This is a genomic window from Ehrlichia minasensis (assembly GCF_004181775.1).
Classification (GTDB): Bacteria; Pseudomonadota; Alphaproteobacteria; order Rickettsiales; family Anaplasmataceae; genus Ehrlichia; species Ehrlichia minasensis.
This window is the reverse complement of the sequence record NZ_QOHL01000009.1, coordinates 1-46,170: the sequence shown is the minus strand read 5'-3', so window position 1 is coordinate 46,170 and position 46,170 is coordinate 1. Positions and strand designations below refer to the sequence as shown.

Here is a 46,170-nt window from a genome sequence, read left to right as displayed (position 1 = left end):
TTCATTAAAAGCAGTTTAACATCAGATATTAAAGTGCAAGTTTTAACATAACTGCATGCAAAATAATGTTTGAAGCACTGACAGCTAGACTGTGTTTTATACAAGGATATTAAAAACTAGAAAAATGTTTCTGTCTATTTCATTAAAAGCAGCTTAACATCAGATATTGAAGTACGAATTTTAATATATCTCATAATTAATGGAAGCTAACTTCATCTCTTACACATTAGTTACTTTAAAAGAGAGTTTTATAGTTAAAAAACACGAAACTCAAACCTCTTTTATTCTATATCTATTGTGCACTGATCATCTTAAAAAATATTCAATCACAGATAAACCTAGCTTCTTAAAGCTACACTCTTGCAAAACAAATAAAAGTTATAACTAAGATAAGCTAAATTTAATTCATCTTATTTTGTATGTATTATTCAATGGACGCAACAATCAAATTGTACCAGCAGGATAAAAAATTCTGTACTCATTGCTACATGTTTCTATAAATACAAAGCTAACAAACTTTACTACAAACACAAATATATGAAAACTCGTGGAATTACTAAACATGGCAAATGAATTTAACACCATCTATTTCATAAATCCAGGAAATGGTATTAATATGTTTAAACTCTTTTTCCAATACAAAAATAGTTTATAGTAAAACCTTTAAGTAAGATCTGTCTGCTGAGCAGGACTGATTGCTTCAATATTCAAATGTGATAACAATACACTTTTTATGTTTTCTTTTTCATGCATCATTGCTTTACCATTACAACAATCTATCTGTTTAGCATATATAGCATAAGCAACACAAACAGCAGCAAAAAAAACAATTGATATAACAGCAAATAGTACAGATCTATAGACACATTGTTCATACCCTAAAATATCACTTGCCTTAAAATGCAATATAGCATTTAGTGCACATAAAAGTATAAATATTACAGCAATAAGTAAAGATGCACATTTAAATTCATTACGTTCTTTTTTAATGCTGAGATATCTAGCTTTAGAACCAGACATTTCAGCAAATTTATTGGACATTAAGTCATATATATGCTTTGCATACCTATACAAACTATGCCCATATTTGTTTTTACCAATATTATTTTTATCAAAACATAACCTTACGCACAGTTCCTTCTGTGCATGAATTCTAGAATCACATATAGGCAATCTACTACTTATTTCAGAAAAATCTTCTAATAAGGCTTTAAGATTTCCATCACCTACACTTGTAATAGTAGATGTCATTATATCATGTACAGTATACCCTCTCTTATTCTTTACTTCAAATAATCTCCACAAAGGTACAGAAGTTAGCAACAATCCATATGCATTTACACATTGTTTTAGATAATTTTCAATTTCACTCGATAATTCCTCATTTTTTTCCCTCACATATGTTACAACATTTCTTATCTCTGATAGAGATGAATCCATAACATTTTTTAGATGCCCCATATTATTTCTATAGGTTATATTATAAAACGAAAGTATCTTCGCAAAATTAACCAAATAAACTGATGACATAATATGCAATGGTGTATCTCCATGGGAATTTTGTTGTACAATCATTGCAGGTGCATTTTTCAAAAAGTATTTAATAACTTCTTCATTCATATATGGAGCACATGCTACATAATGCATTGGATTATTGCCATCTACATCCAATTCATTAAGTATCTCCATCCTGTTATATATTAATAGCTGTATAATTTCACATAAGAAATCCCATTGCTTTTCTGGATTACAAATATTCACAGCATAATGCAGAGCGGTTCTACCACGGCTATCAAGTCTATATTGAGAAAAACCCATCAAAAATTCTTTTACCAATGAATACGCTAACCCACTAAGCTGATGATCATCTACTAGAAAATATAATTTAGTTAATGCACTCATAGTATCAGGAATAAGAGGATCACAAGGCTGATCTGAATGCGCTAAGAATTGAGAAACTTGTTCCGCAGAAATTCTTTGTTCAGCAACAGCTTTATTAATTTTATCAGCCAGTATTTTTACAGCTTGTATCACACATTCAAACATCTGAGCTTTATATTCTAACTGACGCTGTTCTAAAATCTGTGGATCCACTTCTTCTTCTGAAGTTTCATCATTATCTAATACATTAAATAACGTTCTATAAACCCTATTAGAAATAGATTGATATGCAAGTTTCAATTTACTAGTAATATCTTTTATGTCATTAACTTGAGAATCTACAATTCTACCTTGATCTGCACTGGATTCATCAATGGCTTCTGACAATAATTCCTTAAGCTGAGCTCGGAGAGTATTACTGGAGTTACTTTTAATACCAGATATATCATATAATGACATGATCAAATAGTAAAATACCGTCCCAAGCTCATTCTTTAGCAGTAAAATATCTTCACTTTCCAAAGATTCCAGAATCTTAAGAAATGACTTATCTTCATTTAATATCTTACTTAATACGAGAGGTTTAATATATCTTATTACAGCTACTCTATGCATCATTAACATGGAAACACCATATCATACAAAATTCCTATTTTATCAATCTCAGTTGAAACAAATTTAATTTTTTAATAATTATAAAGATTCTAACCATTGATTGTGAAACATAAAATAAAAATTTTAACTATTAATTACGACATATAAAATTTTTTACATATTGATTATCTATATTTCTGATATTTTGAACGGACTCATACGCAATAATTTTCCCATTATACAATACAGCTATTTTGCTAGCAATTTTAAAAGCACTACTAATATCATGTGTAATAGTAATAACTGTTAAGTTAAATTCCTTATGACATTTTATTATAATCTCATTCACAACATCAGACATTATTGGATCTAATCCTGATGTTGGCTCATCAAGTATCATAATCTTAGGCTCGCTAACAATCGCCCTAGCCAATGCTATCCTCTTTTTCATACCACCAGATAATTCAATAGGATACATATCTAATACATCATCACTTAACCCTACTAAATTCAGCCCAGAAGCAGCAATTTTCCTTGACAAATTTTTATCACGGTTGAACCTATAATGTAAGTTAAAAGCAATATTTTCACACACTGTTAAACTATCAAACAAAGCACAATTCTGAAATAAAACACCAAAATTTCTAATCAAGCTTTTATCATGCCTAATATCAACACCACCAATCACAACTTTGCCAGAAGTAGGAGCAATTAATCCTAGTATCATTTTTGTCAATACAGATTTTCCACTACCCGACTCTCCCACAATAACCAATGATTCACCATATGCAATATTAAGACTTATTCCCTTCAACACTTGATGTCCATGAAAATCTATATGCAAATCAGATAAAGAAATGTAATCCATAAAACTAACTACTATGAATAAAAGACGGTAATTACATAATTGAGTAAGATGATAAACATAGATGAAACAACAACAACATAAGTAGTTGCCATTCCAACACCTCTAGCTCCACCACTACAATAATAACCGCTATAACAACCCATAAAGGATATTATAAAACCAAATACTGTAGCTTTAATTAATCCTAAAGTAACATCTTTAACATGTAAAAACTTCATTATTCCTCTAATATATATTTCAGACGTATAGCCCAACTGGTACGAGCCAACAATATAGCCACCATAAGCACCAATTAAATCAGCACACAAAATCAGCAGAGGCATCGCAATCATTGCAGAAAGAATTCTGGGAACGATCAAATATTTAAATGGATTAGTATCCAATGTGAACAAAGCATCTATTTGCTCAGTAATACGCATAGTACCTATTTCAGCAGCAATCGCTGCTCCCACACGTCCTGCAATAATAAGTCCAACCAATACCGGCCCTAACTCTCTTACTATAGCAACTACAACTACTCCAGAAACAAAATCACCTGAAACGTTATTATGTACTATCAAAGAATTCTGCAAAATCAAAACTGCACCAGTAAATATAGCCGTTATGCCAACTATTGGTAGGGAAAAAAAGAAGATTTCTATAAACTGTTTAAATATAACTCCATAGTAATAAGGAGGCATAAAACAATTACACACAAACTTTACAAAAAAAACAAAAGAATGTCCTATATTAAAAATTAAATCGATTACGTACTTCCCAATAGTTTCCAAAAACCAAAACAACACTAAATGTAAACGCAAAAATTGCATAAAGTTACACCAAAACCTTTGAACAAAGCATACAACAAACATTATATGTAATTACTATTTATTTATAATCCAACCAGTAACAATAAACTCATTAAATCAGCAATAAAAACACTTACATCCGTAGAATATAAAAAACCATTATATAATCTTTTTAAAACAATATTTAGGCATTCTAAAATTTCACTCAGTTAATATATCAAAAAATTAATAATTTATTTAAAATTTAAATTAATATAATACTAAAATCTGTACTCTTGCAACTCAAAAGTAATTATTAGTTCATAAATTACATTATACCTAATAAGTTATATACGTAACAATTTAATATAAAAAATTTAAGATTTTATAAAATTGCTCAGTAGCATATCACTATAATAATATTAGCCATCTACAATGACACATTCTTAATATATAAGACATTATGATATATACCTTAAATAAAGGATACATAAAAATACCGCAGAGACACTCTACAAACAAAATTTAACTTCAGGGAACAAATACAATATCAACATTTCACATGTAATACAAACCACAGATAAATTTACAAAATAAGCCTTGCATAGCTTATTAACACATCATCTTCATCAAAACTATAAATCCAATACAAACTATAAAGAAGATTTAAGCGCTTGCACGTAATCTAATATATTTTCTGCGTTAAAAATCGCAGATCCAACAACTAGAATATCCGCTCCAGCTTCTATTACACTTTTAGCATTGTGAATATTAATGCCACCATCCACAGCTATTTTAGTTTTTAATGAATATTTTTCTATCATATCACGAATACGTGAAATTTTATCTAACTGAGATACAATAAACTGTTGTCCACCAAAGCCAGGATTTACAGTCATAATTAATACAAGATCAAGTTCAAAAATAATATATTCTAAAATATTATGGTGAGATGTTGGCACAAGAGATAATCCAGCACCTTTACCATAAGATTTTATCTTCTTTATTACACGATCTAAATGTACCTCAGATTCTGCGTGTACAGTAATCATATCTGCACCTGCATCAATAAAAGGTTCTATATAATTACTAGGAGAATTTATCATCAGGTGCACATCAAACGGTATTTCTGTACACTTCCTTATTGCAGACACAACAACAGGACCTATGGTAATATTAGGCACAAAATTACCATCCATCACATCTATATGAATATAATCTACACTTGCATTTTCAAGCACTTCTATTGATTTACTCAAATTAGCAAAATCTGCTGATAATATAGAACTAGACACTTCTACAATTCTTTTCTTTTTTAACACGTGAATCTTGACAATGAGATATATGACTTAAAGTCTACTAAACTCTATACAATTTTCAAGCATGCAGATAAAAAATAAGAATTTCCCACATATTAAATTTTACACTACATATTACTCAGAAAATTTTAATATGCATAACTCACTGTATAACATAAAACTACCATAAGCCATTTAAATTGCAAATATACCAATATTGTTAACCCGAATACTATATGCACTTAATGACAAACCACATTCTACTGATTTTGATAACATTAGACAGCCTTGATATTATTATTACAACAACACTTATCATACTGCTTAATAAACTTATGTTTAGTGAGATCAATGTATAAGTATTTTAAAATGACAACACCTTTCAACATGTAACTAACTCATTTTAACACACAAGCTAGTAATAAGTCGCTAGACAAAACTAAACTCAAGAATATTAATTTCAGATTTAATACTCTCAAATGCATAACTCAGCAGACTGCTAACTAGTTATAGAATCACTACTACTTTGTAGTACTCTTAAATAAATAACTAGTAGTAACATCTAAAGATAATAAACAGCTGTATTCACCATACTGATCTTAATAGCATAAAATGATCTCAACACCACAACAGCAGAAATATGTTGTCAGACAAAACCAAATTCAGGAATATTAAACTTCAGATTTAAGACTTTCAAATGCATAACTCAGCAGACTGCTAACTAGTTAAGAAGCCATTACTACACAGTTTTAATAACATGAAGTAATTGCAAATACTAATATTGCAATTGTCAATAACAATATCTCATCATTAAACAAACTTTTTTTAATCCAATAAAAATATCATTACGTCATATTGCTATCATATGGGACCAAATCAGCCCAATTATTTCCTATATTAAAATCAACTTTCAATGGTACTGATAATTTAACTATATTCTCCATCACTTCCTTTATTATTTTCACCGCATCATCAACTTGTTCTTCTAAAACTTCAAACAGTAGCTCATCATGTACTTGCAGTATAAGTGAACCATTTCTTAATTTATCAAATAAATGAATCATTGACATTTTTATGATATCAGCTGAAGTTCCTTGTAATGGAGCATTGATGGCTGCTCTCTCAGAAAAATTCCTAGCTGTAACATTATCGCTATTAATGTCTTTTACAAAACATTTTCTACCAAAAATGGTACGAGTATAACCATGAGCTTTTGCATAAGCTTTAATATTTTCCACATAAGACTGAATCTCTGGATATGATCTAAAATAGTTGTCGATATATGTACTTGCTTCTGATCTAGAAATACCAAGCTGTTTAGCTAATCCAAATGCACTCATTCCATAAATTATACCAAAGTTTATTGACTTTGCCCTTCTTCTTAAGTTTTTATCCAACTCTTCAGTATTAAATATCTGCTTTGCTGTTATTGAATGTATATCTTGATTTAAAAAAAATGTACTCTTAAATGCTTGTACATCAGCTATATGTGCCATTATACGCAATTCTATTTGGGAATAATCAGCAGAAATCAACTTACATCCCTTTTTCGCAATAAATGCTCTCCTTATAGCATTACCTTCTTCACTCCTAACTGGAATATTCTGTAAATTTGGATTACTTGAACTTAAACGACCAGTAGCAGTAGACACCATAGAATAAAAAGTATGTACTCTTCCGCTATCACTATCCTTCTGCTTCTCTAAAGCATCAGTATAGGTAGTTTTTAACTTTGTAAAATGACGCCATTTTAATATTTTGTTTGCTATTTCAACATCATTAAATGCAAGATCACTTAGCACTTCAGCATCTGTACTATAATTACCTGAACTCAGTTTTTTCCCTTTCTTTATACCCATCTTATCAAACAAGATACTTCCTAGCTGTTTTGAGGACGCTATGTTAAATTCTGCACCTGAAAGCCTATATATTTCACTTTCCAACATATTGATTTTTTCTGAAAAAGTAGCTGATAATGTTTTTAAAACATCAACATTAACTAATATACCTACTTTTTCCATCCTATCTAACACATGAATTAATGGCTTTTCAATTCTCTCGTAAACAGTGTACAGCCGATTTACAAACAAATTTTTTCTTAACAATTCATGTAACAACAACAAAGTTTCAGAATTTACATTAGTAATGTTCTGCTCAATATTATAACTGATTATACTTTGTAACGAATGATCATGCACACCTGGATTTAAAACATATGACATTACCATAATGTCATTAAAAGCTACAATATCTACATTAGGAATTATCTTTAATAATGTTTTTACATCATATATTACCTTTAATATGTAACCTAGGCTAAATATTGGTTTAATAAACTCCAATGCATCATTTACATGATCTTTATCAATATAAAAAAACATTTCTTTCTTATAAGACAAAGAAATACTATTAATGGAATTATTGACTATTTCTATATGCAAGGCTATTATCCCCTCACTTTTACAGTTTTCAATAAACACATTAAGACATTCAGCAGAATATTGTATTGCTTTATCACTTATTACAATGTCACTGCCATTATTAGGATTTTGATCAGTAAAAGGAATATTCTGCTTAAAAATTTTATTAACTTTGCTAATTAATGATTGTAATTCATATTTCTTCAAAAATGCAGTTAATTCGTGTATTTTAGAATTCTGAAAAACATACTTTTCTATACCTCCACATATATCCACAGTATCACACAAAGCTACTAGCTGACGAGACAACACTGCTTGATCACTATATTGCACTATTGATTCTCGACATTTATTTGCTTTAATTTCTTGCGCACGTAGTAGCAGATTATCCAATGACCCAAAATCATTAAGCAACTTTGCTGCAGTTTTCACACCAATACTTGGCACTCCAGGTATATTATCTGATGCATCACCAGTTAAAGATAAGAAATCTAATAATTGACTTGATGAAACGCCAAATTTACCATATACATCTTCTTCCTCAATGTATTTATTTTTCATTGGATCAAATATACGTACACAGCAATTTAAAAGCTGCAGCAGATCCTTATCTGATGTTACAACTGTTACTTCCACATCTTGTAACTGACTGTATCTTTTAGTAAGAGTTGCTATTACATCATCAGCCTCATACCCTATCACCTCTTCAGAAGCAATATTAAATGCACTAACGGCTTCTCTTAACAATGAAAATTGTGATATTAAATCGCTAGGAAGTTTAGGACGGTTACTTTTATATTCAGGATATATATCATGACGAAAATTTTTACTACCAGTATCAAACACAACAACCAAATAATCAGTTGCATGCTTTTCTATATATTTCAAAAAGATGTTGATAAAGCCATAAACTCCACCAATAGGTAATCCATAAGATGTACTCAGATTTGGTAATGCATAGTACGCTCTGAAGAGCAATCCATAAGCATCTATAATTGTAAAAATACGCATTACTAAAATATGCTATATAAAATTTACAAATTTTATACTTTGTAGCTCTATTAGTACATATAATTTCACAATTAAAAGCATTAAAAAATTTTTACAAACTCTAGTTATAGAAGAATTTATAAACGATCACAACCCACTATATATAAATAAAATCTCTTATGTGCTCAACATAAAACAACATACTGAACAAGCATAATTAACCCACAAAAGCATAAACTTAACTAGGAAGTGTTTTTTGACACATAAATTATCTATTATTTAATAAAATAACATTAATATTTAAACTAAGTATAATTACGGGTATACTAATATGACAACTACATTACCAAAAAGCAAAACATCAGCTAAAAAACCTACATCAAGAACTAAAAATAAGAAGAATACTTCTACAGAAACTACTACTAAGAGTACATGGGACGAAACCAACCTTGAAGATAAAATGCAAGCTACAAATACTCACTTAGACGATAGCAGTAATACCAGTAATAGTGACAGTAGTAACAGCAATAGCAGCAATAGCAACAGTAGCACTGATCACACTGACAGTACACTTAATAACATGAACTCAATTAATCTCAAGAAAGTAGAATCTGATGAATCAGAAATCAGATATACAACTACTGAGTCTTCAAAGGAAAATAGCTTTTTAAAGGGTCTATGGTATTCACTCAAAGGATATTTTTCATCTACACAATAATTCAAATTTTGTTTATAACCAACCCTTGTGTATATGTAGTAACTTTGTATACAAAACAACATTAATAAGTTGCTTAAACAATAAATATAAGGTATCAAGTATACACAAGTAAAAACTATTGACATCATATATGTTTTATGTTGAAATGCCCATTCTTCTGCTATCTAGTTTACACAATGAAGGCATTTTTTAGTGAGCATCTCAAAAGACAAAAAAAGTAAAAATTATATTCTATTATTCTTATTAGTAACTTTAGTGGTTATATTATTTTTTACGTCAATAGTAAAAGTTAAATTCTAGAGTTAGGTTATAAAATATCATGAATAAACAAAATATTCATTCTTTCATAGATCTTAATTTACATACAAAAGAAGAGCTAAGTACAATCTTGAATTACGGTACTATAATCAAAAAAAACCCTAATCAGTATAGCAAACACTTAAACAATAAAAATATAGCTTTAATATTCCTTCAGCCATCAACACGTACAAGGATATCATTTGAAGTAGGTATTAATCAATTAGGCGGAAATGCTATTATTCTCAATCAACAAGACACCCAATTGACAAGGGGTGAATCTATTCATGATACAGCTAAAGTCTTATCAAGATATGTTGACTTAATAGTCATAAGAATATTAGAGCATGATTCTCTACTAGAATTAAATAAGTGCAGCACAGTGCCAGTTATCAATAGTCTTACACAGCATAGTCATCCATGTCAAGTTTTGGCTGACATTATGACTTACGAAGAAAAGATGGGTCCCATAGAAAATGCAACAGTAAGTTGGATTGGGGATTTTAATAACATGTTAGTATCTTGGATACATGCTGCAACAGTATTAAATTTCAAATTGAATATTTCAACTTTAGAATATTCAGAAAATTTTGACTCATTGCTTAAATTTGCAAAAGCAAAAGGAGCAAACATTGTATATGACAAAAACCCTTACAACATCATTTCAGATGCAGATATAATCACTACAGATTCATGGATTTCAATGGGCTCTGAAAATAAAACAAAAACCGAATTCTTCAATTATCAAGTAAATGCTAAACTTCTAGAAAAAGCTAAACCTAACTATATGTTCTTACACTGCTTACCTGCACATAGAGGAGAAGAAGTAACATCTGAAATAATAGATGGACCAAACTCATATATATTTGACGAAGCAGAAAACAGGTTACATATTCAAAAAGCAATTATGTTATGGTGTTTAAATCTACTATAGTTCAAATCACATTTAATATACCTTGTAGTGTAATTATATGTTTTTGAAAATGAAAACTAAGTTTTCCACACTCACATAGATATTATATTTTCAGAAAAAACAAATTATATAGTTATTACATTGTTTACTCGTCAATAGAGAGTAGATTATTATTAATAATTTCACAAATAATTTTTGGTTGTCCATATAGATAGCATCATTGTAAAAAGAAGTATTGATATTGTATGTAAGAAATGATACTTGCAACAATAAAACTTATATGCATTTGGTAAAGAACAGGTTAGACATTCTGGAAGCAATCACTTTATAGGACTCTACTTACCACAGAAAAGATTACACTTAAGTATGCATTGCAAATACTTGTGTTCTGATATGTTTTGAAAATTAAGCTTTTTAACCTTAAATAAATACCAGACCTCAAGAAACGCTAAACCTATATATTGTCCCTACATTATTCACATCGTACTAATAAAGTAACATTTGAAAAGATCAGCTCATATGCATTCAACAACAAAATATACAACAGCTACACATGTAGAAAGCAATTATGCCATAGTATTATAAATAAGCTAGTATGCCAACGCCTCTAATAAACAAACGTTTGACAACAAGCAAAATCAACCGCAAACATAGCAATTTTCAAAGTACAAAAATTACAAGTTAAATACAACTAAATACTTCAAAATAAGTTATACGGTAGTAAATGCTTCACAAGACTTTACAAATGGGTTTCATGAGCATATAGAGAATATATGTATCAATTAATCTATATATTTCAAAAAATTTTTTAAATGCACAATTAACACTTAATGCATGTAATACAAGAACTGTACAACCAGAATACTTGAGATTAATACAAAACTTTTGGTGGTACTGAATATAATAAATGAGTAGTTCTTGCAGAAAAAATTAATATAAGTATACAATTTCATTCTAAATAAAAAGGAAGATCATTAGATGCCACATATAGAAAAATCCTATATAAACAATTTGCGGTTAGTGAATTTTCGCAACTATATAAACCTTGAATTGGATACTTCTAGTAAATCAGTTGTACTACTGGGCAAAAATGGTGCTGGGAAGACAAACATACTAGAAGCCATTTCTTTACTATCAAAAGGGACAGGTATTAGAGGAGTCAACACAGAAAGCATGCAAAACAGCACTTCTGATTCTCCGTGGAGTCTTTCATATCAAATCCATACACAAAATGGTATTTATCCAATTGTAATTTCACGCAACAATAAGCAACGTAACATAATCATTAGTAACAAAAGTCAAAATTATATTACACTACACAAAATTATAAGCATTACATGGTTGATACCACAATTGGATCATATATTTTTAAAGTCACAAAGCGAAAGATTAAGATTTTTTGACAGGATAACACATATTTTCGATACAAAATATGCTTCATACATCATAAAATACAATAAAGCAAAACAAGAGAGAAGTAGATTATTACACAATAATTCTACAGATAATTTTTGGTTATCAAGCTTAGAGAGCATTATTGCAGAAAATGGCATTAATATTGCACATACAAGATTTAATGTTTTACAAATATTGCAAAGTAACTTATCTCAAAACAATAATCCCAACGCTTTTTTTAAAGCTGTCATAAAAATTCAAAGTCAGGTATTTGACTTATTAGATAAAGAAGATTCCATTGAGCTATATAAAGAAAATTTAAAAAAAAATAGGACTAAAGATTCATTAAGTAACTTGGTGAATTTCGGGGTTCATAATGATAATTTCCAAATATTTCACCTAGAAAAAAATCTCATAGCAAACAACTGTTCAACTGGAGAACAAAAAATTTTATTATTGTCACTCATTTTATCTTCTGCACTGGCTAAACAAAATACTGGAGAATATCCTATATTATTACTAGATGATGTAATGTCTCACTTGGATGTATTTCACCAAGAAAGACTGATAGAAACCATAATAAACATAAAATGCCAAGTATGGTTAACAGATATTGATCTTACACAACAAAACTTTGCAAAACATAGAGAACATTTTAAATTTTTTCATGTAATAAACAATACAGCAACACTTTTGACATAATAACTTATGCAAGTACATTTTAAAATATAAGCATAGCTTATGCATTACATGCATACATAGCAACACTTCACAGTAATAAGTATGTTATTGTTCACTGTAAGACATTTCAGTATCAGTGACACATCAAGAGAACCATTAATTTAAGTAAAAGTAGAAAACAAAAGTTTACAATAGTCATAATTGTTTTTCATTGTTTAATGGTGAAATTTACCATATCATAATAGGCAAATTTAAGATGTTGACATTTGTAGTTTTTAATTAAAAATAAGCAAAATTGTTATTTCAAATCACCCATTTCAACAGGTAACAAAGTTTATCACCAATACAAAAAATACTAACTTATTACACTACTAGACATTCATTAGTACAACTACTATTTTAAACAAAAAATAGAAGCTTATAACAGGGTTCATCTTTAATCTTATACTCTGTGACGAAGTTTACGATATCGTTGCAGATTTATACTGTACAATTGAATCTAACAATAAGGACATCTCATAGACAAACAACACTTCACAAATGACTTATGCTATAACAACAAACTCTAACATTATAAACCATCAAAATGACGCTTAATTTGCTTTAAATCCTCCCATGCAATACGTTTTTGCATTGGTTGACGTAGTAAATACGATGGGTGAAATATAATACTTGTAGTAATACTGTTCTGTAAAAATTTGTTACTATATAAATGAAACCTCCCTCTAAGCTTAGATATGGGGTTTTTAGAATCAAGCATAGCATAACATGCAGTGCTTCCAACTAACACTAACATTTTAGGCATAATCAACGCAATGTGTTTTTCTACAAAAGGTTTACATACTGCTATTTCAAAGTCTGTTGGCCTTCTATTGCCAGGAGGTCGCCAAAACACAGCATTACTAATATATACAGTAGTTCTGTCAAACCCTATTGCTTTCAACATTTTATCAAGTAACATACCACTAGCACCACAAAATGGTATACCTTTCAAATCTTCATTTGCACCTGGTGCTTCTCCTATTAACATCATTTCCGCCTGTGGGTTACCATCAGCAAACACAGTATTAGTTGCTAAGTTTTTTATATCACACCCATCAAAAGACTCTATAGCACTTCTTAATTGCTCTATAGTATTACATTGTTCAGCAAGATTTTGAGCTTTTAGCAAATAGTAAGTTTCAGTATCCTCTTTCATGCTTATCTTCTTTACTTCTAGGTTAGACTTTATACTATCAGTATTTAAGGACAGGCTTTTATTTTTTAAAACATGATATTGCACATCTTTTAACGTACAATCAATACCATTTTCATGATAAAACTTTAATAATTCTAATAAGTCCAGATCACTCACAACAAACACCACACAATCATGAAAGACTAGATTTTTTTATTTTTTTGACTTTTTGTATTGCAAAATCACTTTTAAACTTAGATAGATATTTTAAGAATACAATTCCATTCAAATGGTCAATTTCATGCTCTAAACACCTAGCAAGCCATCCTTGTGCTTTTATTATACATTCATTGCCATTATAGTCCAAGTATTGAACTGTAATATACTGAGGGCGTACCACATAATCAAGATAATCAGGAACAGATAAACATCCTTCCCTCAACTTAATTTTTTCTTGTGAAGCATCAACAACCTTAGGATTGATTATACAGTAAGGGCCACCATACAGCTCATAACCATCTATTTGATTTGTAATATCATCAGTCTCTCTGAACTCTTCTGGCACATTAACAACAATAATACGTTTATGTACACCAACTTGAACAGCAGCCAATCCTACTCCCTTATTAACATGCATTGTTTCGAACATGTCATCAACTAACTTCTTTACTGACTGATCTACTTCACTTACTTCTTCAGAACACAATGATAATCTTTTATCAGGAACAGTAACGATTGGCAAAACTGACATTTATTACCTTACAATTGCTTGCTCTCAAAATACACCTTATTATATGAAACAAACATCAACATATCAAGATTCACAATGTAGTTTTTAGATCATTAATGTTTTGTTAAAACACTGCAGGTTACTTTTATTTTATATTCTCTTACACATTAATAATAGATTTTTCACGATACAAATTTAAATATTATCAATAAACACTATTCATAATGGAAACAAGAATTAAGTAGATTGATAAAGTACATATAATAATATACTGTTAAATCATACGCAGACTCTTGTTTACTTAACTCTGGTAAATGTGTAGTAGCATTTGTACAATAGCTCTGCCCAACCCTTTTATGTGAACACTCATATCACACACTCTATGCGCTTTTTAATGTTTTGACAATTGATAATAAGACAAAAGTTTTACTGTATTAGTATCAAGTGATAGGAACGATTAATAGTTTTATCTGTAACCTGTTTGTTATTAGTTTGTTTTTTCTATTTAACTGCCTTTGGTTACTATTAGTGTTGAAGCTTGTAATGAATACATTATGTGTTAGGATATTTCATTATTAAAAAATCAAGCTGAAATTATCACTCAAGCTTCATCTTTTAATATTCTTAAATCTCATTGGAATAATCAAATAATATACAGTATATATTGCCGTAGCTTTGAAAATATCTAATACCAACCTAATGCCAAAAAGTTTGATTACTCTAATTTTACTAGTGGTAACTTTGCAAAGGTATGAATCAATAGGCAAGTAACAGCGATATTCATTGCTTACAATATTAAAAACTATTTGTTGTTCAGTACTGCAGATTATATCATACTGCATAAAACTAATGTTGAACTCGTAATGTTATTCTATATATTATCAATACTTTTTACAATACTACATTCTATAACGATACTCCCATTATACCCAATATTTCCAATGTCACTAAAAATAAAGTGTTCTGTTTATGGCATCAGAGTAATATTATTCCTGTGTAAAATTATAGACAAAGTAGACTATGAAATACGAGGCCATGAAAATTTACCAGATGATTCTTCATACATTATTGCATCAGAACATCAATCTCCTTTAGAAACATTAATATTATTCACTACATTTAAGGATGCAGTGTATGTCCTCAAAAAAGAACTCAGATATTTACCATTTTTTGGCATATATTTTATGTTAATAAAAATGATATTCATCAATCGTCAACAAAAAATCCAAGCTTTAAAACATATGCTAAGTGCAACAAAATCACGTGTAAAGGAAGGAAGGACAGTCATAATCTTTCCACAAGGGTCAAGAACAACACCGGGAGAAAAAATTAGTATAAAACCAGGTATTACAGCCATATATCACCAATTATCAATTCCCATTGTACCAATAGCAGTCAATACTGGCTTATTCTGGCCAGCTAGTATTTTATCATTTAAAAAAAGACCAGGTAAAGCTATTATACAAATTTTACCGCCTATTTACCCAGGATTAAGTAAAGAAGAATTTACAAATGAACTTGAAACAAGAATCTCAACAGCAAGCAACTCATTAATTAAAGAAGCTTTACAGCAAAACTCTCTATGAAATATTATCTATTGCTCAAAAGAAATGTCTTGAATTCTAAAGTATAACATTATCTTTCGTTTTAAACATTCATTATTCTCACTGCATCATGTCCTTGAAGTATAAGTAAACCATTTTTCAATTTATTAAATAAATGAATCATCTACATTTTTACTACATTAGCTGATGCCCTTTATAATGGAGCATTGATGGGTGATTTTTCAGAAAAATTCTTAGCTGTAAAACTATTGCTATTAATGTCTCTTACAAAATATTTTCTACTAAAAAACAAAAATATAAAAGCTCTTGCATTGATTAAAATTTACTTATAGAGTTATATTGGTAAGTATAAGACAGGTTATTTAAGTATGGCAAATCACCCAAGTGCTAAAAAAATGATTAAAGTAATAAAAAAACGCACTATGGTAAATCGTATGCGCAAAAGCAGAGCGCATAACTACGTAAAGAAATTTTTATTAGCTTTAGCTGCAGGAAACAAGGAGCTCATGATTGAGACTTTCAAAAAAGCTGAGTCAAACTTGCATAAGTGTGTCAATAAGAAAATTATACATAGAAACACTGCAGCAAGAAAAATCAGTCGTATGGCTTCAAAGTTAAAAACTTTTGACTTACAACAACAAGCAAAAGCTTTATAATTTTGTACAGTAGTAAGTATTGCTTAGCTTAGTAACTGAGTGTTACATCTAGTCCTTATAGTAGTTTCTAGTAATTTTTCTTGTATTACATAAACTTTCTGTACGTCATTTTGTTAATAACAAGTAGGTTTAACTACCAATTTATTAAAATTTAAAGGCTGTGAGGTTTATTGCCGGTAAAGCAAAAAATGCTAATATATTCTCACTATCAGTTATCTGTTAGTATAACTGTTGGTTTCTAATCAAATTGATGCTTGATAGTAGACTTTCTATCTTCCAAATGTCTAAAGACTAATCATGATAAGCAAATTATACACACTGGTACAACCTTCAATCAAAAATAAGTGCAACCGTTATTTCTATCTGCTAGATTTAGAGATGATAAAGTTTGTTACTAAAATAGAAAAACCAACATGTTACTGCATTGGCTGTATATGAATATAATTGTTTAAATTAAAGTCAAAACCGCAGGTATCATAAGGCTCATACTCCCTTTTCAAAGTCATACAAACAGATTTTATTATGTACAAGCAAAGATATTCTGTAATCTCCAATTATAAATCAATACAACTAATTATTTTAAATTACTAGATCCAAATGCAGTAACGTTTACTGCCAGTAAAGCAAAAAATGCTAATATATTCTCACTACCAGTTACCTGTCAGTATAACTGTTGATTTCTAATCAAATTAATACTATTGCTGACAGTAGACTTCTACCTTCACAAATGTCTAAAGACTATAAGCAAACCATAAGTATTAGCGCAACTTTCAATTTAACCTATGACTGGCAGAAAATTAGTATTTAGCAGCAGAATTTTCTGACCGGAAATAAGTCAGCATACCATCAATACCTTGCTTACTCACTATATTCTTGATAATAGAACGCTGAGTTACAGACAAACTAATGGCATTATTAACCTTTAGATCAGACAACAAAAATCCATCACTAGTGCTTATCAGATTAAACTCAACTATTATAAAATTATGGTCATCACTTTCGTTTGATAGTCTAGTGTTAATTAGATAATGACCTTCTTTTGGGTTTTTAACAGATAAAATACTCATATCATAAGTAGAATACTTACATAATTGTTTACTATACATTCGCTTAACGTATTGACCATATTCATCAATGAATTCTTCTTGCTCATCAGTAGACATTGTATTCCAATATGATCCTGCAACAAACTTAGAAATTTCTCTTATATTAAGAACTCTATCGACTATAGATTGAATGCTAGCATACACTTCAGCTTTATTATTGATATCTTGAGTAATAATTTCAATTTGATTCTTTAATGTAACAATAAAATAGCATGGTCTAACATATTCATTACAAGCTTCGGTACTGTCGTAACCAAAAGCATTGTTAAATAGAAAAAACAAACTAATAACAAACAATTTGCAGATAAAACTATTAATCATCTCTATCACTTAATACTATATATAATAAAGCTGCTTATCTTGTCACTAATTGTTAATATATAAACATATATTTATTAATTTATTACAAAAAAATAACAATTATTCAAATGACAAGAGACCACATCCAGCATAACATCAATTAATAAATACATACTTAATGTTAAGTAATATTCGATAACTCTATATTGTATATAAAATATTAACAGAGGATGTTATAAAGAATTATTACTATAACTCAACATCTCAAAAATTAAAATAGAAGAAGTCACTACCAAAATAATGATTTTTGCTGTTTTAATATCAATTACATCACTGGATAACACTCTGTTAATAAGTAAAACTTTACTTCAAGATAATATTACAAGCTGACTTACTAATTATGAGCTGTTTCTATCATAACACTATCATCTGCACAATTATCATACTCAGCTTCAATAGTAACATGAATAATATTAAAATTTTCGCTAAGTAATTTTTTCACAGACACTACAACTTGACTATATTTCAAATTGTTATCCACAATCGTCTTATCAAGTTTAATATGCATTGTCATAATTGGATGATCTGTAGTTAAAGACCAAATATGAATATGGTGAACATCCAGAACTTCAGGAATATTTTCACAAACAGATGCTCTAATTCTATCTGGATTTACATTATCTGGAGTACCTTCAAGTAAAATATGCCCAGAGTTTTTGATAATCCTATATGCTCCACCCAGTATTATAATACTTACAAAAACTGATAAAAGAGGATCCACTATTTCCCATGAAGTAAACATAATTACTACAGATGCAATAATTGCTGCAACTGATCCTAATAAATCACCTATAACATGTAATACTGCACTTTTTAGATTCAAATTGCTCTCATTTTTTCTATACAATAGAAAAAATGACACAACATTTGCTACTAACCCTAATACTGCAACAGACATCATAATTTTCCAACAAACTTTCTCTGGTGAAACAAAACGCTTTATTGATTCTAAAATAATCAAAATTGCTATACCAAACAAAGTTAAACCATTAATAAAAGCAGCAACAACTTGAAATCTATGATAACCATAAGAACGACATGCGTCTGATTTTCTCATAGCAACCTTATAAGCTAACCAGCTTAGTAATAAAGAAATAAAATCAGTAAACATATGTCCAGCATCTGAAAGTAGTGCTAAAGAGTTTGATATTATCCCTCCAACTACTTCTGTAACCATTGTAATAATGATAATAAGAATAGCATATATGAGTTTATTTTCATGGTTAGAAGTTTTGTCTTTATGAATAAGGGACATTTTATAACCACATTCCATTCAGATTAGTGGGCAATACTGGATTCGAACCAGTCACCTCTTGCACGTCAAGCAAGCGCTCTAACCAAATGAGCTAATCACCCAATGTTAACATAATAAGGAATATCTTATGAAAGTCAATCATACTTAATATTAAGCTCAATCTGACAAAATGAAACCAATAGTATAGCTACAATTGAATCAAACTTTCATGTTAGATATTTTCAACCTGCACATGAAATACTAAACAGCATCAAATAAACTTAAAATATACATTAAAATTATAACACAGCAAACTTTACTGCAAATTGTACAAAGGATATAAATGTAATAAACTTTCTTTCATAAAATACTATAAAGTTGAAAAATATAATAATAGTAACATTACATTTATAGCACATATAACCATATCCAACAGTTAGTTTACCTATGAACAGATACTAATATATATAATCATGTGACTCATAGAAATAAAAACACTATAAGTACAAACAACATTAAACTTTCACTTCATATAAGACAGTCTAAGTCAGCAAATAAATGATACTAAGACTATTATATTGTGGCACATGAAAAGAAATCATGTTCATAGCAAACTTGATTGAAAATAATGCACTGACTAGAATTAAATTAGCACAGGTATAAACTGTTCTAATGCAATACTTTTAAAACTATTAAACACATGGTATTAGAAGCATAATATTATGCTAATTTCTCAGCAGAGAAAACTCTAATGTTACAAATATGGATACTAATAATTAACATCAGCAATATAAATTATTGTTGCATCAAAACATTTCTAGATCACTGAATAAACAACATTAAAAATACTATACTGAAGTACACTATTACATCAATTTTTCAAACTCTAAATAACAATAATAAAATAAGTAATATAAATTCTCTCACGCAAATATTTTTAACTTACTGAATAACTGCATATTAAGACTATTAATACTGGAACATACTATGAAGACAAATCATACGTATCAGCAACTTTAAATAGTAAATGATATAAAGATAATATCGAGTGAAATTAAACTAGCAATGGACAATAAAAAAAACAATACAAATCATGAACGAAAATATTTCTAAAACTACTAAATAAACCAGATTAAAAACATTAATTGAAGTATACCATTATACCAATTTCCCAGCAGGTTTAATGCTAACGTTACAAGTGATATAATTAAACTAACTATTATTAAACTAAAGCAAAGTTAAACTCCTGCTCTACATAGAATATATTTCTAAAGTATTGAGTAAACAATATTAATATCATTATATTAAAGCACATTATAAAGATGATTAATCATGTTCAACAGCAAGCTTAATTGAAAATGATACAAATATTATACTGAGTGGAATTAAACTTGCTATGAGTAATCCAAGTAACATTAAATTTTCTTCATACAAGCCATTTCTTAAGCTTTCAAATAAAAGGCTAAAATATATCAATACAGGTATTGTGATGGGTAATGTTAAAATTTGTGCTATAATCACACCATGTCCCTTTCCTAATACCAATGTATCACCTACAGCAGATATAAAACTAATGACCAGTAAGCTAATACTTAAAGACAACCCCAACCCCAAAGTAGCATATACACTACTTCCCAAAATGACATAATCTATACACATTGAAATAATACTTATTGGTATTCCTACATAAATCCAATGTGAAAAAATTTTAAAAAAAATTACTACTTCTGGTATGCGATCTTGTATCAACATTTGCTCTAAAGATCCGTTAGCATAATCACTTTCAAACAAATTACACATAGAAATATGTATGGTAGAAATACTACAAACCCATAAAATAGTGGGCAGAGCTTTTACTATTTCAGTATTTTGCATAGTAAATAATGCTGTACTAATGATTAGTACAAAAAGGATAATTGCATTCAAAAGATTACACTTTCTACTCATTAATAACTTTAATTCATGTAAAAACACAGTACTACTGTACATTTTTAGACTACAACTCACAAAAATACCCTTACTATATCACATATCATACATGAATTCTTAATCAACTATATTTAAATTATTATTTTAGTTGTATCACTAATAAGGAATACATAATGTTGAAAAAAGACTATAATACTGCATTCCCTGAAGATGAAGATGACAGCAATTACATGAATCACAAACAATTAGAATATTTCAGACAAAAATTGATTAAATGGAGAGAAACATTGCAAAAGGAGTCTGAAGAACTAGCTACAGAACTATTGCGCCCACAAGTTGATGCAGATTTAACAGACATGGCAACAAGAGAGCATAACATTGTACTAATTTTAAAAACCAGTAAAAGAAATGAAGCATTGATAATGGAAATCAACAAAGCTATTCAACGCATAGATGACGGATTATACGGTTACTGTGAAGAAACTGGCGAAAAGATTGGTATTGCAAGACTTGAAGCAAACCCAATAACATTGTACTCAATAGAGGAACAAGAAAGGAGAGAAAAACAGCAAAAACTTTATAGCAATGATCAAGAAAGTGATTTTAATAACAACTTTTTAAATGATAATTAATTTGTTACATCTTAATTGCTAAAGATAATGTATTGAATTTAGGTAGTGCAAATTACACCTTATTAAAAAATTTGTAAGGGCTTGAATGCAAACCACATTTATAACATTAGAAACTCTTATAAATTTCCAGATATTTAGGTACTATATTTTCAATAGCTGAGCACTTTATTCCTACTTTTCTCAAATTACTTATAGGATACATATCACGGGATTCAGTCATACTTCTAATAAATCTTACTTGATCCCTTGTCAAAATGGGATCTGTATTTCCAGTAATAAGTTTAAATAAAATAGACACTATTTTTAACTCACAAACACAAGCTAAAATATTTGCTACACTAAAAGGAATATTTATTAGTATATTTTTCCTGTTTGTAACGTTTAGGATAAAATTTAGTAATTCTTTAAACGAATAAGTATGCGGGCCACAAACATTATATAACCTATCTGTAATCGCATTATTAACAATGTAAAATACAAACTTAGCAAGATCATCAACATATATAGGTTGAAAAACTGCACGTCCACCTCCTATTACTGGCAAGAATGGAGAAATCATTGCCAATTTTGCAAACTTATTAAAAAATTTATCTTCTGCCCCAAAAACCAAATTAGGCCTTATAATAACAGCACTAGGAAAAGCTAACTTTACAAGACTTTCTCCAATTAATTTACTTCTTGCATAGTGAGACTGCTGTACTTCATCAATCCCCATAGCTGAAAAATGTATCATTAACTCAACACCACAACCCTTTGCAGTCTTAGCAATATTTTCTGCTGCTTTAGCATGTATATCATAAAAAGTAGAGTTTTTTGTACTGTACAAAGTCCCAAGTAAATTTACAACAACATGACAACCTAATATATTATCCTCTATCTCTTTAACATTAGTAATATCACCGCTTACAACTTCTACTTGTCCCAAATTACCACATAATTTTAACTGCTTTGCTTTTTCTGGATATCTAGTAAAAATTTTGATCATATACCCATTTTCAGCAAAATACTTTACCAAGTATCTACCTATAAAACCACTTCCACCAAATACAATGATACGTCTTACAGACATATAAATACCTCAATTTTACAAGTAACTACATCACAGAATAATTTAATAATTTTTTACGCAAAAGCTTAGAAAAAAGTAACTATACTAAGTTTATACTATTTTTGTATAACTAAAATCGCAAGCTCTAATGTAATCTTCTTATAACACAAATTATATAATATCAAAAAAATAAAATTGCCATTAAGGTATAGCCTCAATCACCAATACAACTTGCTTAGTAACATGATATACACACAATTCAAAACTCTTTGCATTTACTCACCAGAATTTAATTCTATAAATATCATTATCTAAAATCTACAATAGTTACTCACTTAAATGCTTTAATAACTGACAAATCAATGTTTTAAAATTCCTTACAACATTAAAGCTATATTAAAAGTCTTTATATTAATATACCACACTACATACTATAGTGACGGAATAGTTAAATTATTAGATCATTAAAATTCTGTTTTAATATAAGAGATAATTGTGCTAATTTGGCACCATATCATTGCAATACAACGTAATGATATTTTCATTAGATAAAAACACAAAAAGTCTGTTTAATGATGTAGTATTGTTATTAACTCAGTATTGAAATTACTTAATGTTATTAAAACTGTGTAGTAGTGGTTTCCATAACTAGTCAACAATCCGCCATCAGTGAGTTATGTATTTGAGAGTACTAACTGAAGTTTAACCTGAATTCAATTTTTCCAACAGCATATTACTTCTGCTACCGTGATGGTAATGTTGTAACCATTTTCGCCGTTAAAATCAGTAAAGTGAATACAGCTGTTTATTATTTCACGTTACTATTAGTTACTTGTTTAAGGGTACTGTAGAGCAGTAGTGGGTTCCATAACTAGTCAACAATCCGCCATCAGTGAATTATGTATTTGAGAGTATTAACTGAAGTTTAACCTGAATTTAATTTTTCCAACAGCATATTACTTCTGCTACCGTGATGGTAATGTTGTAACCATTTTTACCGTTAAAATCAGTAAAGTGAATACAGATGTTTATTATTTCACGTTACCATTAGTTACTTGTTTAAGCGTATTGTAGAGCAGTAGTGTGTTCCATAACCAGTCAACAACTGCCATCAGTGAATTATGTATTTGAGAATATTAACTGAAGTTTAACCTGAATTCAATTTTTCCAACAACATATTAGTTCTGTTACCATAATGGTAATGTTGTAACCATTTTCACCGTCAAAATCAGTAAAGTAAATACAAATGTTTTATTATCTTTAAACTTACTATCGGCTATTTGTCAGAGCATTGGATTTAAAATGTTCTAGAGCTCTAAAATAACTTTAATTAAAATATACTAACATAATTTATATACTAATAAGCATGGCAAATTCTAAAACTTTTAAATCTCAGCAGCTATAGTGTTTATACTTCCTTTCTAAAAAGCAACTGCATAATTAAAAATTTCTTATCCATGTACCTCCTTTTTTTAATGACCTATAAAACAAAAAATTCATCAAACACATTTGGCACATACTTATGTTATTGAAAAGCATACCAATCTCTTAGTTAGATAATAATAATGTTTACTGCTAAAGGTACTTTATACTACAATATAAATACTTATACCTACCTATCAAAACTAAAACTTCAACAATCAACTATTTCAAACTATATAAATCCACTACTTATACACTCTGACAACTGACGATAACAACTATTTTAACACCTGAAACATCACTAACTTCTATAGAACATTACTAAGAGTAACTTATCAAAATTATTTATCCACACATAACTAATAATTTATAGCAGAAACATTATAACCAAACATACACAATAACTGGGTTAAACCATCATTTAACCCTGCATTTGCATTAAGAATTGCCTCTGCCTGCTCAGTAGCAATAGAAATCAGACTTTGATCCTTATAAATATCTGCAAATTTAAAATTCGACAACCCAGATTGCTTTACACCCAAAACATCTCCACTACCACGCAATAATAAATCTTGTTCAGCTATATAAAACCCATCTTGAGATTTACGTAATATACAGAGCTTTTTATAAGAAACTTTGCTTAGCATACTACCATGTAACAAAATACAGAATGAAGCTTTGTCACTACGTCCAACCCTACCACGCAACTGATGAAGTTGTGATAAACCAAACTGTTCAGCATTTTCTATAATAATTATAGTAGCATCAGGTACATCTACTCCTACCTCTATCACAGTAGTTGCAACTAACAATTTAATAGTCCCATGATAAAAAGACATCATAACATCATCTCTCTCAGCTTTAGGCAAACGACTGTGCACTAAGCCAACTTCCTGACCAAATATTTCCTTTAAAGAAAAGAAACGCTTTTCAGCTGCTGCAATGTCTACTAGTTCCGAATCTTCAATATAAGGACAAATCCAATATGCTTTATTTCCATTTCTCAAAGCAAATTGTAATTTCGCAACAACTTCATACAACTTCTCAATATTTATAACGCTAGTATGTATAGGTAATCTATCATGAGGCTTATCTTTTAATCTTAAACAATCTATATCACCATATACTACTTGTTCTAACGTCCTAGGAATAGGAGTAGCTGTCATAAAAAGAACATCCGCCATATCATCCTTATTAATTAGCTTCATCCTTTGCAATACTCCAAACCTTTGCTGCTCATCAATGATAATTAAGTTAAGGTTATTAAAATCAACACCATCCTGAAATAAAGCATGTGTACCAACAACCACTTTACATTCACCAAGCTGCAACTTTCTCTTAATATCTTGCTTCTTCTTGACTTTGCTTGTTAACAACTCAACATTTACTGGAATATCAGATAACATTTCTTGTATCCAACGATAATGTTGTTCTGCTAATATTTCAGTAGGAGCCATAAAAGCTACTTGTCCTTCATTTTCTATAACATTCAAAATAGCAAACAAAGCTACTACTGTCTTTCCACTACCTACATCTCCTATTAACAGTTTTACCATCCTATTTTTTAACGCTTGGCTCTTTGTAATTTGAGCTATTACTTCTTCCTGTCCCACTGTTAATTTAAAAGGTAATTTACTTAAAATATCATCATGGTATATCTGTTTACTTATAATAGAGATGCCTTGTTTGCTATCAAACTTTCTCACCATTTTCATAGAAATTTGATGACTCAACAACTCATCATATGCAAGCCTCATTTTATGTAAAGATACAGTTTCTAGTGTCTCTGGGTGATGTATTTTAATTAAACTTTCTTTCCAACTATCCCATTGATTATCTTTTAACAACTTCTCATCTATCCACTCAGGAAAATCAGGTAATAGTCCTACACTCAGCTTCACTAACTTTGAAATTCTTTTAGAAGTCAATCCTTTAATTAATGGATAAACAGGTTCTATAATACTAATATCCTGAAATTTTCTAACATCTGTTGTAATATAATCAGGATGTGTAATCTGTAAATATTCAAAAAATCTTATCAATGTCCCACTTACCACACACTCAGATCCTACTTTTAAAACACTCTTTAAATATTTTACAGAATAATTAAAAAAAACTAATGATATTTCACCTATATGTGTATCAAGGACAATTTTATATTGAGTTTTTCTTCTACCACCAATAAAGCCGTGACTTTTAACAGTCCCAATAAAAGTCACAATTTTACCTACAGCTTCTTCAGATAATCTAGTTCTTCTATCTACATAGTTCTGTGGTATATGGAACAACAAATCTATGATTTTATCTCCACAACATAATTTTTTTAATAAATTACCTACTACTTTATTAACACCAGGTAACATACATACGCTAGAAAATATGCTTAAATTGTGCATTAAACTAGAATCCTATATCAAAACAATAAGTTAAAGCCTATTATAAATATTAAACTTTGAATATACAGAAATATATGATAGAAGTTTAGTGCTCATCTAATTTTATACTATGAAAATTTTACTAGTCATTTCAGGAAGCATAGCAGCGTACAAGTCCTTAGATTTGATACGAAAATTACAAGAAAATAACCACACAGTAACTGGCATAATTAGTAGATCTGGAGAAAAATTTGTTACTCAATTATCAGTAGCATCATTATCTGGAAATTACGCATATACAGATGCAGATTTTTTTAATATCCATAATAGTATGCATCACATATCATTAACAAGAAATTCAGATATTTTATTAGTAGCACCTGCAACACTAGACATAATAGCAAAAACAGCACATGGTATTGCTGATGATTTAGCTACAACAGTTATAATTGCATCAAATATTCCTATTATCATGGCTCCAGCTATGAATCCTGTAATGTGGTATTCAAAAGCAAATCAACGTAATATCAAATGTTTAAAAAGCGATAACGTAGTAATTATTGAACCTAAAGAAGGATTAGCAGTTTGTAACGAATATGGATTAGGTAAAATGGCCGAAATTCAAGATATAGTTTCATTTATAGAAGACTTCCAAAAAATTTAATATGTGGATACAAATATCCATTTAATTTCTAATTACTATAAAACATTCCATAAACTTAAATCATAAAAACAATATGTTATTTACCATAACCATATTAAAAACTGTAACATTTTAAAAGTATTGATATATACCCATAAAATAGATATACAAACAAACATTTTTTACCTATATAAATCCACCAAATACATTATCTAAGTGTAATCATATAGAACAAAATTATTGTTTCCTAACAGTGCTTTATTAATGCAACAATAAGGAAATTCAACTTGAAGTGGTGCCTGTGAGAAACAACAGATTAAAAAAACCTCAACATCTCTAAAGTATTGACGCATATTCATAAAATATTATTTACCTATATAAAATGACCTACATACTACCTAATATGTAATCATGTAGAATAAAAATTATTTACTAAAGGTAGTTACTAACACAGTAGCATAAGGTACTCAGTCCAAAAGAGTGCTACAGAAGAAACAACAGATTAAAAAACCTCAACATCTCTAAAGTATTGATATACACCCAAATAAAATAGATATATAAACAAACATTATTTACCTATACAAAATTTACCAAATATATTATCTAATATGTCTTCATCACTAATCACACCAACTACTTTCCCCAATTCTCTCACAGATAATCTTAAATCTTCTGAAACTATCTCCATAGGTAATTCTAAATCTATATTTTTCATAATATCTAAAGCATTTTGAATATGCAATCTTTGTCTTTCAGAAGTAATAAAAGGATGAGTACTACAAAATTGAAAATCTTTTTCCACTTTCTGCTTGATTAAATTTAGTAGAATTTCTATTCCACTATTACAACATACAGAAATTGGTACAAAACTAAAATTAAAGATAGATATTAACTCATGTTCTGCAATATTATCTGCCTTACTCAAAACACATATAGACTTGTCATCTATTAAGTTCATGATTTCATTGTTAAAAACATTTCGCTTCTCGTAAGGTAGCATAATTATCTTAAAATCTGCATTTTCAGCTTTTAACTTTGCACGTCTAATTCCTTCTTGTTCTATCAGATCAGTACTGTCTCTAATACCAGCAGTATCAACTATAATGATTGGATATCCAGCTACATCTATATGCGCTTCCAAAGTGTCCCTAGTAGTACCAGCATACTCAGAAACAATAGCAATATCTCTTTTTGCTAAATGATTAAATAAAGTAGATTTTCCAGAATTAGGCTCACCAACAATCGCAATACAAATACCCTGACGTAACCTTTCACCTTTCCGATCATCATTAAGATGATACTCTAAAGATTTCTGTAAATTACTCAACAAATAACTAATATTAGCAATTGCTGCACTATTAACTTCTTCTGGAAAATCAATATATGCTTCTATACTAGATAATATATCAATTAACTGTTGCCTCCAACCTTGATACAATTGCTCTAAAACCCCTGACATCTGTCTTATAGCTTGTTTAGCTTGCATTTCCGTTTCAGAATTTATAAGGTCGACTATTGCTTCAGCTCTAGTTAAATCAACCTTATTATTTAAGAAAGCACGTAAAGAAAACTCACCAGGTCCAGCAGGTACAAAGATTTTTGCAAGTTCAGCTAATATCATTTTTATAACAGCCAAACTACCATGAGTATGAAATTCAACAACATCTTCTCCAGTAAAGCTACTCGGAGCAATAAAATAAATAACTATAACTTCATCTATTATTTCACCCTTACTATCATATAAATGAGTAAATGTTGCAGTTCTTGGTTTAATATTACTACTAACACCAAAATGCAAAAACGCTTTCGCAGCATCTTTACCAGAAACCCTAATAACAGCTACTCCAGATTTCCCCCATGGAGTACACAAAGCAAAAATAGTACTCATTATTATTTAAACAATAGAACCCACTTCAGAATTTTATCACTATTAGAATAAAACTCACTATATTATTAAGCACATAATTATACTTATACAAACAACAGAGCATCTTCTATAGCATAAAATTTATACACTAAGTATATAACTAAAGTGGGGCTAAAAATTGATTTCTTGTTAAAGAAACCTATTAATACTTAACTGACTTGCATTTCCAAATTATAGTAAAACACAACCAAACACATTTTATTATGTATACTAGCGCCTAATTCCCAAAGTCTACAAAATTTCAGATTCTAAGAATCGTCCCTTAAAAGCTCATTGATAGATACTTTACTTCTAGTGCTATCATCAACTTTTTTAACAATTACAGCACAATATAACGATAAATCACCACTACCATAAGAACCGGGTACTACTACAGAATATGGAGGAATCCTTCCATAAGATATTTCACCAGATTCTCTATCAATAATTCTAGTAGAAGCTCCGATATAAACACCCATAGAAATTACTGAACCTTCACCAACTATTACACCTTCAACAATTTCACTACGAGCACCAATAAAACAGTTATCTTCTATAACAACAGGTCTGGAACTTAACGGCTCTAACACTCCACCTATTCCAGCACCACCAGAAATATGACAATGTTTACCAATTTGAGCACAGCTTCCAACAGATGCCCAAGTATCAATCATAGTTCCTTCACCTACATATGCACCAACATTAACAAAACTTGGCATTAATACCACATTAGGTGCAATGTAAGCAGATTTACGCACCATTGATCCAGGTACAGCTCTAACTTTTGCTTGTCTGAAATCGCTAGCACTCCACTTACCAAACTTCAATTGTACCTTATCAAACCAACATAAATTACCAAGCATTGAATTTGAGGTACTAATTTCTGCAAGATTCATATCATATACACGGAAACACAACAATATGGCTTTTTTAGCCCACTCATTTACTACCCATTGATCCCCAACTTTTTCACATACACGGATTTTGCCTTGATCTAAAAGATCCATAACATCATCAACAACTCTCTTAATTGATGTGTTACTAGAGAGAGTGGCTAAATTATTCCAGGCATCTTCAATAACGTCCTTAAAATCACAAACATCTATCATACTCACAACCAATTATATTTTACTAGTTGGTCATCGTAACACGACACATATCAAAATACAAGTGTTTTATCTAACCATGAGACCAACATATGCAATACCTCGATTTACTAAAATTATTAGATTACGTATACCACATACATTGTAGACATATTCGTAATAATAGACTATATTATGTTATAATACATAATCAACAAGCCTGTGTTTAATGCGGATAGAATGCAAAAATTGTAAAGCAGTTTACAGAGTAGATAGTAGTAAATTTCCTGTTGAAGGCAAAAAAGTTAGATGTACACACTGTAACAATACATGGACGCATATACCATCTGAAGACGAAGCTGTAGATTATCATGAGAAAAACTATATAAATAAAGAATCTACAGTTAACCCTAACCTACAGGCTGGCAAGAATACTTCACAGCATTATTCCCCAACAAGCCATTCTTTTTTCAAGAAAATACTGTCAGTATGTACAACAATATTACTAATATTTTCACTTTCTGTTATGCTTCAAAATAACATCCCATACAAATTTAGAAAGATCTATCGCATAATAGAAATGTATGACACGACAAACATACAATTAGCAGACTCTAAAATCAAAATTCTCAAAAAAGATGAACATAACATAGCAATAAAGGTTGAAGGTACCATTAAGAATCAATCGGATCATGAAAGATTCATACCTGGTATACAGCTTGTGCTTTATAATAAACAAAAAAAAGCAGTAGCTTCAAAAAAATTAAACCTACATAAAACAGATATTATTCCCAGCAAGCAAGATTACAAATTTGAACATATAATACATGCACCAAAAGATACAGATAGTATACAAATAAAAATAGGTAATCTATTTGAAATTGTATTCCTATGATACCAGAATTTACCGTCAGTGAACTCACAAAAATCTTTCAAAATTTCGTACACGAAACATTTACACATATAAAAGTAAGGGGGGAAATCAGTAATTTATCACAACCAAAATCTGGACACACATATTTTACATTAAAAGACGATGATGCTGTGCTTAACGCAGTATGTTGGAACAACACTAAAATAGAATTTGACCTGAAAAATGGGCTAGAAGTCATATGTTTTGGCTTTTTAACAACTTACCAATCAAAATATCAACTAATAACAGAAAGCATGTTATTAGCTGGAATAGGTAACTTAAAAATAATGCTCGAACAAAGAAAAGCAAAGTTAGAAAAAGAAGGTCTTTTTAACCAATCAAACAAAAAACCCTTACCTCTATTACCTAAAATTATAGGTGTAATTACATCTACCACTGGCGCAGTGATCAACGATATACTAAACAGAGTAAAAAGTCGTTTCCCAAGCCATATAGTAATATCTCCAGTATCTGTACAAGGCAATGAATCTATTAATCAAATTATAAATGCAATATCAAAACTCAATAATTCTGAAATAAATAGACCAGATGTAATAATAATTGCTAGAGGAGGAGGAAGCATAGAAGATTTATGGATTTTTAATGACGAGGAAATGGTAAGGGCAGTCGCTGGATCTAACATACCTATAGTTTCTGCAATTGGTCATGAAACTGATTTCACTTTGATTGATTATGCAGCAGATATACGTGCACCTACCCCTACAGCTGCAGTAGAAATTGTTTTACCAACAAAAACTCAACTAGTAGAACACATAAATAGCAGATTCAACAAAATAAAAACTATTTTACATTATAAAACAAACACAAAAAAAGACAGATTGTTTTACTTACATAACAGTTTAATGAAAACTAAACATAAAACAAAAGTATTAAAACTTCAGTTACTTGAACATAAAAACAAAATAGAAGTACTACTCAAAATAATGTTATTAAACAAAAAACAATTCCTAAATGAGTTATACTGTAAAATCAACCAATTCAATAAAGAAAAAATGTTAGAAGCAGGATATGCGGTACTATATGATATAAACAATAACCACATCAATAGTATAAAAAAGTTACAATCAAATGATATTATTTCAATTGAACTAAAAGATGGAATAGTAAAAGCTATAGTAAAATAGTAATCTAAGTAATTTTCGTATATTAAACATTCATAACGTTTTACAAAATGACACTATCGACATACTATGAATAAACAATTCATATAAACGTCCCTACATTTTATAATGAGCAATAAAGAAAATAAGCCAGAATATTTCATAATTGAATTCACTGTTTACAGCTCTATCAGTTGATGTTGGTAAAACAATTTCTACTACAGCCGGGGTTGGTGCATGCATATCTGCTGTATAATCAATTAAAGTGAAATCAATTTCATGATCAATTGCAGAAACTATGGGAATGCTAGATCTGCTATCAACTCAACATTTTATCACTGAGAAATCAGTAAAGTCATTACTTGAAAGACCAAGTGACTTCATTAAGCACACAATTTACTTACAGTAATATTTTTTGTTAATTTTAAATAGTATAGTAATATTGAATCGCTATTAGGCATTTTTTATCCATATCACATTTCACATGCATATAATTAAATATTTTATTATGCAATACTCAGAAAATGTAGCAATGCACCTCCACCCGTTGAAATATAAGTAAAGTCATCATTTGAAAGACCAGATAACTTGATTGCACATATACTATCACCACCACCAACAATACTTTTAAGTTTACCTGCTGTAGTTAATTTTGCTAATAAGTTTGCAATACTAAATGTTCCTTTTGAAAAAGGTTCTTTTTCAAACATCCCACATGGACCATTCCATAAAATCGTTCTACACTTACTTACTGTTGCATTAACCATATTAATAGTTTGGGGGCCTATATCTAATATTACATCATCAGATTCTATAGTATCATCATCTTTTATTGTACTTTTCCCATAAATAGAATTCTTAGCTACTACATAATCAACAGGAAGAATAATTTTACACTCATGTCTTTTAGCAAGATCCATAATTTCCTTTACAAGATCTTTCTCTAACTCTTCATACAATGATCTTCCTATTTTCAGACCCTGTGAGAGCAAAAAATTATTTGCAATAGCTCCACCCACTATCAAAAAATCCACCTTTTTAGTCAGATTTTTTAACATGTGAATTTTTGTTGATATTTTTGAGCCACCAACTATAACTGCAACTGGTTTCTCACTATTCGAAACAACACAATTCAAGTACTTCATTTCTTCCTGAAAATTAAAACCAATAAAAGAAGGAATTAATCTAGTGATTGCATCTATAGATGCATGTTTACGATGTAAACAAGAAAAAGCATCATTAACATATATATCAGCCAACAAAGCAAGCTGTTTAGCAAATGTTAAATCATTTGTTTCTTCTTCTGCATAAAATCTCAAATTTTCCAGTAATAATATTGAACCTAATGGTGCAGATTGTATAGTTTGTTCCACATAATCCCCAATTACACCATCTATAAACATTACATTTGTTGTAAATATTTTATTTAGGTACTCAATCAAAAATTTCAAAGAAAATTCTTTATCATAGGATTTAGGGCGCCCATAATGCGACATTATTACAATTTTTGCATCATTACTTAATAAGTACTTAATAGTTGTAGTCAATCTAACAATCCTAGTATCATCTAATACTACACCATTATCCACTGGTACATTTAAGTCTGCACGTAGTAATACTGTCTTACCACTACAACTAAAATCTTGTATTTTTTTCATATCACGAAAAGCAAAATCATTAGACTTTAACATATAAGTTACCTTGTTTAACAATTTAATAAATCACTAAAATAGTTAAATATCTTTATAAACTATAAAAAATTTATTAAGTGTTTTTTAGCACAAAATCAAATTTATTCTCACAGTAATACACAACTTTACTACTATATCACTTAACAAAACTTGCATGTAAACAGCTATAGTCTTGACATTATATCACAAACAGCAAAAAATTAAAAAATATTAATACCTTTACATTTATTAATTTATTAGAACAGATATTAACATTTTAATATCATTCAATATACTAATACACGAATTACTACATACAATATCATAAGCACTAGAAGTGTATTTTAACATTTTGATACATCTTCTATCTCAATAATGTAATAAATACTTAACAAACACACAATACTAGGAACTACAATACTTAAATTACATATTTCTCATTAAATGCAATGCATAACACCACATTTGTCATTAACAAGCATGCTTCAGGTGCAAAAAGCACTAATTCTTCATTACAATGTCAATTATTAGTAACTATCTACACACAAAACCTTGACTAAGTATTAAAATATCCAGTATTAGGTAACAATTTATATAATATGACAAACAAACACCAAATTAGTCAGCAAAAATATATTCAAAGATTATTATTAGATCTACAGAAGATACATATTTCTGCTTCCTATCAATACAAAAATAAATGTCATCATTATATATTATTTAACTATCAGCACCTATAATATCGTCATTGATTCTTTTAGGCAAAGAAATGTCAGATGTTCCATTTATAAACAACAGAAACGAAACAAAACCCTACAAAATAACATGGGAAATAGTAAAAAATCAAAAATACAAACAAACACATTTATTACAAGTATCATGCCTATATATAATAACAATATACAATAAGAACCACAACATATCGTTACCAACAGACAACGTTATTAGTAATATTCTATTAAGAATAAACACAACAATGGAATCAGTGTTATTAAATAAACTTCTCAGTATTGAAATATTAAAAGGCATTTCTTCTCATAAATTTATTAGTAAAAAAAAGAACAACATTGCAAGATTACAAGACATATCTCAATTCTTTAACTCTAATTTCAATATAAAACTTCCAAGGAGCATCGAGGAAAGTTTTATTGCAGAACACAAAGAAGCAGTACAGTTACTAAAAAGTTCTATAAGTATATAGCCAAGTATTTATACACTATTACATGAGTTTTACTTAATATAGAAAAATAGCAATCTTCTACTAAACATCATATATAATGCTTAATTGACACTATTAGATTATCAAATACCATTTCTAAAATTCTACATTCTTAATTACATACATGTTTCAGTAATCAATGCTTACTAATATCCTAACAAGACAACACAATAAAATTTTTGACAAAATAAGTATTTAAAAACTTGTCAAAATAGATCACAATAATAAAGTCACTTTTCTCTTTTTATTAAATATGATAGATTTTATAAAAATGCATGGCACTCTTAATGACTTTGTCATAATAGATTGCAGAAGTAAGTCCTACAATAACATTGATTATCAAGCAATTGCTAACAGGAAAATAGGCATTGGGTGTGATCAAATTATTGTTATAACAAAATCTGAAAAAGCTGATTGTTTCATGCATATATATAACGCAGATGGAAGTAAAGTTGAAATGTGTGGTAATGCTGCAAGGTGTGTTGCATATCTATTAAGCAATGAAAAACAAAAAAACAATGTAACAATTGAGCTAGCTGACCGCATATTATCATGCTTAAGGATATCAGAAAACACAGTACAAGTTAACATGGGAATAGCAAAATTTCATTGGACAGATATACCTATATCTCAAGAATGTGATACATTGCACCTACCAATAACACTAGAAATGCTAAGTGATCCTGTAGGAATAAATGTAGGCAATCCACATGCAATATTTTTTGTAAATTCAATAGAAACAATTCCACTAGACAAATTAGGACCAGAACTAGAAAATCACAATCTTTTCCCTAAAAGAGCAAATATTAGTATTGCAGAAATTGTATCCAGAAACAAAATCAAACTGAGAGTATGGGAACGTGGCACTGGAGAAACAGCTTCATGTGGTAGTGGTGCATGCGCAGCATTAGTTGCAGCAGTAAGACGTCAATATACTGATACAACAGCAACAATATGTTTGCAAGGTGGTAATCTATTAATATCATACCAGAATGATAACACTATTTTAATGGAAGGGATAGTATCATATACATTTCATGGCACCTACTGTACCTAATAAAATACTATATCAACTTCTTAGATCAATAAACTTTTATACAATACATAGTTATGTTATAATATCAGTTAATGATGAGTGAGTTTTTATGAAACTAAAAGAAACAACCATAAATGGAATGTTAGTTCTCTGTTTTGTACCTATGATGGCACTTTACCACAAAATGAAAGTGCTTTTCACCTGTGATATTCCTTCATTAGACGGGAGCGAAGAATCCAATTATTCACGTGCAGTAATGATTGGTTGCTTAAGTGTAGTATTGTGCTGTGTAATCTATATAATGATACTTATACATTTTAATATCAAGTTAATGCTTTTCCTACTGTCAAAAATCACAGGAAAAAACTTTCATGCTCTTAATGATATAATCTCCAGATTTATAGACTTACGTATAATACATTTTGTAATATCAAATATGCATTTAAAATTTTTGAGATATATTTCTCAAATAGAAAAATCAGAAGATGAATTAAATACATATAAAGATTTTGCAAAAAAAACTAACATAATAATTAAATCAATAGAGCACCACAGGAAGCTATATGAAAACTTTATCTTACCAATTTAACAATATGTTTATGTTTATTCATTATAACATATTTATGCTATATTAGTATTAAATCAAAATTTGACGAGTGGAGTATGAAAAGTAATTTCTTCATAACAAAATGTAACGTATCGTCCTTAATATCAAGTATTAATAAAGCAATACCGAAGCTGCATGATCTTCTTCAAATCATAAAAAACAAAATCATCTCCATGAAAAAAGAAACTATCTCATTACAAAAAAAATTAAAAAACCTACTCGAAACTAATATTGACCTTGGTTTATATCATTTTTATAAAGGAAACATCTCAGACGCAAAATTCAGATTTCGTCTTATTAGCATTTTTAAACCTAAATTACCAGTAGCATACTATAACCTTGGAAGGTGTTATTTTGCTTTACAAAATTTAAATAAAGCTAAACAAAACCTTATGCGTGCAATAGAACTAGATAACAATTACGCAGAAGCTTTATACTACTTAAACAAGATAACAAACCCAACAAATATTGTATACGTACCTGAAAATATTATAAAGCAATACTTTGATTACACTAGTGAACATTTTGTAGAACACTGGCTCATAGCAAAACAATACAAAGCTCATGAATATGTAAAATCTTTAATAATAAACTTTTTTGGTGATAAATTTCCATACTTAAATATCTTAGACCTTGGATGCGGTACAGGTATATGCGGACAATTTTTAAGAATGAAAAACATAGGCAATTATATAACAGGCATTGACTTATCAAATAAAATGATAAATATAGCAAGAGGTTGTTTTGTAAACGGGAAACAGGCTTACAATGAGTTGATACATATAAGCATTGCTGATTTCCTTAAAAAAAATCAAGATAAGAAAAAATATGATGTTATCATTTTAACTGAGGTACTACAGTATACCGGCAGCTTAAACCCGATCTTTAAACTTTTGAAAACAATATTAGATACAAATGGTATTGTGATTGGTCTCACAAGAAGAAAACAAGGTTCAGGATTTCAATTCATTAACGAAGGAGATTTTTTCTGTCACTCAGATGAATACATAAAATTATGTATTGAAGAATCAGGATTGGAATGCAACTACTCTAGTTACTGTAAAATATACGGGTCACAAGTTGAAGGAGTACTTTTTGTAGCCCAATCCAAAAAAACTGATGTTTAAAATTTAGTAACACTATACTTGAGTGACCTTACAGGAGCAAAATTTTCACGCCATGTTAACAATTACTAAAAATGCAAATTCACTGTTCAAAATATATAATTTACTAAACACCTCAAATTAAAAATTACAGTAGTTTACTTATAAAATAATAGTAAACTTGCCTCATAATAAATTCTTTTACAACGAATCTAATTTCAACTACAATTTAAGTGTAGTACTTCTTTTTAAAATTAAAGAAAGTTATTAATTTAATAGTTAACAAGCAACATTGACATATACAATGAATTTATTTAGGATTAAGGTTTTATAAGACGCGGTTGTGGTGGAATTTGGTAGACACGCAGCGTTGAGGTCGCTGTGGTTTGATAAAGACCTTGGAAGTTCAAGTCTTCTCAACCGCACCATGTAATATTTGAGCACAATGATGGAAAATTTATTTAACAGATTTCGTTCCAACAAATATATTACAGAAAAGTCTATTGCCGAACTCAGATGCGGTATACCAGTATTACTATACAATAATAACGACAGTTTACTAATTTTCCCTAGTGAGCTAGCAAACAATGAATTATTAAGTGCTCTGAAAAAAAAATTTCAAGATATTAACATATTAGTTACTGGAAACAGATTAAACTTCATATTTCAATCACCAGGAAATCGCCTTTCTAGGATTCAAATTAAGACACACCATGATTTAGAATACATATCTTCTTTATTAACAGACCAAGAATTCCATAAAAAAAGTTCACTTACTGCTGATGATATAACTGTTAGCACAAATTCCTTAGATAAAACTGCTATTTCAATAATAAAATTAACAAAATTATTACCTTCAGCAATTGTTATTGATATTAATAGGTCTGATATACTACAATGGTGCACTCAAAATAATATCACACCAGTCAAACAAGAAATTATAGATAATTACAATGAAGAATATGAAATTCAAGAAGTATGTAGCTCTCCTTTATTCTTAAAAGATTGTCTGAACGCTAAAATAAAAGTTTACAGATCACACACTGGAGAACTTGAGCACTATGCAATTATTATAGGAAACCCAGACTACAGCAATCCTATAGTTAGAATTCACTCATCATGTTACACTGGTGATCTACTTAATAGTTTATCATGTGATTGTCGCTGTCAATTGCATACAGCTATAAAATTAATGACAGAAAATAAAGGTGGCATAATTCTATACCTAGCTCAAGATGGCCGTGGTATAGGATTAGCTAATAAAATAAGAACATATCAATTACAAACCAAATACTATTTTGATACTGTAGATGCTAATAGGTTTTTTGGATTTGAAGATGATGAAAGGGTATTTACACCAGCCATAAAAATACTGCAGAAATTAGGAATTTCAAAACTACAGTTATTAACAAATAATCCAAATAAAATTTCAGAAATTAAAAAAAATGGCATACAAGTTACAAAAATATTACCTATTTTTGTTGACACAAACCAACATAATATTAATTATATCAATACCAAAGCTAAAAGATTAGGTCATGTTAGCTGGAAGTGTTTTTTATGCTATTTTTACATACTAATGTTAATCTGATGTAAATAAATAAATTATACACTCTTTGTTGACCATCTAATTAACAAAAATTTTTGTTAATATAGCTTAAAACTATAAGGTTGATGATACGTATGTTTAATAAATTTAAAAAAAAGAATAACACAAGCGATAATAAAAAACCATTAAATGCAAATTTAGAAACAACATATAATTGGCATGTCAGCCGGTATAATTCAGTTGTAATACAAAGGAACATGCTACTGTTTTTTACAGTGCTTGCACTAAGTGCAGTAGGAATTAGTGTCTTTGTCATCTCGAATATAAGCAAGAGCAGAACTATTGAGCCATTCGTGGTAGAAATAGAAAAGAAATCTGGAATTACAACATTAGTAAATCCAGTATCAGTTAAACAATATTCAGCAGATGAAGTTTTAAATAATTACTTCATAATAGAATATGTAAGATCTAGAGAACTTTTTGACCCCAATAACTTCCAATACAATTACTACACAAAAGTTCGTTTATTTTCCAACCAAACAACATATAGTGAATTTCGTAATTGGATAAGGTTAAGCAATCCTGCAAGTCCTTTGAACTTATATGCAAATGTAACATCAGGATATCTAAAAATTAGATCTTTACAGCACTTACGTCCAGGAAATGTGCAAATTAGATTTTCTTTAGAATTCAACCATCCAAATGGTACAATAAAAAGAGATAGAATAGCTACATTATCATTTCAATACGCAACTCTTGAAATGAACGAACAAGAGAGACAAATCAATCCTTTAGGATTTCAAATAACTTATTATAGGGCAGATGATGAATTTCTATAAAATTTATACTACATTATTACTAGCTTTAATAATGATTATGTTTCATGATGATGCACATGCTATAAACATAGCCAATAACCCTGTTACAATAGACAGCAGAATCAAAACTTTTGTATACAGTAATAACGAAATATATAATGTAGTGTTTAATTATGGATATCACTCATATATTGAATTTTCAAAAGGTGAAACTATAAAAATGTTAGCAATAGGTGATACCGTAAGTTGGAAAGTAAAGCCAGTAGATAACAAGCTTTTTATAATTCCATTAGAAAAAAACGGAAAAACAAACATGCTCATAGAAACGAGTAAGGGGAGAAGTTATGCTTTTGACCTGATATGTCGTAGCGCAGGTGAAACAGATAATGACAAAAAAGATACTGAAGCAGAGTATTCTGATCTAAGAGATTTAGCATATATAGTACGTTTTTATTATCCAAAAACTGAAGAAGATTTTGATTTAAACAAAATAAACCTTCCAGACATTTCCATCCCTAGTAATTCACACAAGGTAAAGAAGCATATAGTAATAAAACCTAACATTACAAGTGATAACTACCTAGTAAACACAAAGCTAGGAGATCAAAAAAAATTACCTGTGGAGTTATTTGATGACGGCAAACTTACATACTTTAAGTTTGCAAACAATAACCAAACTATCCCTCAAGTATTTATATATAACGATTTAGGTGAAAAAGTACCTTGTAAAATGTTATTACTAAATAATTATGTAATAATAAAGGGTGTACATAAAAACTTACATCTGGAATATAAGAATGAATCTGTGAAAATTACCAATAAAAAACTATAATAAAACTCATCACGGTACACTATGTCAGAAGAAAATCAAAATAACCAATACACAGAGATTGAAGAGAGTGTAAATGTTGTTGGAGTAAATAAAGGAAAAAAATTCATCACAATAGGAATAATTCTTGCTGGGTTAGGTTTCTCTTATTACTACTTCTTCATAGGGAAAAAGTCAGACAATGATCTCAATAAATCTCAATCAATAGAAGAAGTAGATATAGAAAAATTGTTAAAAGAATCTACTCCACCAGCGCAAGAGGTATCTCCAGCAATCAATATCCCACCACAATTACCAGAATTACCACCTCTAGTATCACCATCTCTACCATCAATTCCAACAGTTGAAAGACCTAAAGTACTAGAAATACCAAAAATACCAGAGGTCAAGCAAAAGCAACCACCAGTACTACAACCACAGCCTAAACCTGAAACTGACATTTTACCAAAAATACCTCTACCTGCTCAAAACACAATAGAAATTGCTGCACCTATTGCACCTACAACAACAGGTTATGACAAAGAAAGAAGAGCTACATCAATGTTAGCAATTTCAGGAGGACAAGAAATGACAGCTGAAGGAGCAGAATCAGCTATTTCAAACATAATAAATAATAATAACAACTCTATTATTTCTTTACAACCGACATCCTCTCCAAATGTTGTAGCAACCAAAGTAAACAATTTGGAATTAACAATTTTACAAGGGAAAATAATTGATGTAGTACTAGAAACTGCTATCAATTCAGATTTACAAGGTACATTAAGAGGAATAGTAGCACGTGATGTTTACGCCGAAGCAAGTAATATAGTAATGATTCCAAAAGGATCTAGGCTAATAGGAAATTATTCTTTCAATGCAGGCCCAGGAAAAACAAGAGTACAGATATCTTGGAATAGAGTCATTTTGCCTCACGGTATCGACATAGCAATTGACGGGAACGGAACAGACGAGTTAGGCAGGCAAGGTGCTTCAGGTGTTGTTGATACAAAAATAGGTAATATATTAACTTCCACAATATTACTAGCTGGTGTATCTGCAGCAACAGCTTATGCTACATCAAAAATACCTGAAATAAATGATCACCCCATTGTAGAACAAAACAAGGACAAAGATAGTAAGGATAGTGAAGATAAAGATAAAGACAAAGATAAAGATAAATCTAAAACAAAAACTACATTGCCTGTAAAAATTCTATCTCAAGCAGTAGACGACTTTTCAAATTCTATGAAAGACATAATAAAGAGATACTCAGATAACAACCCTACAATATATGTAGATCAAGGTACCTTGTTAAAAGTATTTGTTAATAAAGATATTGTATTTCCAAAAGCAGCAGTACGTGGAATAAATATTATAAATTAATATAAAGGTTTATATGACAACAAGTTATGCAGCTTTAGATACATACCTTGAACCATTGCAGTCTATTTTTAATGAAGATGGCGTAAACGAAGTATCTATAAATCAATCATGTGAAGTATGGGTAGAAAATAGAGGTAACATACGCTGTGAATCCATTCCAATCCTTAATTTATCCCACTTAAAAGCACTAGGAAGGTTAATAGCACAAGCTACAGAACAGAAGATAAGTGAAGAAAATCCATTATTATCCGCAACTCTACCTAATGGTTATCGTATACAAATTGTCTTTCCACCAGCTTGTGAAGCAACCGCAGTAGCCATGTCAATCAGAAAGCCATCAGCTATGCAGCTTTCATTGGATGACTACGAGAAAATGGGAGCATTTGATCAGGCCATCACAGAAACTAAAGAAAATCCTATAGACAATGAATTAAATGAATTACTAAAACAAAAAAAAATTAAACAATTTCTAGAATGTGCAGTAATAAACAAAAAAAACATAATAATAAGCGGTGGTACATCAACAGGAAAAACAACTTTCACTAACGCAGCGCTACGAAGTATACCAAAAGATGAAAGGCTAATTACAGTAGAGGATGCAAGAGAAATTGTATTAAGTAACCACCCAAACAGAGTACATCTCATTTCATCAAAAGGAGGACAAGGTAGGGCTAAAGTTACTACTCAAGACCTAATAGAAGCATGTTTGAGATTACGTCCAGATAGAATAATAGTAGGAGAATTACGTGGAGCTGAAGCATTTAGCTTTTTAAGAGCAATCAATACAGGTCATCCTGGATCTATATCTACTTTACATGCAGATACACCAATGATGGCATTGGAGCAATTGAAACTAATGGTTATGCAAGCAGGACTTGGTATACCACCAGATCAAATTATAAACTATATTACTAACATAGTAGATATAGTAATACAATTGAAAAGAGCATCAGGAGGTGTAAGATATGTGTCAGAAATACTATTCACTAAATCTTTACAGAAAAATAGTTAAATGATACGTAAATTTTTTATAATTAAATTGTTGTTTTTATGGATAGTATAAGTGCAAACCACATACGCAATATTTTATTCCTTGTTTTAGGTGCATTTTTTGGACTGGAATTTTGCTTTTATTTATCAGGTGTATTATTCATCTTAATGGTCTGGGGACCAAATTATCTAGATTTTAATGCCATAAACCCTAGCTTGAGCGATTTTCCAGATAGAATTTGGCCCACTATTTTTGATTATGTACAACATTGGTGGAATAACCCTTCTGCATATGATGCAGCTTTATTACTTAAGTTAATAACATCACTATGTACACCAGTAGGAATCCTAAGCATAGTATTATGGAACCTTAGAAATATATTATTCGATTGGAGACCATTCAAGAAGAAAGAATCACTGCATGGAGATTCAAGATGGGCAACAGAAAAAGATATTCGCAAAATAGGATTACGTAGTAGAAAAGGAATATTACTAGGGAAAGATAAAAGAGGGTATCTCATTGCAGATGGTTATCAACACGCCTTATTATTTGCACCAACCGGATCTGGAAAAGGTGTAGGTTTCGTAATACCAAACTTATTGTTCTGGGAAGATTCTGTAGTAGTACACGATATAAAATTAGAAAACTATGACCTTACAAGTGGGTGGAGAAAAAAAAGGGGACAAGAGGTTTTTGTTTGGAACCCAGCACAACCTGATGGTATAAGTCACTGCTACAACCCATTAGACTGGATAAGCTCTAAGCCAGGACAAATGGTAGATGATGTACAAAAAATTGCCAATCTAATAATGCCAGAACAAGATTTTTGGTACAACGAAGCACGCAGCTTATTTGTGGGAGTAGTACTATACTTACTAGCAGTACCAGAAAAAGTAAAATCTTTCGGAGAAGTTGTACGAACAATGCGTAGCGACGACGTAGTATACAACTTAGCAGTAGTATTAGACACAATAGGGAAAAAGATTCATCCAGTTGCATACATGAATATAGCTGCATTTTTACAAAAAGCAGATAAAGAACGTTCAGGTGTTGTATCAACCATGAACTCATCTTTAGAATTATGGGCAAACCCATTAATAGATACAGCAACAGCTTCAAGTGATTTTAATATTCAAGAATTTAAAAGGAAAAAAGTAACAGTATATGTTGGATTAACACCAGATAATTTAACTCGCCTTAGACCTTTAATGCAAGTATTTTACCAACAAGCTACAGAATTTTTATGTAGAACTTTACCATCAGATGATGAACCTTACGGTGTATTGTTCTTAATGGATGAGTTTCCAACATTAGGAAAAATGGAGCAATTTCAAACTGGTATTGCATATTTTCGTGGATATAGAGTTAGACTATTTTTGATTATTCAAGATACTGAACAGCTCAAGGGTATATATGAAGAAGCAGGAATGAACTCATTTTTATCAAACTCTACTTATAGAATAACTTTTGCCGCAAATAATATAGAAACTGCAAATTTAATATCACAGTTAATAGGAAATAAAACTGTTAACCAAGAGTCTTTAAACAGACCTAAATTTCTAGATTTGAACCCTGCATCCCGTTCATTACATATATCAGAAACACAAAGAGCTCTATTATTACCTCAAGAAGTAATAATGTTACCTAGAGATGAGCAAATACTTTTAATAGAATCTACTTATCCTATAAAATCAAAGAAAATAAAATACTATGAAGACAAAAGTTTTACAAAAAAACTATTAAAGAGCACCTTTGTTCCAACTCAAGAGCCTTATGATCCTAACAAAACAAAAACAGTAAAAAAAGAAAATGAAGAACCTATGCCAAGTATTGAAAGCGATCTTCCTAAAAATACATCCGACAATACTGAGAATAATACAGAAGATGGTGCAATGTATAGCAGTATAGAAGAAGATTATGATGATGATGATTTTAATTTTGAAGATTTAGATGAATATATGGACGAAGAAGAAGATTATGATGATGAAGAATACAATGACATAGATTACGATGATAATAATAATCTAGAAGAGGAAGAAGAAGAAGTAGAAGAGGAAGAAGAAGAAGTAGAAGAGGAAGAAGAGGAAGAAGAAGAGGAAGAAGAAGAAGAAGAGGAAGAAGAAGAAGAAGAGGAAGAAGAGGAAGAAGAGGAAGAAGAGGAAGAAGAGGAAGAAGAGGAAGAAGAGGAAGAAGAGGAAGAAGAGGAAGAAGAAGATGAAGAGGAAGAGGAAGATGAAGAGGAAGAAGAAGAAGAAAATA

Annotated in this window: 35 protein-coding genes and 2 tRNA genes; 20 read left to right on the top strand and 17 right to left on the bottom strand. The window is 29.7% G+C overall.

Annotation, left to right across the window (positions count from 1 at the left end; all coding sequences use genetic code 11):
- Nucleotides 1-663 precede the first annotated feature (663 nt).
- From DRF75_RS02580 to polA, 5 genes are all read right to left on the bottom strand, one after another.
- A complete protein-coding gene (locus tag DRF75_RS02580; RefSeq protein ID WP_045171150.1) occupies nucleotides 664-2,505 on the bottom strand; it encodes an ankyrin repeat domain-containing protein in 1,842 nt (613 codons plus the stop codon).
- A 121-nt stretch (nucleotides 2,506-2,626) separates the two neighbouring features.
- Nucleotides 2,627-3,343: an ATP-binding cassette domain-containing protein gene (locus DRF75_RS02575; protein WP_045171149.1), complete on the bottom strand. Its 717-nt coding sequence runs from the start codon at nucleotides 3,341-3,343 to the stop codon at nucleotides 2,627-2,629.
- 11 nt (nucleotides 3,344-3,354) lie between these two features.
- Nucleotides 3,355-4,152: an MlaE family ABC transporter permease gene (locus DRF75_RS02570; protein ID WP_045171148.1), complete on the bottom strand. Its 798-nt coding sequence runs from the start codon at nucleotides 4,150-4,152 to the stop codon at nucleotides 3,355-3,357.
- Between the two features lie 611 nt (nucleotides 4,153-4,763).
- The gene (gene rpe, locus DRF75_RS02565; RefSeq protein WP_240729882.1) at nucleotides 4,764-5,432 is read right to left on the bottom strand and encodes a ribulose-phosphate 3-epimerase; all 669 of its coding nucleotides are present in this window, start codon (nucleotides 5,430-5,432) and stop codon (nucleotides 4,764-4,766) included.
- Between the two features lie 821 nt (nucleotides 5,433-6,253).
- Nucleotides 6,254-8,839, bottom strand: a complete 2,586-nt coding sequence (gene polA, locus DRF75_RS02560) for a DNA polymerase I (RefSeq protein WP_129992603.1) — start codon at nucleotides 8,837-8,839, stop codon at nucleotides 6,254-6,256.
- A gap of 310 nt (nucleotides 8,840-9,149) precedes the next feature.
- Between polA and DRF75_RS02555 the strand changes: the two genes are divergently transcribed.
- The 3 genes from DRF75_RS02555 (at nucleotide 9,150) to recF (ending at nucleotide 12,843) form a co-directional block, all read left to right on the top strand.
- Entirely contained in the window at nucleotides 9,150-9,536 is a 387-nt protein-coding gene (locus DRF75_RS02555; RefSeq protein ID WP_045171146.1) for a hypothetical protein, read from the top strand.
- 319 nt (nucleotides 9,537-9,855) lie between these two features.
- Nucleotides 9,856-10,767 carry an ornithine carbamoyltransferase gene (argF, locus tag DRF75_RS02550; RefSeq protein ID WP_045171145.1) on the top strand — a complete coding sequence of 304 codons (912 nt, stop codon included), beginning with the start codon at nucleotides 9,856-9,858 and terminating at the stop codon, nucleotides 10,765-10,767.
- A gap of 957 nt (nucleotides 10,768-11,724) precedes the next feature.
- A complete protein-coding gene (gene recF, locus DRF75_RS02545; RefSeq protein WP_129992602.1) occupies nucleotides 11,725-12,843 on the top strand; it encodes a DNA replication/repair protein RecF in 1,119 nt (372 codons plus the stop codon).
- A 550-nt stretch (nucleotides 12,844-13,393) separates the two neighbouring features.
- Here the strand turns inward: recF and DRF75_RS02540 are convergent.
- Both DRF75_RS02540 and def read right to left on the bottom strand, forming a co-directional pair.
- On the bottom strand, nucleotides 13,394-14,176 hold the full coding sequence (locus DRF75_RS02540; RefSeq protein ID WP_045171143.1) for a uracil-DNA glycosylase: 783 nt from the start codon (nucleotides 14,174-14,176) through the stop codon (nucleotides 13,394-13,396).
- Nucleotides 14,177-14,192: 16 nt separating this feature from the next.
- On the bottom strand, nucleotides 14,193-14,750 hold the full coding sequence (def, locus tag DRF75_RS02535; protein ID WP_045171142.1) for a peptide deformylase: 558 nt from the start codon (nucleotides 14,748-14,750) through the stop codon (nucleotides 14,193-14,195).
- An 842-nt stretch (nucleotides 14,751-15,592) separates the two neighbouring features.
- Here def and DRF75_RS02530 point away from each other — a divergent pair.
- On the top strand, nucleotides 15,593-16,315 hold the full coding sequence (locus DRF75_RS02530; protein ID WP_045171141.1) for a lysophospholipid acyltransferase family protein: 723 nt from the start codon (nucleotides 15,593-15,595) through the stop codon (nucleotides 16,313-16,315).
- 347 nt (nucleotides 16,316-16,662) lie between these two features.
- Complete coding sequence (gene rpsT, locus DRF75_RS02525) at nucleotides 16,663-16,950, top strand: 30S ribosomal protein S20 (protein WP_045171140.1); 288 nt, start codon at nucleotides 16,663-16,665, stop codon at nucleotides 16,948-16,950.
- 797 nt (nucleotides 16,951-17,747) lie between these two features.
- Here rpsT and DRF75_RS02520 read toward each other — a convergent pair.
- The 4 genes from DRF75_RS02520 to DRF75_RS02505 form a co-directional block, all read right to left on the bottom strand.
- Nucleotides 17,748-18,377, bottom strand: a complete 630-nt coding sequence (locus tag DRF75_RS02520) for an MlaC/ttg2D family ABC transporter substrate-binding protein (RefSeq protein ID WP_045171159.1) — start codon at nucleotides 18,375-18,377, stop codon at nucleotides 17,748-17,750.
- A gap of 373 nt (nucleotides 18,378-18,750) precedes the next feature.
- Nucleotides 18,751-19,671 carry a cation diffusion facilitator family transporter gene (locus DRF75_RS02515; RefSeq protein WP_129992601.1) on the bottom strand — a complete coding sequence of 307 codons (921 nt, stop codon included), beginning with the start codon at nucleotides 19,669-19,671 and terminating at the stop codon, nucleotides 18,751-18,753.
- A gap of 27 nt (nucleotides 19,672-19,698) precedes the next feature.
- Nucleotides 19,699-19,772: transfer RNA gene (locus tag DRF75_RS02510), tRNA-Val, on the bottom strand.
- A gap of 1,204 nt (nucleotides 19,773-20,976) precedes the next feature.
- The gene (locus DRF75_RS02505) at nucleotides 20,977-21,657 is read right to left on the bottom strand and encodes a heme exporter protein CcmB (RefSeq protein WP_235424723.1); all 681 of its coding nucleotides are present in this window, start codon (nucleotides 21,655-21,657) and stop codon (nucleotides 20,977-20,979) included.
- 95 nt (nucleotides 21,658-21,752) lie between these two features.
- Here DRF75_RS02505 and DRF75_RS02500 point away from each other — a divergent pair, with 95 nt between their 5' ends.
- Entirely contained in the window at nucleotides 21,753-22,211 is a 459-nt protein-coding gene (locus DRF75_RS02500) for a TraR/DksA family transcriptional regulator (RefSeq protein WP_045171138.1), read from the top strand.
- A gap of 106 nt (nucleotides 22,212-22,317) precedes the next feature.
- On the opposite strand, the gene DRF75_RS02495 is transcribed toward DRF75_RS02500, so the two are convergent.
- Both DRF75_RS02495 and DRF75_RS02490 read right to left on the bottom strand, forming a co-directional pair.
- Nucleotides 22,318-23,280, bottom strand: a complete 963-nt coding sequence (locus DRF75_RS02495) for a complex I NDUFA9 subunit family protein (RefSeq protein WP_045171137.1) — start codon at nucleotides 23,278-23,280, stop codon at nucleotides 22,318-22,320.
- 1,760 nt (nucleotides 23,281-25,040) lie between these two features.
- A complete protein-coding gene (locus DRF75_RS02490; protein WP_052453678.1) occupies nucleotides 25,041-27,077 on the bottom strand; it encodes an ATP-dependent DNA helicase RecG in 2,037 nt (678 codons plus the stop codon).
- Between the two features lie 109 nt (nucleotides 27,078-27,186).
- Here DRF75_RS02490 and DRF75_RS02485 point away from each other — a divergent pair, with 109 nt between their 5' ends.
- Nucleotides 27,187-27,720 carry a phosphopantothenoylcysteine decarboxylase gene (locus DRF75_RS02485; protein ID WP_045171135.1) on the top strand — a complete coding sequence of 178 codons (534 nt, stop codon included), beginning with the start codon at nucleotides 27,187-27,189 and terminating at the stop codon, nucleotides 27,718-27,720.
- A gap of 547 nt (nucleotides 27,721-28,267) precedes the next feature.
- Here DRF75_RS02485 and mnmE read toward each other — a convergent pair.
- Both mnmE and dapD read right to left on the bottom strand, forming a co-directional pair.
- Complete coding sequence (gene mnmE, locus DRF75_RS02480) at nucleotides 28,268-29,587, bottom strand: tRNA uridine-5-carboxymethylaminomethyl(34) synthesis GTPase MnmE (RefSeq protein WP_045171134.1); 1,320 nt, start codon at nucleotides 29,585-29,587, stop codon at nucleotides 28,268-28,270.
- Nucleotides 29,588-29,874: 287 nt separating this feature from the next.
- Nucleotides 29,875-30,714 carry a 2,3,4,5-tetrahydropyridine-2,6-dicarboxylate N-succinyltransferase gene (gene dapD / locus DRF75_RS02475; RefSeq protein WP_045171132.1) on the bottom strand — a complete coding sequence of 280 codons (840 nt, stop codon included), beginning with the start codon at nucleotides 30,712-30,714 and terminating at the stop codon, nucleotides 29,875-29,877.
- Between the two features lie 205 nt (nucleotides 30,715-30,919).
- Between dapD and DRF75_RS02470 the strand changes: the two genes are divergently transcribed.
- Together DRF75_RS02470 and xseA are read left to right on the top strand one after the other, a co-directional pair.
- Nucleotides 30,920-31,585, top strand: coding sequence for an MJ0042-type zinc finger domain-containing protein (locus DRF75_RS02470; protein ID WP_045171131.1), 666 nt, complete (start codon nucleotides 30,920-30,922; stop codon nucleotides 31,583-31,585).
- Nucleotides 31,582-32,748: an exodeoxyribonuclease VII large subunit gene (gene xseA / locus DRF75_RS02465; protein WP_045171130.1), complete on the top strand. Its 1,167-nt coding sequence runs from the start codon at nucleotides 31,582-31,584 to the stop codon at nucleotides 32,746-32,748. Before DRF75_RS02470 ends, xseA begins: the two co-directional genes overlap by 4 nt.
- A gap of 93 nt (nucleotides 32,749-32,841) precedes the next feature.
- Here the strand turns inward: xseA and DRF75_RS05245 are convergent, their stop codons facing one another.
- The gene (locus tag DRF75_RS05245) at nucleotides 32,842-33,030 is read right to left on the bottom strand and encodes an exodeoxyribonuclease VII large subunit (RefSeq protein WP_129992604.1); all 189 of its coding nucleotides are present in this window, start codon (nucleotides 33,028-33,030) and stop codon (nucleotides 32,842-32,844) included.
- A gap of 200 nt (nucleotides 33,031-33,230) precedes the next feature.
- On the bottom strand, nucleotides 33,231-34,415 hold the full coding sequence (locus tag DRF75_RS02455) for a phosphoglycerate kinase (RefSeq protein ID WP_082020006.1): 1,185 nt from the start codon (nucleotides 34,413-34,415) through the stop codon (nucleotides 33,231-33,233).
- 748 nt (nucleotides 34,416-35,163) lie between these two features.
- On the opposite strand from DRF75_RS02455, the gene DRF75_RS02450 reads away from it, so the two are divergent.
- The 11 genes from DRF75_RS02450 to DRF75_RS02400 all read left to right on the top strand — a co-directional run.
- Nucleotides 35,164-35,595 carry a hypothetical protein gene (locus DRF75_RS02450; protein WP_045171231.1) on the top strand — a complete coding sequence of 144 codons (432 nt, stop codon included), beginning with the start codon at nucleotides 35,164-35,166 and terminating at the stop codon, nucleotides 35,593-35,595.
- A 271-nt stretch (nucleotides 35,596-35,866) separates the two neighbouring features.
- Nucleotides 35,867-36,670 carry a diaminopimelate epimerase gene (gene dapF / locus DRF75_RS02445; protein ID WP_045171230.1) on the top strand — a complete coding sequence of 268 codons (804 nt, stop codon included), beginning with the start codon at nucleotides 35,867-35,869 and terminating at the stop codon, nucleotides 36,668-36,670.
- An 88-nt stretch (nucleotides 36,671-36,758) separates the two neighbouring features.
- Nucleotides 36,759-37,238 (top strand): hypothetical protein, encoded by a 480-nt coding sequence (locus DRF75_RS02440; RefSeq protein ID WP_045171229.1) that lies wholly within the window; start codon nucleotides 36,759-36,761, stop codon nucleotides 37,236-37,238.
- 74 nt (nucleotides 37,239-37,312) lie between these two features.
- Nucleotides 37,313-38,383, top strand: coding sequence for a methyltransferase domain-containing protein (locus DRF75_RS02435; RefSeq protein WP_045171228.1), 1,071 nt, complete (start codon nucleotides 37,313-37,315; stop codon nucleotides 38,381-38,383).
- A 313-nt stretch (nucleotides 38,384-38,696) separates the two neighbouring features.
- Nucleotides 38,697-38,787, top strand: a tRNA-Leu gene (locus tag DRF75_RS02430).
- Nucleotides 38,788-38,807: 20 nt separating this feature from the next.
- Nucleotides 38,808-39,950 (top strand): GTP cyclohydrolase II, encoded by a 1,143-nt coding sequence (locus tag DRF75_RS02425; RefSeq protein WP_045171237.1) that lies wholly within the window; start codon nucleotides 38,808-38,810, stop codon nucleotides 39,948-39,950.
- Nucleotides 39,951-40,042: 92 nt separating this feature from the next.
- The gene (locus DRF75_RS02420) at nucleotides 40,043-40,747 is read left to right on the top strand and encodes a VirB8 family type IV secretion system protein (RefSeq protein ID WP_045171236.1); all 705 of its coding nucleotides are present in this window, start codon (nucleotides 40,043-40,045) and stop codon (nucleotides 40,745-40,747) included.
- The gene (gene virB9 / locus DRF75_RS02415) at nucleotides 40,734-41,558 is read left to right on the top strand and encodes a P-type conjugative transfer protein VirB9 (RefSeq protein WP_235424728.1); all 825 of its coding nucleotides are present in this window, start codon (nucleotides 40,734-40,736) and stop codon (nucleotides 41,556-41,558) included. The genes DRF75_RS02420 and virB9 overlap by 14 nt, the downstream gene beginning before the upstream one ends.
- Before the next feature lie 21 nt (nucleotides 41,559-41,579).
- Nucleotides 41,580-42,920, top strand: coding sequence for a TrbI/VirB10 family protein (locus tag DRF75_RS02410; RefSeq protein ID WP_045171226.1), 1,341 nt, complete (start codon nucleotides 41,580-41,582; stop codon nucleotides 42,918-42,920).
- 13 nt (nucleotides 42,921-42,933) lie between these two features.
- Nucleotides 42,934-43,932: a P-type DNA transfer ATPase VirB11 gene (gene virB11 / locus DRF75_RS02405; RefSeq protein ID WP_045171225.1), complete on the top strand. Its 999-nt coding sequence runs from the start codon at nucleotides 42,934-42,936 to the stop codon at nucleotides 43,930-43,932.
- A 38-nt stretch (nucleotides 43,933-43,970) separates the two neighbouring features.
- Nucleotides 43,971-46,170: type IV secretory system conjugative DNA transfer family protein (locus DRF75_RS02400; RefSeq protein WP_129992600.1), on the top strand; the 2,200-nt coding region annotated here is incomplete at its 3' end.

Excerpts from the sequence above, each read along its gene's own strand:
- DRF75_RS02410 (WP_045171226.1), top strand. The coding sequence starts at position 41,580 with ATGTCAGAAGAAAATCAAAATAACCAATACACAGAGATTGAAGAGAGT.
- recF (WP_129992602.1), top strand. The coding sequence starts at position 11,725 with ATGCCACATATAGAAAAATCCTATATAAACAATTTGCGGTTAGTGAAT.
- xseA (WP_045171130.1), top strand. The coding sequence starts at position 31,582 with ATGATACCAGAATTTACCGTCAGTGAACTCACAAAAATCTTTCAAAAT.
- rpsT (WP_045171140.1), top strand. The coding sequence starts at position 16,663 with ATGGCAAATCACCCAAGTGCTAAAAAAATGATTAAAGTAATAAAAAAA.
- DRF75_RS02470 (WP_045171131.1), top strand. The coding sequence starts at position 30,920 with ATGCGGATAGAATGCAAAAATTGTAAAGCAGTTTACAGAGTAGATAGT.
- polA (WP_129992603.1), bottom strand. The coding sequence starts at position 8,839 with ATGCGTATTTTTACAATTATAGATGCTTATGGATTGCTCTTCAGAGCG.
- virB9 (WP_235424728.1), top strand. The coding sequence starts at position 40,734 with ATGAATTTCTATAAAATTTATACTACATTATTACTAGCTTTAATAATG.
- DRF75_RS02520 (WP_045171159.1), bottom strand. The coding sequence starts at position 18,377 with ATGATTAATAGTTTTATCTGCAAATTGTTTGTTATTAGTTTGTTTTTT.
- dapF (WP_045171230.1), top strand. The coding sequence starts at position 35,867 with ATGATAGATTTTATAAAAATGCATGGCACTCTTAATGACTTTGTCATA.
- mnmE (WP_045171134.1), bottom strand. The coding sequence starts at position 29,587 with ATGAGTACTATTTTTGCTTTGTGTACTCCATGGGGGAAATCTGGAGTA.
- DRF75_RS02455 (WP_082020006.1), bottom strand. The coding sequence starts at position 34,415 with ATGTTAAAGTCTAATGATTTTGCTTTTCGTGATATGAAAAAAATACAA.
- DRF75_RS02490 (WP_052453678.1), bottom strand. The coding sequence starts at position 27,077 with ATGCACAATTTAAGCATATTTTCTAGCGTATGTATGTTACCTGGTGTT.
- DRF75_RS02495 (WP_045171137.1), bottom strand. The coding sequence starts at position 23,280 with ATGTCTGTAAGACGTATCATTGTATTTGGTGGAAGTGGTTTTATAGGT.
- argF (WP_045171145.1), top strand. The coding sequence starts at position 9,856 with ATGAATAAACAAAATATTCATTCTTTCATAGATCTTAATTTACATACA.
- DRF75_RS02485 (WP_045171135.1), top strand. The coding sequence starts at position 27,187 with ATGAAAATTTTACTAGTCATTTCAGGAAGCATAGCAGCGTACAAGTCC.
- DRF75_RS02575 (WP_045171149.1), bottom strand. The coding sequence starts at position 3,343 with ATGGATTACATTTCTTTATCTGATTTGCATATAGATTTTCATGGACAT.
- DRF75_RS02425 (WP_045171237.1), top strand. The coding sequence starts at position 38,808 with ATGGAAAATTTATTTAACAGATTTCGTTCCAACAAATATATTACAGAA.
- DRF75_RS02555 (WP_045171146.1), top strand. The coding sequence starts at position 9,150 with ATGACAACTACATTACCAAAAAGCAAAACATCAGCTAAAAAACCTACA.
- DRF75_RS02530 (WP_045171141.1), top strand. The coding sequence starts at position 15,593 with ATGTTATTCTATATATTATCAATACTTTTTACAATACTACATTCTATA.
- def (WP_045171142.1), bottom strand. The coding sequence starts at position 14,750 with ATGTCAGTTTTGCCAATCGTTACTGTTCCTGATAAAAGATTATCATTG.
- DRF75_RS02435 (WP_045171228.1), top strand. The coding sequence starts at position 37,313 with ATGAAAAGTAATTTCTTCATAACAAAATGTAACGTATCGTCCTTAATA.
- DRF75_RS02440 (WP_045171229.1), top strand. The coding sequence starts at position 36,759 with ATGAAACTAAAAGAAACAACCATAAATGGAATGTTAGTTCTCTGTTTT.
- DRF75_RS02570 (WP_045171148.1), bottom strand. The coding sequence starts at position 4,152 with ATGCAATTTTTGCGTTTACATTTAGTGTTGTTTTGGTTTTTGGAAACT.
- DRF75_RS02500 (WP_045171138.1), top strand. The coding sequence starts at position 21,753 with ATGTTGAAAAAAGACTATAATACTGCATTCCCTGAAGATGAAGATGAC.
- DRF75_RS02515 (WP_129992601.1), bottom strand. The coding sequence starts at position 19,671 with ATGTCCCTTATTCATAAAGACAAAACTTCTAACCATGAAAATAAACTC.
- DRF75_RS02450 (WP_045171231.1), top strand. The coding sequence starts at position 35,164 with ATGTCAGATGTTCCATTTATAAACAACAGAAACGAAACAAAACCCTAC.
- DRF75_RS02580 (WP_045171150.1), bottom strand. The coding sequence starts at position 2,505 with ATGTTAATGATGCATAGAGTAGCTGTAATAAGATATATTAAACCTCTC.
- DRF75_RS02420 (WP_045171236.1), top strand. The coding sequence starts at position 40,043 with ATGTTTAATAAATTTAAAAAAAAGAATAACACAAGCGATAATAAAAAA.
- dapD (WP_045171132.1), bottom strand. The coding sequence starts at position 30,714 with ATGATAGATGTTTGTGATTTTAAGGACGTTATTGAAGATGCCTGGAAT.
- virB11 (WP_045171225.1), top strand. The coding sequence starts at position 42,934 with ATGACAACAAGTTATGCAGCTTTAGATACATACCTTGAACCATTGCAG.